Consider the following 57,671-nt stretch of genomic DNA (forward strand, 5'->3'; position numbering starts at 1 on the left):
GCTGGGCAATCCTTCTTTGCCAGCGCAGCTACTGACGGAACTGTTCAGTTCAATAACGGAATGCGTGAAGGCGGACCTGAGAACGGCCAGTTCTTCAAACCCGGAAAAACAGGCAAGGAAACGGCAACAGACACGCACCGTATCTGGCTTAACCTGACCAATGACAAAGGGGCTTTCAAGCAGATGCTGGTTGGATATGTAGACGGAGCGACAAACGATTTTGACAAAAACTATGACGGAGCAACTTTTGACGGAAACATATATGTTGATTTCTACAGTGTCAATAACCAGGATAAATTTACCATTCAGGGGCGTTCACTGCCTTTTGCAGATACCGATGTGGTTCCTTTGGGATACCGAACTACAATTGCAGGTGATTTTACCATTTCAATTGATCAGGCCGATGGTGATCTTGCAAGCCAAGCTGTTTATATCGAGGACAAGACAACCGGTGTGATCCATGATCTGAAAGCCGGTAAATTTACCTTTACCACAGCAGCCGGTAACTTTAACGATCGTCTGGTATTGCGTTATACCAACAAAACACTGGGCACCGGAGATTTTCAAGATACGGAGAACGGCATTTTGGTTTCGGTTAAGAACAAGGTAATCAAAGTCAATTCGGCCAGGCAAACCATTAAGGAGGTTACGATCTTTGATGTTTCGGGAAAACTTCTTTATAATAAGAAGAAAGCCGGAACAACAGAATTACAGATTCCAAACCTGCAGGCAGCAAATCAGGTCCTGCTGGTAAAGGTAATCTTAGACAACAATTATACTACAGCCAAAAAGATTATCTTTCAATAACAGAGAAATATTTTAGCTTGAGCCCAATAAAAAAATCCATTTGCCGAAAGACAAATGGATTTTTTTATTGATAAAATTTCACCTAAAGTGGGTATTGCATTATTTATGTTCAGGATCTAAATTAGCAGTTTAATCTTACATAAACTAATTTTAGATTTTGATAAAAAAAATAATGCTGCTTGTCATTTTTATTGGCCTTTGCAGCAAATCCGAAATATATTCACAGCAAGGCAAAATCGATCGTACTTTTAATACACTTGATGACGGATCAATAGGCGATGGCTTTGATTACACTGTCAGAACGTTATCAATACAATCAGACGAAAAATTAATTGTAGGTGGAGATTATTTAAATCTCAACGGAATCCCTTCATCATACTTAACAAGACTAAACCCAGACGGATCCATTGACGAGAGTTTTAACACAGGAACCGGTTTAAATGGAAAAGTTTATTGTTCCTATATTCAGCCAGATGGCAAGATAATTATTGGTGGAAGCTTTACAGCTTTTAACGGAATCCCGGCAGGAAAATTAATCAGGCTAAATACAGATGGATCACAGGACACATCATTCAATACTTCAATTGGGGCTGTAACTGGAATTATTTATAAGATTTGTCCGCAATCTGATGGAAAAATAATTATTGTTGGAAGTTTTCCAAAATACAATAATGTAACAGTGAACAGGGTTGCCCGTCTCCTGTCTGATGGTCAACTCGATACTACTTTTAATACAGGAGCAGGTTCAGCGGTAAATATTACAAACGTTGAAGTTTTCTCCGATGGTAAAATTTTACTGGCGGGAAACTTTACATCCTTTAACGGAGTTGATGCCCATAGAATTGTGCGCTTATTTGCTGATGGCAGAATTGATAAAAGTTTTGATACGGGAATAGCTTTTAATGATGATGTAAGTGCAACAGTTTTGCAACCTGATGGCAAAATTATTTTAGGTGGAAAGTTTACAAGTTATAACGGAATTGCTGCTAATCGAATTATCAGATTAAATCAGGATGGAACTCCTGATGCTGATTTTTCTTCGGGTTCAGGATTCAGTAAAGAAGCTGTTCAGGTTATTAAAATGGATGCTTTTGGTAACATTATGGTTGGCGGATCTTTTACTGGAACGTATAATAATAACAGCGTTAATCGTGTTCATCTTTTAGATGCAAACGGAATTCTTAAAAATGATTTTGATATTGGCTCAGGTCCGGGTTCTGCATCTGTTATGGCTTTAGAATATAGTGCTGACGGATCCTGGTTTATTGGTGGATCTTTTTCGGTTTTTGATGGTATGAACCAGGGAAGACTGGCAAAAATAAATGCTGATGGGGAATACGATACAGAATATTTGTCTGCCGGAGTTGGATTTGATAATTCTGTTTTAAAAGTTCTGACTTTAGAAAATAAGCAGACAATGGTATTTGGTAATTTCAATAAATTTAATGGGGTTTTTTCTTCAAAAATTGCCAGAGTTTCAGAAACCGGAACTTTAGACGATACTTTTAATACAGGCCAGTCTGGCGCCAATTATCTTATAAAATCGGCTGTTTTACAAACAGATGGTAAAATTGTTTTTGGAGGAAGTTTCACAAAATATAACGGATCAACTTGTAACCGCATTGCTCGTATACTGCCCGATGGTGGAATAGATGCATCATTTAATACAGGTACAGGTTTTAATAATCAGATATATTCAATAGCAATTCAGCCTGATCAGAAAATTATTGTTGGAGGAAATTTTACTTCATATAATGGTTCTTCGGCCACCAGAATAATTAGATTATTACCAGACGGATCAAGAGATTCCAGTTTTAATCCTGGTTTGGGAGCAAACGCTATCATCGATGTTGTTTTCGTTCAGCCAGATGGCAAAATTTTGGTAGGAGGCAGATTTTCTACTTTCGATAGCAATTTGTTTTCAGGTTTGGTAAGGTTAAACGCCAACGGAAGTATCGATTCCGGTTTTAATACAGGAACCGGTTTTGATAAAAATGTATATGCAATTGCGCTCCAATCTGATCAGAAAATAATTATAGGCGGATCTTTTTTAAATTATAATGGAATTTCTCAACAAAAGATTCTAAGATTAGATGCTAATGGAAGTCTGGATACCACTTTTGAATCCGGTTCTGGTTTTAATAAAGGAGATGTTCTCACTATTCTTATACAACCCGATGATAAAATTTTGGTTGGAGGAAGTTTTTCAGGAACTTATAAAACCAAACCAGCATTAAGGTTAATACGTCTTTTAAAATCAGGAGAATATGACTCCAACTTTCAGGCTAATTTAAACGGAAAACTATACACTATGAATTTTACTTCTGATCAAAAGTTAATAATTGGCGGTAGTTTTAACTCTGTGTCAGGAAATTCAAAGCACAGGATTGCACGTTTAAAAATTTGTTTAGAATCGACAGTTTGGAATGGGACTGCCTGGACAAATGGTTTACCGTCTGGCGGGAAAGAAGTTACTTTCAAGGCAGATTATCCAAACTTAACTTCTGCAAGTATTTGCAGCTGTACAATTGATAGCGGAAAAACAGTAACCCTTTTTGATGGAAATACGCTAAACATTGAATTTGATTATAATGGTTCGGGAACTTTAGTTTTGAATGATATGGCCAGCTTATATCAGGACGATGATGAAATTGTAAATAGTGGAATTGTTCATGTAAAAAGAAAATCATCGCCAATTTTAAGATTAGATTATACCTATTGGTCCTCGCCGGTGCAAAATCAAAAATTGATTGACGTTTCTCCTAACACATCATCAGATAAATTTTTTTCATTTAATTATATATCGGGTTACTGGAATTCTGAAAAATCATCAGACGATATGATACTAGGAAAAGGATATATCATCCGTGGTCCTCAGGATTTTTCGGTAACATCTCCTGCCAGATTTGAGGCAATATTTAAGGGAACGCCAAATAACGGAGCTATTAATTTAGCATTAGGAAACGCACGCACTTATAATTTAATTGGAAACCCTTATCCGTCTGCTATTGATGCTGATTTATTAATAGAAAAAAACAGTGAGAATATCAATGGGACGCTTTATTTCTGGACACACAACACACCATTCAAAAACAATATATACGCATCAGATGATTATGCTGTATACAATTTATTGGGTGGAGTTGGTACCAGAAGTTCTATTTCATCCGGATTAAATGAAATAATTCCTGATGGGAAAATTGCATCCGGACAAGCCTTTTTTGTTATGAGCAAAAATTCAGGAGCAGTTGCGTTTAATAATAGTATGAGAATACAAGGTCAAAATACTACTTTTTTTAAACCCGGAAAGAATAATAAAAATGCAAATGAACCCAGTATAAAAAAACACCGTCTCTGGCTAAATTTAGAGAATTCAGAAGGTGTTTTTAAACAGATTCTGATTGGTTATATTCAGGGAATGCCAGAGGGATTAGATTATAATTCTGAAACTTTTAATGCGAATCAGTTTGTAGATTTCTATAGTATTTTAGAAAATAAAAACCTGGTAATTCAGGGTACAAGCATGCCATTTTCTGAAACAGATTCAGTTTTGCTTGGATATCAGACAAGTATTGACGGAAATTTTAGTTTAAAATTAGATCATCAGGATGGTTTGTTCGAAAATCAGAATATTTATATTGAAGATAAGGTTTTAAATAAAATACAGAATTTAAAAGAAAATCCATATTCATTTTCAACCGCAAAAGGAAGATTTAATGATCGTTTTGTTTTGCATTACATTGACAAAAAACTAAACAGGAAAAATGCAGAAGAGATTGAAAAAACTATTTTCATAGGTGTCAAAGACAAATCAATTAAGATAATCTCCACTAAAGAAAATATTCAGAAAATTGATATTTATGATGTCTCAGGAAAAGTTATTTATACTAAAAACAAAATTGATGCAGCAGAATATGAGACAGCAAATTTGCCATTTAGTAATCAGGTTTTTATAATAAAAATTACATTAACTAATTATATATTCACTCAGAAAACTCTATTTCAATAAGAGATATAGCAACTTTTAAAAGCCTGTTTGTCCATTTTATTTTTGTAATAAAATGGAATTCCCTTTAACATTTACTTCAAAAATATTTAAAAAACAGCTTCTTCTTTAATTTTTTATTCTTCCTTTAGGTTTTTGCTCCTACATTATAAGCCGTTATTTTACTGGTAAATCTTATTTTAAATGTATTAAAAAATGTGTTTAAATGTTAAATTCCTATATTTTAGCTTTGAACATTCTGACTCCTTCAAATAAAACCGTATATTGTTGTGATACTCGTACATCGCAAATTTATAAGCCTGCTACCGCCAAATTATTATTACTTACTAAATACCACAACGAAAGTATAACAGTATTTATTTACTGTTTGTTCTTCTGTTCTCAAATTATTAAGGTATTTAGAATTTGATCAGATTTTCGTCTGACTTTGTTGATTTTAAAAAAATAACGTAATGAAAAAAAAAATACTTCTCTGCCAGGCTTTGCCTCACTTTTTAGTTCGTTGTTTTTCTTTCTCTGATCATTATTCTAAAAATGGTCAATATGTAAAGGTTAAACTTTCCTTGTTGTTTTCATTTGTTTGGTTTTCGCTTTTGGCACAACATTCTCCATTTGCTAGTAATGGGTCAATAGTTATTCCTGCAGGAACAATTGTATCAAAAAATGCAGATGATATAGAACGCCATCGCGTCTGGCTTAATATGGCAAATACCCAAGGTGCCTTTAAACAATTACTCGTCGGTTATATAGAAGGAGCTACTAACGCTCATGATAATATGTTTGATGGTGAGACTCAGGATGCAAATCCATATCTTGATTTTTATAGTATGATTGGTGATAGAAAATATGTAATTCAGGGTCGTGCACTCCCTTTTTCAGATGCCGATTTAGTACCATTGGGATATCGTTCGGCACTTGTAAGCGACTTTACTATTTCAATAGATCAGGCAGATGGGAATTTAATAAATCAGGATATTTATATACAGGATAAAGTAACTGGTGCAACACATAATTTAAAAACAGGCGGTTATACTTTTTCTACGGTTATTGGCACCTTCGACGATCGTTTTATATTACGTTATACAAACAATACATTAGGAACAGGTACTTTCGAAAACATAGAGAAGGAAGTTTTCATCAGTGTAAAAAATAAGATAATCACGATTAATGCTAATGATAATTTAATTGATGAAATCTACGTTTATGATATTACCGGAAAAGAAATCTATAAAAGCAATCTAAATGATGTCGCATTTCAGATTGAAAATTTAGAATCTCAAAATCAGATTCTTTTAGTAAGAGTCATATTAGAGAATAATAATATAACTACACAGAAAATAGTGTTTTAGAAGTTAAAGTTTAAACAAAAAAAAGCAGCTGCAAAATTATGCAGCTGCTTTTTTTGTTTAAAGAGTTTTATATAAGCTCTGATGCGTATTTCGTATGGCTTGCTCGTTTTTATAATCAATCCATTTCTGTCCTTTGAATTTTCTCATTAAAATATCAAAATGGCGCATAATTAAAACATTATAAGCCGCTTTTGAAAGATTGGTAATGTTTTTAGGGAATGAGCGTAAACTCATAGAAAATCCCGGAGTTAAGTATTTCATATAATGCCAATAACCTTCTGGCATGTACAGCATTTCGCCGTGTTTTAAATTTGTGATATAACCTTCTGCATTTTTGAGGGCCGGCCATTTTTCATAGTCAGGATTATCAAAATCGATATCCTCTCTTGAAATTAAGGCATGCGGAACTTTATACATATATTTTGACTGATCCGGTGCAAACAACATACATTGTTTTTCTCCATGAAAATGAAAATGCAAAATATTGGAATAATCAATATCATAATGCATAAAAACCCTTGAACTTTGACCTCCAAAAAACAGCATTGGCAATTGTTTGACTAATTTTAGCCCAATATCAGGCCATAAAAAGTCATTTTTTAAGGTTGGGATTTCTTTCATTAGATTATAAAGAAAAATACGGTAATTGGTAGGTTTTTGTTCCAGAAGATCAATATAGTCGCTCATTTTCATTTTAGTATGCGCCTCATTAAATCCGTCTTCATGGTTTACAGGTCTGTCATCATATAACGGTACAATTGCATCACCGGCAATTTCTTTCATGTAGGACAGCTTCCATTTTTTGTAAGCAGGCCAATCTTCAGTCAATTGTTCTATGACAACCGGAATTTGTTTTTTTACATATTGGTTTACAAAATCATCTTTTGAGATTTTTTTAACTCTTTCTATTTGTTTTAAATTCATTTCTTAATAAAAAAAATTGCTTATAATCAGTGTGTTATAAGCAATTTAAAAAATTTTATCGAGAAATGTGAACTCTATTGATTAAATTTTTGATTTAATCGAAGCTTCAAGGTTTCTTTCAATGGTATGTCCCGGTCTTGACCATTTTGGTTTTTCTCCTAAAGGAGCAAATTGAGAATCGGCAGCTTCAACAGTTTTTGGCTGTGAAACTTTAGTAAATGGTTTTTGTGGATTCAATCCTAATAATTCAAACATTTTCATGTCTTCGTGAACATCAGGGTTTGGAGTTGTCAGTAATTTATCTCCTGCAAATATAGAATTTGCTCCTGCAAAAAAGCACATTGCCTGACCTTCGCGGCTCATATTTGTTCTTCCGGCGGATAAACGCACTTGTGTATCCGGCATTACAATTCTTGTAGTAGCAACCATTCTGATCATTTCCCAGATTTCAACTGGTTTTTCATCTTCCATCGGAGTTCCTTCAACAGCTACTAAAGCATTAATTGGCACAGACTCCGGTTGTGGGTTCAATGTAGAAAGAGCTACAAGCATTCCTGCTCTGTCCTCAATACTTTCTCCCATTCCGATAATTCCGCCACTGCAAACCGTAACATTTGTTTTACGTACATTCTCAATAGTTTCTAAACGGTCTTCGAAACCACGTGTCGAAATGACATCTTTATAATATTCTTCAGAAGTGTCTAAGTTGTGATTATAAGCATATAAACCCGCTTCTGCCAAACGTTGTGCCTGATTTTCGGTAATCATACCCAAAGTACAGCATACCTCCATATCCAGTTTATTAATGGTACGAACCATTTCTAAAACCTGGTCAAACTCTTCACCATCTTTTACATTTCTCCAGGCAGCACCCATACACACACGTGATGATCCGCTTGATTTTGCACGCAAAGCCTGTGCTTTTACCTGGCTCACACTCATTAGGTCATTTCCTTCAACCCCAGTGTTATAACGTGCGGCCTGCGGACAATAACCGCAATCTTCAGGGCATCCTCCTGTTTTAATAGATAATAATGTAGAAACCTGTACTACATTCGGATCATGATTTTGTCTGTGAATTGTTGCTGCTTCATACAGCAAATCCATCATAGGTTTATTATATATGGCGATTATTTCGTCTTTTGTCCAGTTGTGTTTTGTAATGCTCATTGATACATTGTTTTTGAAGCTTCAAAAGTAGTTAAATTGTTCTAATCAACCAATGATGTCTTCCGTAAATGAATATTTGATAGTTTTTTTCAAAAAAGAAACACTCTAAAATCATAGAATTATATTTTTTTATGATTTTAGAGTGCCAAAATGTTTGTTTTATTTTGAAATGTTAATCAGCAATATATTTATTATTCCAATAGAGCATCATCATCAAAGTTACAATTACCGAAGAAGCAAGTCCTTCAAACAGCAAACAAATGCAATAAGTAGGCACAGATGGATTTCCTCCAAACATAAATGCTTCTGACAACGTTTCTACATAAGCATCGCCTCCTCTGGCATAACTATAAACCAATAACCCGAAAACACTCATTGCTACACCAACTACCGAAGTTGCCATTGCAGAAACTGCGTTTGATACAAAATTGGTTTCGCCTTCCTGCAGGTTCATTCGCATTGTTTTATTCACTCCATAAAATATAAAAAATACATTTAGAGTACGCAGGTAAAATAAATCAGCTAAACCTAATACGTTCATCAATAAAAAATAAATGCCTATTCCGAGGAATATCAAAAAACCGTTGGTTATTTCTTTAGGTAGTTTCATAATGGTTATTTTTTTAGAAGTTAATAGTAAGCGTTTGATAAACAGTGCTCTATCAAATTTACTAAAAAATAACTATAATGATTTAAAAATAAAGGAAAACTATAAGTCAGGTTTCCTAAAGGCGGGCGATAAAAGCCAAAGCTGTTTTTTTATCCTGATTTAGCTGCTCTTTGAGCAACTCAACAGATCCGAATTTTTGTTCTTCGCGAAGATATTCTAATAAGGAAACCTCAATTTTATGGCCATAGACGTCAGCATCAAAATCAAAAAGATTTACTTCAATAGTTTTCTTTTCTCCATTGACAGTTGGGTTAAAACCAATATTCATCATTCCAAAAACTTCTTTTTCGTTGATGATTGTTTTAACGACATAAACACCATTTTTTGGGATTTTTTTATACTCTTCCTCAATATTGATATTAGCAGTCGGGAAACCAATTGTTCTTCCAAGCTGTTTGCCTTTTACCACTTCACCAGTCAGGAAATAAGAATAACCAAGATAATCATTGGCAAGAGCTACATTTCCTTCGTCCAGCGCTTTTCTGATTTTGGTAGAACTTACAGAAACATCCTGGATTTCCTGAGCAGAAATTTGCTCCACTTCAAAACCATATTCTTTTCCAAAAGCAATTAAATCATCAATGTTTGCTGTTCTGTTTCGTCCAAAACGATGGTCGTGGCCAATAATTATTTTATGAATATGAAATTGATCAACAAGAATGGTATGAACAAATTCTTCTGCAGTCAGTCTTGAAAAACTTTCGTTAAACGGATGAATAACAAGATTTTCGATCCCCGTTTGTTCTAAAAGCTTGGTTTTTTCAGAAATTGTATTTAAAAGTTTTATTTCTGATTTTTCCTGAAGAACCATTCTTGGGTGAGGAAAAAAAGTGAGAACCAAACTCTCGTATTTTCCATTTTCTGTGTTTTGAGTAATTCGTTCCAGAATTTTTTTATGACCAATATGTACACCATCAAAGGTGCCAAGAGTTAAAATAGTTTTCTTGGTTGTCCGAAAATCGTTTATAGAATGAAAGAGCTTCAAAGCAAATTATTTAAGATGGTGCAAATTTATACTATCTATTTTAAATTTGATACTCAGCACAATTGATTTTTTAACGAAAATTGATTTTCTTTTTAGAAAAAAGTGGCAACTCGTCGGTGAAAAATGATTAATTGTCTTTTCTTCGTAAGAATTTGATTTAATTGCTTTATTTTTGATTGCTTAAAAACAATTCTGGATTTATGAAAAAACAATTACTTTTCGTATTAGTCATTTTTTGCTGTATAAATATGAACGCTCAGTCAGATGGATTGTGGCAAAAAGCAAGTTCAGCTTCAGTAATGAAGAAAAAAGTAAATGATCAGGATTCAGGTAATTTATACTTTACATTAAACTCAGATTTTCTAAAATCAAAGCTTTCCCCGATCACAGATAAATCAAAAAAGAACACTTCAGAAATTACCTTTCCAAATCCAGAAGGAGTTTTGGAAAGATATAATGTTTGGGAATCCTCAAATTTTGATCCTGAATTACAGGCAAAATATCCGGATATTAGAGCATACGAAGGAGCTGGAATTGATGATAAATCTGCAAAAATTCATTTTAGTGTTTCTCCGGCAGGATTACAATCGATGGTGCTTCGCACAAATAAAAATCCGGAATTTATAGAAACCAATCCCGATGATAAATCACAATATGTAGTGTTTGGGTCAAAAAGTACTCTTGCAAAATCAACATTGGTATGTTCTACAAAAGAGCTTTCAGGTAGTAAGTTGTCAAAAAATGCTTCAACTGCAAAAGAAGCTTCAAATAATAAAGTTTTTAAAACACTCCGATTGGCTTTGTCCTGTACAAGTGAATATACTAATTATTTTGGCGGCACAAAAACTGGTGCGCTTGGAGGAATGAACGCTACTTTGACAAGGGTAAACGGAATTTTTAATCGTGATTTGGCTATTAAACTGGTTTTGATTGCCAATAATAATGCAGTTATTTATACTGATGCAGTTACAGATCCGTATTCAGATGCTGCAGCCGGCGCAGATGGAGCATGGAATCAGGAAGTTCAGACAACCCTTACCAATGTTATTGGAAATAGCAATTATGATATCGGACACTTATTTGGCGCTTCGGGAGGAGGAGGAAATGCCGGATGCATTGGCTGTATTTGTGCCAATCCTACTGCCGCAGAACCACTAGGAAAAGGAAGTGCTTATACTTCTCCATCTAATGATAAACCCGAAGGCGATACTTTTGATATTGATTTTGTAATTCATGAGTTTGGACATCAGTTAGGGGCTTATCATACTTTTTCATTCGATTCAGGCGAAAGTACAGGAGTAAATGTTGAGCCGGGAAGTGGATCTACCATCATGGGTTACGCAGGAGTTTCTGAGGGTTATGATGTGCAGAACAATTCAGACGATTATTTTGCATACGTAAGCATTCGCCAGATTCAGACTATACTTTCCGGAGTAAGCTGTCCTGTTAGTACAGCGCTAACAAATAATCCACCAGCTATTGATGCGGGAGAAGATTATACCATTCCAAAAGGAACAGCATTTATCCTAAAAGGAACAGGTTCTGATCCTGAAGGAGGTACAATAACATATTGCTGGGAACAAAACGACAGTTCTATAACAACATTCGGTGCAAACAGTAAAGCCTATCCAACCAAACCTGATGGGCCTTTGTTTCGTTCATTTTTGCCAAATACTTCGCCCGTTAGGTATATGCCACAACTGAGTGCAGTGCTGCAAAATAATTTATCCTCTACCTGGGAGTCAGTCTCTTCTGTGGCAAGAACTTTAAATTTTACACTGACAGGCCGTGATAATGCCGCTCAGGGAACAGCACAAACAAATACAGATGCAATGGTTGTTACTGTAAACGAAAACGTTGGACCTTTTGCAGTTACTTCTCAAAATACTGATAATATTGGCTGGGCAAATGGAACTCAGCAGACCATTACCTGGAGTGTTAATAGCACCAATACATTAGCAGGTTCTACAAATGTAAACATTAAACTTTCTACCGACGGAGGTTTGACATATCCCGTTAACCTTGCTCTAAACACACCAAATGATGGTTCAGAAACCATTACTGTTCCGGCAGATATAAAAAACACAAACTGCAGATTACTAATTGAGCCTACAGACAATATTTATTATGCTGTAAACTCAAAACAGTTTGCGATAGGATACGATGTTACCTCTGATACCAATACTTATACCTTTGCTGCACCAGTTACAATTCCTGATGGTAATATGACTTATACCACAAGAATAATAAGCGTTCCCGCTCCTGTTACTGCAGATCCGGCAGCAATTATAGATGTAGATTTGAATATTAATTTTACACATACTTATTTGTCCGATGTTCAGATAAGCATTATGAGCCCGACTGGAACAATTGTACCGTTGTTTGACGGAAGCTGTGGCAGTACTTCAAATACATTGTCTTTAAAATATGACGATTCAGGAACTACAATTGAATGTGGAATAACCACATTGCAGATAGTTATCCCTGCCGGAAAACTAAGTGATTTTAATAATCAAAGCCCTTATGGGAACTGGACATTAATGGTACGCGATATTGATGGAGGAAAAACAGGAACAATCAATAGTGCGTCGATTACAATTCAGAGTCAAAAATATACTTTAGGGACAGATGATTTTGAAAACATAGATTTCGTTCTTTATCCTAATCCGAATAAAGGGAATTTTACGGTTCAATTCACGCCACAATCAGCAGAAGGAGTTAAAATTTATGTACATGATATTTTAGGAAAAGCAGTTTATTCTAACTCTTTTGTAAGTACAGACAGTTTTAGTCAAAACATCCAGCTTCTAAATGTTTCATCCGGAATATATCTTGTAACTATTATAGATGGAGACAGAAAAACAGTTAAGAAAATAGTAGTGAACTAATCTTTTCAAATTAATAAACAAAAATCAATACGCCATTGCCATACAGACAATGCTGATTTTTGCACCCGGAATTTTTAATAAGGCACGCGAACAGGCTTCGAGTGTTGCGCCTGTTGTTAGGACATCATCAATAATTACAAAATGTTTATTGTGATTTTCTTCTGATATAATAACGTCAAACATATTTTTGATGTTTTCAGACCTGCCCGAAAGATTCTTTTTTGATTGCGTTTTAGAATAAATTTTCCTGAATAAAACAGAATCATCGTAAGGAATTTTCAAACCTTCAGATAAAGCTTTTCCAAAAGTAGCCACCTGATTATACCCCCGTTCTTTAAATTTTCTTTTATGAAGCGGAACCGGAATTATAACATCAAAAGGTATTTTTAAGTTTAAATTTTTCAAATCATTCACATACCAGTTTCCCAAAAGCGTACCGATTTCTTCCTGACCTTTATATTTAAGATTATGAATAAGTTGTTGAACAATTCCTTTTTTATTGAAGTATAATAATGCCGAAATGTATTCAATATCTACTTTTCCATAAAACTTTTTGACAGCTTCATTTTTATCATCAAGATGATATTGTGTCAGAGGCATTTCATGTCGGCATTTGGTACATATAACAGTTTCGTTAGTAACCAGGAGCGAACCACATCCGGAGCAAATTTTAGGAAAAAAGAGGTCAATAATATAATTAAACACAAATAGAAAGAATTTAGTTACAAAAATAACGAAATGAATCCTTCAATCTTAATTATTTTTCTTTTTTTTAAAAGTACTTTTTATATTTTTGCATCACTATGGCAAAACAAGAAGATTTATTTAAGAATGTGGTTTCGCACGCAAAAGAGTACGGATTTATTTTTCCGTCAAGCGAAGTTTACGACGGATTAAGTGCTGTCTATGATTATGCACAAAATGGTGTCGAGTTAAAAAAGAATATCCGTGAATATTGGTGGAAATCAATGGTTCAGATGAATGAGAATATTGTCGGCCTTGATGCTGCAATATTAATGCACCCGACAACCTGGAAAGCTTCAGGTCACGTTGATGCCTTCAATGACCCGTTAATTGATAATAAAGATTCTAAAAAAAGATATAGAGCAGACGTTTTGGTTGAAGATTATGCTGAAAAGATCAATCAAAAAGCTCAAAAAGAAATCGAAAAAGCAAGAGCTCGTTTTGGTGATGCTTTTAATGAAGAAGAATTTGTTTCAACAAATGCCCGCGTTATAGAATATCTTTCAAAATACAAAGAAATTTTATCAAGACTGGCAAAAGGAATGAGCGAAGATCTTCAGGATGTAAAAGCTTTAATCGAAGAATTAGAGATTGCTGATCCTGAAACCGGTTCAAGAAACTGGACAGATGTTAAGCAGTTCAACTTAATGTTCGGGACCAAATTGGGTGCTTCTGCAGATTCTGCAATGGATTTGTATTTGCGTCCGGAAACGGCTCAGGGTATTTTTGTGAACTTTTTAAATGTTCAGAAATCGGGGCGTATGAAAGTTCCTTTTGGAATCGCTCAAACAGGTAAAGCGTTTAGAAACGAAATTGTTGCAAGACAATTCATTTTCCGTATGCGTGAATTTGAACAAATGGAAATGCAGTTTTTTGTACGTCCGGGAGAAGAAATGCAATGGTACGAACACTGGAAAAAAACACGTTTAAACTGGCACTTATCTTTAGGATTAGGTAAAGAGAACTACCGTTTTCATGATCACGAAAAATTAGCGCATTACGCAAATGCAGCAGCAGATATTGAGTTTAATTTCCCATTCGGATTCAAAGAACTGGAGGGAATTCACTCTCGTACCGATTTTGACTTAAAAGCGCACGAACAATATTCAGGTAGAAAATTACAATATTTTGATCCTGAGCTTAATGAAAACTATGTGCCGTATGTAGTAGAAACATCTGTAGGTCTTGACCGTATGTTTTTAGCAGTTTTTGCAACATCATTGCAGGAAGAAACTTTAGAAGACGGTTCTACAAGAACAGTGCTAAAATTGCCTGCAGTCCTTGCGCCAACTAAAGCAGCTGTTTTACCATTAGTTAAAAAAGACGGATTACCGGAAATCTCTAAAAAAATCATCGAAGATTTAAAATGGGACTTCAATGTTTCTTATGATGAAAAAGATGCCGTAGGCCGTCGTTACAGAAGACAGGATGCTCTTGGAACTCCGTTCTGTATAACAGTAGATCATCAGACTTTGGAAGATGAAACAGTAACAATTCGTCACAGAGATACAATGAAACAGGATCGAGTAAAAATTGCTGAATTAAAAGATATTATTGAGAACGAAGTTTCAATGAAAAACTGGTTAATGAAGATGTAATTTTTCTGCAAATAACTTTATAATATCCCAAATTTCGATCTAATCGGAGTTTGGGATTTTTTTATTTCCATTTCTGAATTTTAACAATTGTTTATAATATATTAAAAATGAAATATTTGCATTCGTAAAATTTGTATTTTTAATAAATTATAAAAAAATTAGGCAATTCATAAGAAAACTAATCAAATAGTTTCTTAGATTTCATCGAAAATTAAGACAAACTACTATTGAAAAAGTACTCGTATATTATCATTGATGATAATGCTGAAAGTATTCTGGAAACCAAAACCATCGCAGAAGGTTTTCCGGAGTTAACTTTTTTGGCTTCGGCTACGAATTACCCAAAAGCATTGCAATTAGTTCTGGAACACAAACCATCACTTATCTTTATTGAAATAGATCCCAAGGATTTATCCAGTAATTTATCCCTTTATTTCATCAATGAATTGTATCGGTATTTATCGGTTATGCCAAAAATAATAGTGACTACTTCTAAAAGAGAACTTGCTTACGAAGCTATTCAATATGGAGTTTTTGATTATTTGCTAAAACCCATTTTGCAAATTGATATGCTCAAAACGGTTTTGAAGTTGGATAAAGCTACTTTGGAAACGGAATCTATTAAAATCAGAAATGAAATAAATGCTGTTATCCCAGTCCTGCAGAAGCCTCAAATTGCAGAACAGCCCCTGACTATTTGTATAAAGTCATATGGAGATTATCGCTACTTGAATGCTGCCGATATTACTTATTTTCAGGCAGACAATAATTCGACCGATATCTATCTCAATACAGGCGAAATGATAACTGCTTTTAAAACGCTTAAACATTTTGAGAATGTGCTGACTTATCCTTTTTTCAGGATCCACAACAGCTACATAATTAATCGCAATTATATTGCCCGAATTCATAGTGGAAATTCAATCTGTTACCTGAAAAATTCAACCAAAAAAATACCTTTTTCCAAAACATATAAATCAAATATTGATCTCATAATTACTGATTTTATTATAGGAAATTACTTAGAAGTCTAAAAATTAGGTATTTACGTAAAATTCACGCTCATCTACTATCAATTGGGCATGTTCTACCACAAACCAATTTTTTTATATAAATTTTTTTCATTCCCGACTTAGTTTTACACCGTGATTGACAGAACAATCACATCCCCAAATAAATCATAAAACAAAAAAATCTAAGATCATGAAAAAAACAGCTCTAACATTCGGATTATTCTCTTTAGCAATGGTTGCAACTTCTTCTGCTACTCCTACAAATCAAGCCATTTTTTCAAATCACAGATCAAGTATTGAACTGCCTGTTGATGGAGCTACAGGCGGTGGAAGAAAACAAGATCGTATAGTAAAAGATGAAATGGAAACAAAAAACAATGAGTTTGGTTTTGCTAATATTAATCAATCTTTAGGAGGAAATAAAAAAGTAGATTAAATCCAATAGAAAATAATTACAAAATATTTTAGGCTGTCAAATTTTTGACAGCCTTTTTTTATATTTTTGATGAAATTCAAAATTTCCATTGAAAAAATATTCTCAAATAATATTGTGCCTGCTTTTGTTTTCTTTTAGCTGTACTAAGAAAAACAACCTGAATAAAAGCATATCTCCAGAAGATAGCCTTCCTGTTTATTTATCTTTGGCAAACGATATTAATTTAGATTATTATCTAAAACAAAAATACAACCAAAAGGCTTTTTCCATTATCATAAATCAAAAAAACGACTCACTCAGCAGAGCAAATTTGTTTAAAGTGGCTAATCGATATTATAATATGAACGATCTCAAATCGTATCGTGAAATATCAGAGTTAGTGCTGGACAAATCTGTAAGCGCTAAAGATTCCTCAAGTATAGCAAAAGCATACACCTATCTTGGAGATTATTATAGTGCTCATATAATTTCAGACAGTGCGTTCAGAAATTATTTTAAAGCCCAGAAAATTTATCTTCAAATTGATGATAAGTATAATTTATCCAAAACATTATTAAGCAAGGCAAGTTTACAATATAATGAAGGAGATTTTTTTGAGAGTGAAATATCTGTTTTTAAGGCTTTAAGCATACTAAAACAGCAAAAAAATGTAAACGACCAGCTTTACGAATGCTATAATTTACTGGGAATTCTTTATAACGAAAAAGAAGAATATGCCCGTGCCTTAGAATTTCAAAACAAAGCTTTGATTACATTAAATGATAAGACCATACCGCCGGACCTGCAGCTAAAAGCTACATCGCTGAACAATATTGGTTTTATTTATATGCGAATGCGAAAATTTAAACAGGCAATAGCTTATTTTGAAGAAGGACTAAACGAGAAAAATCTCTTTGAAGAGAAAACATTTTTATACGCCATGCTATTAGACAACCTGGCCTATTCTAAGTTAAAGTCTAAAAGAATGGACGGGCTTCCGGATCAGTTTTACAGGTCTTTAAAAATTCGGGACAGCCTGGGCCTTAAGATGGCTAAAATATCAAATCAAATACATTTGTCGGAGTATTATGCCTTTAAAAAAGATACCTTTAAGGCCATTCAGTTTTCAAAACAAGCGTTATTGCTTTCCCGTTCTTCTGATAAACTGACTAATACTTTACTGGCTCTTAAACAAATTGCAGTTGTAGATCCCCGAAATGCATCTCAATATTCTAAAGAATACATTCGTCTTAACGATAAAATGTTGAAGGCAGAGCGTAACATGGGAGAAAAATTTTCCCGAATTGAATATGAAACAAATGAAATAAAAGACCAAAACTCTAATTTGCAGGAAAAGAATAAAACATTAGTATATGTTTTTAGTATTTGTACGCTGATAGGCTTGTTTTTTTATGTTTATAAAACCCAACAGGCCAAAAACAGGGAATTACTTTTTAAACAGCAGCAGCAAATTGCCAATGAGGATATTTATAACCTAATGATTTCACAGCAAAATGATATTGAGCTGACACGTATCAGAGAAAAGAAAAAAGTTGCACAGGAACTGCATGACGGTGTTTTGGGAAGAATGTTCGGTGTGAGAATAAGTTTGGACAGCCTTGATAAAATTAATGAAGAGGAAGCAGCACCAAAAAGGAAAAAATACCTGACCGAACTTAAAAATATAGAAGAAGATATACGGGAAATTTCGCATGATTTAAACCGCGAAAAATCGGAACTAATTAATAATTTTGTTTTGATTTTGAATAAGTTGTTTGAAAATCAGCAAAATACATATCCTTCAAAACTGATTACTACATTTGATTCTCAAATCAAATGGGAACTGGTCAGCAATGCAGTTAAAATTAATTTGTACCGGATTATTCAGGAAGCGCTTCAGAATTGTAATAAATATGCGAAAGCAAAAATAATTACAGTTGAATTTAAAAATGAAGTAAATCACCTAATATTGTCTGTTTTTGATGACGGAATTGGTTTTAACCCAAAGAGAACCAAAAACGGTATCGGATTGCATAATATCGAATACAGGGTGGCAGAATGTAAGGGAAGCGTAATTATAAAATCGGCCCCGGGAGAAGGAACGATGCTTCTTGTAAAAATACCAATTGACCAAAAAATTAACCTGCAAAAGAAATGACAGTTGACCCAAAAACCACAGGTTCTCAATTAATTAAACGAAATGTATTAATTGTTGATGATCATCCGTTTATAATCGAAGGATACAAAAATGCTATAACACGGTATAATCCTCAGCAATATGAGTTTGAGATTTCTCAGGCTTATGACTGCAGATCGGCCTTTGATTTGATAGAAGATGAAGCTGCACCCAATTTTGATGTTGCTTTTTTGGATATCAGTATGCCGCCTTATGAAGAAAAAGATATTTTTTCGGGTGAAGACCTGGCAAAATTACTTTCAAAAAAAATGCCTTTTTGCAAGATTGTTTTACTAACGATGTACACCGAATTGCTGAAAATAAAAACAATCATCAGAACGATACATCCAAATGGCTTGATTATAAAAAACGATTTAACCTTTGATGAATTGCTTTTTGCATTTGACAGAGTGATGAAAAATGAGAAATATTACAGTCAGTCAGTACAAAAAATGCTAAATCAGTCCACTCATCACTCAATAGAAGTGGATGAATTCGACAAACAGATTTTATTTCATTTATCAAAAGGAACTCCGGTAGCAGAAATGCCCCAATATATTCCAATATCTTTGAATGCCATAGAAAAGAGAAGATCCAATTTGAAAGAATTGCTTAAAATAAGATCAGGCCTTGACGAGGATTTGGTTAAAGAAGCCAAAAGCAAAGGGCTTTTTTAAAGATAAATTCCAAATAAAAAAATCCAAATTTCAAATGGCATGATGCACTATTGGAATTTGGAATTTTTTATATTTAAATTTTTAATATTTATTCACTCAAAGCATCCCAGCCACGTGCTTTTAAGGCAATTTTGGTATTCGCACGGGTTATCAAATGGATTCCTTCACTTTCGTCTGCCATATGGCCAATAACAGAAAAATTCGGGTTGCCTTTTATTTTGTCAAAATCATTAATGTCAATCGTGAATAGCAGTTCATAATCTTCACCACCGTTAATAGCGACAGTTGTGCTATCGATATTAAACTCTTCACAAGTCGAAATAAACTGTGGATCGAGCGGAAGTTTGTCTTCATATAAATTACAACCCACTTTTGACTGTTTGCACAAATGAATAATTTCTGAAGAAAGGCCATCAGAAATATCAATCATTGAAGTTGGTTTTATTTCAAGAGCGTGCAAAAGCGTGCGCACATCCTTTCTTGCTTCCGGTTTTAATTGTCTTTCTACCAAATAGGTATAAGGATCTAAATCGGGCTGATTGTTTGGATTAACCTGAAACACCTGTTTCTCACGTTCCAAAACCTGCAGTCCCATATAAGCAGCACCAATATCTCCGGTTACAACCAACAGATCCGTTTGTTTGGCGCCGTTTCTGTAAACGATTTCGTCTTCACTGGCTTCACCAATTGCAGTAATGCTGATAATCAATCCTTTTTGAGATGAGGTAGTATCCCCGCCAATAACATCAACCTTATATTCTTTTGCAGCGTGTGTAATCCCTTCAAATAATTCTTCTAAGGCTTCCAGAGGGAAACGGTTAGAAACGGCCACAGAAACGGTTATTTGCGTTGGTTTGGCATTCATAGCACAAATGTCAGAAACATTCACAACAACAGATTTATAACCTAAATGTTTTAATGGCATATAAGCCAGGTCAAAATGCACCCCTTCAATTAGTAAATCGGTAGAAACCACTACTTTTTTATCCTTAAAATCAAGGACAGCAGCATCATCACCTATACTTTTTAAAGTAGACTCCTGAGTAACATCAAAATTTTTGGTTAAATGTTCTATTAAACCAAATTCGCCTAATTGAGCAATACTGGTACGTTGCGGATTTTTATCTTCGATCATTTTTTCTAAGTTCCAATGTTTATAAGTTACAAAGGTACAATCCCGAAGCTTGGGTAGCAAAGGTTTTGTCATTTTTGATCGAAATCACTTTGATTTGTACCCATTCAAATTTTAAAATTGACATTTTTTTTGCATCTTTAATAGAATTAAAAACAGCAAAAATGAAAACATTCGATATAGTCACACTAACCGTAAACCCCTCGGTTGATAAAAGCACCCACTTTTCGGGATTAATTGCAGAAAAGAAAATAAGATGTAAAGAGCCTCAGTTTGATGCCGGCGGCGGGGGAATAAATGTTTCTAAAGCAATTGCTCGCTTACGCGGAAATTCTTTAGCAGTGTTTACAGCAGGCGGACCAGTGGGAGAAATGCTCAAAGATTTAGTAAAAAAAGAAAAAGTAGATTTTGAAGTCATTGATATCAAAACTGCAACAAGAGAAAATTTTATTGCTGTCGATGACAATACCAATTCGCAGTACCGCTTCGGATTTGCCGGTGATGTTCTCGAAGCATCAGAAGTTGAGCAGATTTTAGAAACAATTTCAAATCTTAAACCTAAATTTTTAGTCGCAAGCGGGAGCCTAAACGAAGGGCTGTCTGATGATTTTTATCAGAAGGTGGCTGAAATAGCAAAAAAGTCAGATACAAAATTAATTGTGGATACTTCTGGCGAAGCTTTGAAGAAAATTTTAGAAACAGGTGTTTATCTCATAAAACCAAACGTAGGTGAACTTGCCAAACTCATTGGAATGGAAAGATTGGAAATAGAAGAAGTAGATGATGCCGCAAAACAAATCATAGCAAAAGGCGGAGCAGAAATTGTAGTGGTTTCACTTGGCCCGCAAGGAGCCGTTTTGGTCACAAAAGAGAGTTGTGAATTTGTGCCGGCGCCAAATGTTTCCAAAAAAAGCACCGTTGGAGCAGGAGACAGTATGGTAGGGGGAATGGTTTGGGCATTGTCTCAAAACAAAAGCATGAAAGAAGTAATTCGCTGGGGAGTTGCGTGCGGATCTGCAGCAACAATGAATGAAGGAACACAATTATTTAAATATGAAGATGCGAATCGTTTGTTTGAATGGCTAAAGAGTAAATAATGTTTTCAGCGAATTAGTGTTTTCAATCTAAAATTGTAGAGCGCACAGCAGTGTATGCCTACGAAAATAAAAAAATATTTATTTTTTATTTTACTGCTGACAAACTGTTGTCACCGGCCCGTTTTACTTTTGAAGTATTAAAAAATTTAAAACTTTAAAATCATGAAAACATTAGCTGCACAAGTAATTACTCCCGAAGATTTATTGAAACACTGGCAAGGTCACCGCGCCCTTACAAGACGTGTAATCGAATTTTTTCCTGAAAAAGATTTCTTCGAGTTCTCAATTGGAGGAATGAGAACATTTGCAAAATTAACCGACGAACTTCTGGCTATTGCGGTTCCGGGGCTTAAAGGGATTGTGACTAAACAAGTCGAGCCTTTTAACGAAGGAGGGGAAAAATTGGTTTTTAAAGCGCAATATCTTGAAAAATGGGATCAGGCAACTGATGAAATCAATAAATATTGGGAAAAATTATCGATTGAAGATTTTAATGAAAACTTTAATCTGTTTGGACAATATGAATTTCCTGTTATTCAAAATATTTTATATTTTATTGACAACGAAGTACATCACCGAGGACAAGGTTATGTTTATTTAAGAGCTTTAAATATTGAACCTCCATTCTTCTGGGAAAGATAAATATGATTCTTAAATATTTCATTTAACTTAAAAATCAACATTATGAGCTTACAAAAATTAATGACCAACTATGCAGACTATAATGTATGGGTAAACCAGCAATTTGTAAACTGGCTTTCTGCAAAATCTGATGAATTACTAAATCAGGAAGTTCCGTCGAGCTATTCGAGCATTTCCAAAACGCTTCGCCATATTTTGGAAACAGAAGAATACTGGTATTCGGTGATTGCAGAAACCGCTCCATTTGAGAGAAAGGAAAATGTTACTTTAAGCACAAAAGAAATATTTGAAGGATTACTAGAGAGTTCTTCAAAACTGGCTGGCTACATAAAGTCATTGTCAGAAGAAGAATTATCTAAAGAAATTAAAATCGAAAATCCATGGTTTCAGTGTGAGTTTCCTTTAAGTGAATATTTACTCCAGGTTGTCAATCACGGCACATATCACAGAGGTCAGATTGTAACAATTGGCAGAAATATCGGAATTACAGATGCCTCAAATACAGATTATAATTTTTATAATGTAGTAAAAACACAGTAAACAAAAACTCCTCAATTGATGTAAAATCAGTTGAGGAGTTTTTTATGAAAGCCTTTTTCTGTTTACTTCCAGAAGTTCCAAAGTTTTGGTTTTAAGTATTTCAGGTTCTAGAATTGTGGCATAATCGCCAAACATTAAAAACCATCTTGGAAAACCATTTTCTATATCGCGGCACATGAACGTCATTTCGATTTGCCCGTCTATTTCTTTTTCAGAAACATAGCCATGATATTTTCTTTCGTTAGCCAAATATCGCGCAATTTTTTTTTCAATCAGGATTCGGACTTTGGTAGTCGGAATAGTTTCTGTTTTGGTTAAATACGTTTCAAGAGAATCATGTTCTATGGTAAAATCAAGATCTGTTTTTTTAATTTCCTGAATTCGGTCGGTACGAAACTGGCGATAATCTTTTCTCAAATGACAATACCCCAGAAAATACCAATTGTTATGATCGTGAAATACACCCACAGGCTCTAAATTTCGCTGCGTAGTTTCTTCTTTGTCAAAAGTTTTATAAGTCAAAAGAATCTGTTTTTTTTCGGCAATAGCTTCAAAAAGAATAGCCAGAGTATTGGGAGAATTATCATTAAACAAGGGTTCTGTAGTCTGCATGACAACTCTGGATTCAATATTCGAAAGATAATCTTTGTCGCCGCTCCTCAAAACCGATTTTAGTTTATACATCGCCGATGCATAATGTGTTCCCAGAGAAGGGTCAGTAAATTTCTGCATTAGTTTTTCAGCGGCAATAAAACTGCTCACTTCTTCACGCGTAAACATAACGGGCGGTAATCTGTAGCCCTCCATCAAAGCATAACCAACTCCGGCTTCGCTGTAAATAGGAACTCCGGAAGCTTCGAGAGTTCGAATATCCCTGTAAATGGTTCTCAGACTACAGTCAAAACGATCTGCCAATTCCTGTGCTTTTACAATTTTTTTAGATTGCAGTTGAATAAGAATAGCAACAATTCGGTCAAAGCGTTTTGGAGATTCGTCGAGCATTTTTTAGGGTTCTAAGGTTCTTAGTGGCTGAGGTTCTAAGATTCAAAGATACAAAGGTTGAGAGTTTTTAAAATGATTCATTAAAAATTAAACAAAAAACCCAACAACTTTCGTCATCGGGTTTATCTATAATTTAAGCTTTAAATTTTCTGAAAGACTGGATCATTTCATAAATACCAAAAGCAATAGTTATTTTACCAAATAAGAAAGGAAATAAACTTAGAAAGCAATTAAATTTCAAAAGACTTTCTCCTGCTTTATAATATTCATTTTTAAAATCGGTAATTAAGAAAAATCTAAAATAGCCATAAATGAAATCTTGCCAGTTTTGTAAATTAATAGTTTTGTTAAAGTTCTCAAATATAAAAAAGGGAGTGAAGAATATCAGTCCAATAATTATAGTAAACCAAAAAGCCCAAGTCCAACTTCCAAAATTTGAAGACCATTTTGTTGCCCATAAAATTGTTTTGTCTTTAAAATCTATTTTAAAATTTAATTCTTTATAATGAGCAGCCAATTCATAATTTCTAAATTTATTGAAATCAATTCGGTTTTCAGCCTTTTGAAGCTCTTGTTTGATTGTTCTAATAGTTATTCTGTCACACTCATCTATTTTCGTAATTCGAATATCATCAAACCACACCTTTTTCTCGAAAATAATTCTTATAAAACAGACTATATCAAAATATGTTTGCTGGAAGGAAACATTATCAGAAAAAGTGGTTTCTTCAATTCTTAATTTATGTAACCAATAATTGTTGAAATTTGCTAATTTAGAAAAGTGACAATTTTCAAACCATAGAAAAGAAGAATTTAAATATGGTAAGCCAGAGAATGTTGCTAGTCCTGTAAAAGAGCATTCTTTAAATTGTGAAATATTATAAATAGAATCATATCTAAATTCTTTGGAAAAATTACAATTGTAAAACATTATTTGGTCTAATGAAACAGAATCAAAGTAGCATCCTTCAAAAAAATTAACACTACTAATGTCGAAAGATGTTTCTTTCAAAAATTGAGCATTTTTTAACCACAAATTTGAATCGAAACTGCATTCATATATTTTGAAATTTCCTTTTATGAAAATGTTAGGGGTATTATTATGAGTATTAAATTCGTGATTCGAAAACTCTAAAACTCCAATGGTTGATTTACGGATATGGAATCTATCGCAAGTAAAAGTGTTGGAGATAAATGTAAGGTCTTCTAAATCACTTTCGAAAAACATATTGGATTCAAAAATGCATTCTTCAAATCTAAGTCGATGTAAACATTCTTTTTTATTTTTATAAAATTGTATTTGCTTTCCCGAAAACTTTATGTGAGAAAAAATTATTAATAAGTTGACTCTTTCTAAATCAATATTTAAAGGTTTGGTAATTTCAACTACAAGATCAGAAATCGTCTCTACATAATCTGAGTAAATTATTTTCTGAAACTCTTCACCACTTATTGCTTCCATAACTTTTTATCAAAAATAAACAAAAAACCCGACAACTTTCGTCATCGGGTCTATCTATATTCTTTTCTCTTTCTTCTATTTTCTAAAATAAAAATTAGTCGTTAAGTTTCAAAACAGCCATAAAAGCCTCTTGCGGAATCTCAACGTTTCCTACCTGTCTCATACGTTTTTTACCTTTTTTCTGTTTTTCCAAAAGTTTACGCTTACGCGAAATATCTCCACCGTAACATTTTGCGGTAACGTCTTTACGAAGTGCTTTGATCGTTTCACGAGCGATAATTTTTGCCCCAATCGCAGCCTGAATCGGAATATCAAATTGCTGTCTTGGAATTAATTCGCGTAATTTCTCAGTCATTTTTTTACCGATGTTATACGCATTATCTTCGTGAATCAATGCAGAAAGCGCATCAACAGTCTGTGCATTTAAAAGAACATCCAGTTTTACCAGTTTTGAAGTTTTCATTCCGATAGGAGAATAATCAAAAGAAGCATAACCTTTAGAAACTGTTTTCAGACGATCGTAAAAATCAAATACGATTTCGGCCAATGGCATATCAAAATTCAACTCAACCCTTTCAGTCGTTAAATACGTTTGATTGGTAATCTGACCACGTTTTTCAATACATAAACTCATTACGTTTCCTACGAAATCAGCTTTTGTAATGATTGTCGCTTTAATATACGGTTCTTCAACTCTGTCTAAACGAGAAGGTTCAGGCAAATCAGAAGGATTGTTTACAATAAAAGGAGTTTCAGGATCTTTTTTGGTATAAGCCAAATACGAAACGTTGGGAACTGTAGTAATTACAGTCATATCGAACTCACGCTCTAAACGTTCCTGGATAATTTCCATGTGAAGCATTCCTAAGAATCCGCAACGGAAACCAAATCCTAACGCTGCGGAACTTTCAGGTGTAAAAACTAACGAAGCATCATTCAATTGCAGTTTCTCCATAGAAGAACGTAAATCTTCATAATCTTCAGTATCAACAGGATAAATTCCGGCGAATACCATCGGTTTTACGTCCTCAAAACCCGTAATCATATTTGTGGTTGGCGTTTTTGCATCCGTTAAGGTATCACCAACTTTCACTTCTTTTGCTTCCTTGATTCCGGAAATCAAATAACCAACATCTCCGGCAGAAATCACATTTTTCGGAACCTGATTTAATTTTAACGTTCCAATTTCGTCAGCAAAATATTCATTTCCGGTGGCCATGAATTTAATTTTTTGCCCTTTTTTGATTTCACCGTTTACAACTCTAAAGATTACTTCGATTCCACGAAACGGATTGTAAACCGAGTCAAAAATCAAAGCCTGCAACGGTTCGTCTTTATTTCCTTTTGGAGCCGGAATTTTTTCGATAATGGCAGCTAAAATATTTTCAACACCAAAACCTGTTTTTCCCGAAGCATGAATAATATCTTCTAATTTACAACCTAATAAATCGATAATATCATCACTTACTTCCTCAGGATTAGCACTTGGTAAATCTACTTTGTTTAAGACCGGAATAATTTCCAGATCATTCTCTAAAGCCAAATATAAGTTAGAAATCGTTTGTGCCTGGATACTTTGTGCAGCATCTACAATCAAAAGTGCCCCTTCACAGGCCGCAATAGATCTGGAAACTTCGTATGAAAAGTCAACGTGACCCGGAGTATCAATTAAGTTTAAAATATATTCTTCTCCCTTATAAGTATATTCCATTTGAATGGCGTGACTTTTAATGGTGATTCCACGCTCACGCTCCAGATCCATGTTGTCAAGCAATTGTGCTTTTTCTTCACGAGCTGTAACGGTTTGTGTAGCGCCAAGTAAACGGTCTGCCAATGTACTTTTACCGTGGTCAATGTGTGCAATAATGCAAAAGTTACGTATCTTCTTCATTTTATATATTCAATTCTCTATACGAGTTTTTAGTATTTTTGGGTATGAATTTGCGCTGTTGTAAATACTTTACAGCGTGTTATTAAGGGGCAAAGATAGCGCAAAGTTTTGGATTCTGGAATGTAGTTTGGCCGATAGTTCGGTACTGAAAATAAAATTTGGACTTAAAATTCAAAATTAAATCCTTTTTCGGTTAATTTTTTGTAGATATCGGAATCAAATTTGTAAAGTTTTGCAGCTCTGTGTGAGACTTCCTGCTGTTTTTCGTCGAGTGCTGCCAGGAGCTTCATATGAAGAAATTTTCTTCTGAAATTAGACTTATCTAATTCAACACCTAAAATTTCTTCATAAAGATGCATCAATTGTAATAAGGTGAATTTCTCCGGCAAAAGGTTAAAACCAATTGGAGCCTGGCGAACCCGGTTACGTAAATGCATTAAACTAAAGTTTAGAATTTCATTATGATCAAAAATCAAATCCGGCACTTCATTAATTTTATGCCATTTGGCTTCAATAACTTTTAAGCCGGCTTTTATATTATAATCCTCGCGGTTTATTAGCGTGTAATAACCTATAGTTATAACTCTCTCAGAAATAACACGATCAGGATCTGCAAAAGCTTTTAGCTGCTCAAGGTAAATATTGTCAAGACTCGTGAGTTCATACACAATTCGGTGAGCGGCATTATCAATACTTTCTTTTATATTGACCCGTCCGCCAAGAAGCCCCCATTTTCCTTTACTTTCTCCTCCTGCGTGCTGAACCAGGAGAACCTCCAGATTTTGTTTGTTGAAACCAAATATAACGCAGTCAATAGAAATTTCTTCTATAATATCTTCATTGATTTCTTCAGGAGTATCTAAAGTGTTTTTGTTATTTTTTGAGCGTAAAGATTCCATTTTTGATAAATATGTTTTAAAACTCAAAATTGAAACCTTTTTCTGTAAGCTTCTGATAGATAGCAGGGTCAAATTTATATAATTTGGCTGCGCGGTGCGAAACATCTTGTTGCTTCTCATCAAGAGCAACCAATAGCTTCATATGAAGGATCTTTCTTCTGAAATTTGATTTATCCATTTCGACTCCCAAAATTTCTTCATATAAATGCATTAACTGCAATAAAGTAAATTTTTCGGGTAAAAGATTAAATCCAAGCGGCGCCTGACGAACCCTGTTTCGAAGATGTTTCAGGCTGTAAGATAAAATTTCGTTATGGTCGTAAATTAAATCAGGAATGTTGTTGATTTTGTACCATTTGGCATCAGAAGCTGTAAAACCTGCCTTAATGTTATAATCTTCACGTTTTACCAAGGCATAATATCCTATAGTGATAACACGGCGAAGCGGGAAACGATCCGGATCTCCAAATGCTTTTAATTGTTCCAGATAGATATTGTCAAGACCCGTAAGTTCATTTAATAAACGATGTGCAGCATTATCGGTACTTTCTCTTTTATATATCCAGCCTCCGGGAAGACCCCATTTTCCTTTGCTGATTCCTTCTCCATGTTGTACCAAAAGTACTTCAAGACTTCCTTTATCAAAACCAAATATGACACAGTCAATTGTGATTGCATTCATCGCGGTCTGCTCGCTTTTCAAAAGTGAATCCTCATCTACATTTTTAACCATATCCTGCTCTAAATTTTGACAAATTAAATAAATAAAATGAATAATAGGTGCCTTAAATATTTTATATTTTTTTTAACGTAACAAATTTCTGATAATCAACGGTTTGTTAAACTGCTAATTTATTCATTTTATTTTTTTAATTCTTAAATGTCTGATTGCCAAATCGCTAATTCGATATTTTTTCAACAATTTTTATTTCGATTTAACATTGTTTTTTAAAGTATTAATAAAAATCGGCAAGCATAACTCGTAATAGCAAAAAAATATCCCTAATATTTTGTTAATACAGAAAAAATGTTTTACACTTGTAGTCAAATCTACCATAAGATAAATTCATTTTGACTATAAGATTTGCAAAGCAACAATAATTCTTTTAATTAAATAAAATACCACGATGTTATTTTTAGGAATTGATTTAGGAAGCTCTTCGATAAAACTATCAGTTTTTGATCCTGAAAAAGGTTCAACAACTGGTGCGGTTAGTGTTCCTGATTTTGAAATGCCAATTATTGCCCCAAAATTTGGCTGGGCCGAACAAGATCCGGAATTATGGTGGGAATATGTAAAAGATGGAATCAAACAATTGGGTTCAAAATCAAATATTGATTTAAAAAAGATTGTTGGAATTGGAATTGCTTACCAAATGCACGGTTTGGTTTTGACAGATGAAAATTTAAACCCCGTTCGTTCCTCAATTATTTGGTGTGATAGCCGAGCTGCGATTATCGGAGATGAAATTTATGATAAAATAGGTGCTGAAAATTCTCAGAAACAAATTTTAGGAAGTCCGGGAAATTTTACGGCCTCAAAACTAAAATGGGTAAAAGACAATCAGCCTGAAATTTTCGCGAAAGCAAAATACATGATGCTGCCGGGTGATTTTATAGCTGCTAAACTTTCTAAAATAGCACAAATCAGTACTTCAGGATTATCAGAAGCTGCCTTATGGAATTTTTCAGAAGGAAGACTGGCAACAGAAATCCTTTCTCAAATGGGATTGTCTTCGGATATCGTTCCTGAAATTGTTTCCAACTTTGGAATTCAGGCTACAATTCATTCAGAAATAGCTCAGGAATTAGGTCTAAATCCTGATGTAAAAATAACATACCGAGCAGGAGATCAGCCTAACAATGCCTTGTCATTAAATGTTTTAAAACCGGGCGAAATTGCTACAACCGCCGGAACTTCAGCAGTAGTTTATGCCGTAAGCGATCAGGATGCTTACGACAAACAAAACAGAATCAATACTTTTTTACACGTAAACAATACAGAAACTGAAAAACATAACGGAGTGATGTTATGTATAAACGGTTCCGGAATTTTATACCAATGGTTACGCAAAATCATGTCGGTCGACAGAACTGATTTAATTGCTTACGAAAAACTAAATGCCGAAGCTGCAAAGGTTGAAGCGGGAGGCAACGGACTTCGTTTTTATCCTTTTGGAAATGGTGTTGAACGTATTTTCAATAATAAAAATGCCACTTCGGGAATTCAGAATTTAAATTTCAATATTCATCAGCCTTCACATTTAGTACGCGCGGCCTGCGAAGGAATCGTGTTTGCTATGAACTATGGTTTTGATGTTATGAAATCTGTTGGTGTTTCCGGCACAGTGGTAAGAGCAGGAAATTCAAACTTGTTTTTGAGCCCTGTTTTTAGAGAAATTTTTACCAACACTACGGAGACGACTTTAGAATTATACAACACATCAGGAGCAGAGGGTGCTGCAAGAGGCGCTGCTTATGGTTACGGGTATTACAATTCACTTGATGAAGCTTTCTCAGGATTGCAATGTTTAGAGCGAATTGAACCGAATAAAATCCTTACGAATCAATATCAGGATTTGTATCACGAATGGAAGAATCACATTAAAATAGAACAATAACAATGAGCACAACAAAACAATCTTATTTTAAAAACATAGACACGATTAAATTCGAAGGCAGAGAAAGTGATAACCCATTAGCGTTTAAATGGTATGATGAAAATCGTGTCGTTGCAGGAAAAACACTAAAAGAGCATTTACGATTTTCGATGGCTTACTGGCATACGCTATGCAATACTGGAGGTGACCCTTTTGGAGCTTCTACTGAAACTTTTGCATGGGATAAAAATGAAAATGCCATTTTAAGAGCCAAAGACAAAATGGATGCGGCTTTTGAATTTATGACAAAATTAGGTTTGCCATATTATTGTTTTCATGATGTTGATGTGGTTGACGATGCGCCGACTTTGGCAGAATTTGAAACCCGTATTCAGACCATGGTAGAATACGCAAAACAAAAACAACAGGAATCGGGGATTAAATTATTGTGGGGAACTTCAAACTTATTCAGCAATCCGCGCTATATGAATGGTGCTGCAACTAACCCGAATTTTGATGTTTTGGCTTACGCCGGAGCTCAGGCAAAAATTGCAATTGATGCTACGATTGCACTTGGTGGTGAAAATTATGTTTTCTGGGGAGGACGTGAAGGATATATGAGTTTGTTAAATACAGACATGAAAAGAGAATTAGACCATTTGGGAAGATTCTTGAATACTTGTAAAGATTATGCACGTAAAGAAGGTTTCAAAGGAAACTTCCTGATCGAGCCAAAACCAATGGAACCAACCAAACATCAGTATGATTTTGATGCTGCAACTTCACTAGGTTTTATTAATAAATATGGACTTCAGGATGATTTCAAATTAAATCTTGAAGTAAACCACGCAACGCTTGCCGGACACTCTTTTGAACATGAACTGCAAGTTGCTGTTGATGCCGGAATGCTTGGAAGTATTGATGCCAACCGTGGTGATTATCAAAATGGCTGGGATACCGATCAGTTTCCGATTAATCTTCAGGAAGTTACACAAGCAATGTTAGTGATTTTAGAAGGTGGCGGAATTCAGGGCGGTGGAGTAAATTTTGATGCCAAAGTGAGAAGAAACTCCATAGATCTTGAAGATAAATTTATTGCTCATATCTCAGGAATGGATGTTTTTGCAAGAGGATTAATCTGCGCAGATCACATTTTACAAAATACAGATTACAGAAAATTACGCACACAGCGTTACAGTTCGTTTGACGGCGGAAACGGGGCTAAGTTTGAAAAAGGAGAATTATCTCTGGAAGATTTAAGCAAAATTGCCCGTGCAAACGGAGAACCTCAGCCATTAAGCGGCAAACAAGAATTATTCGAACAGATTATTTCGAATGCGTATTAAATAAATTACAGGTAACTAACTATAAATTTAAACCAATTCTTAATTATTATGAAAAGCAAATATTGTATTAAAACAATGCTTCCGTTTTGTATGGCGCTGCTGCTAAGCGTCTTTACATTGCAATCTGGTTATGCACAGGAACAAGCCAGGTTTGTAAGCGGAAATGTCACATCGGCAGATGATAACATGGGAGTTCCGGGCGCCACAGTCCTGGTACAGGGAACAAAAACAAGTACTGCAACTGACTTTGACGGATTATACAAAATCGAAGCAAAAGCAGGAGATGTATTGATATTCAGTTTTATGGGTTATAAAACTCAAAAAATCACCGTAGGAACGCAAACAAAAATTAATGTAACACTTCAGTCCGAAACTGCAGAACTTAAAGAAATTGTAGTTATTGGTTACGGTACGCAAAAGAAAAAAGTAAATACTGCTGCAACATCATTAGTATCAGGAAAAGATATTCAAAATGTTTCGAGTCTTGATGTTGTAAATGCTTTACAAGGTCAGGCCTCAGGGGTAAATGTTACCTCGACTTCAGGACAGCCCGGAGCAGGAATGGCAGTAAACATTCGTGGAGTTGGTACGGCTGGAAACAGCACACCGCTTTATGTAGTTGATGGTGTAGTTGTCGATAACGGAATTGGTTATCTGGATCCTTCTTCTATAGAAAGAATCGACGTTCTTAAAGATGCTTCTGCAGGATCTATTTATGGTGCAAGAGCAGCAAACGGAGTTATTTTGGTAACAACCAAAAAAGGAAAAGATGGTAAAATGAATGTGTCGTTTAACTCTTATACAGGTTTTCAGCATGTAGCTAAAAAACTTGATTTATTGAACACACAGGAATATACTACAATTATGAACGAAGCTCGTGTAAATTCTGGTTTAACACCTTTATATACACAGGCACAAGTAGCAGCAATGCCAAACCATGACTGGCAGGATGATTTGTTTAAAGAAGGTGCAATAAAACAAAATCACTCACTTACTATTAGTGGAGGAGATAAAAAATCTACAATCGCTACAGGATTATCTTATTACGGACAAGAAGGTATGATTGGAGGCGCAACAAGTCAATCGCAATATGATCGTATTACATTCAATGTAAACTCAACGTCAGAAGTGATTGAAAATCATTTGAAAATTGGAGAGAATTTCTCATTCGCCAACATCAAAAGTTCAGGAGTTGCAGATCAGGGAATTTACAGTAATGCAATCAGAAGCTTCTTAAATGCAGCACCAATTGACGCTACTTATGATGCTGATGGAAATTTTGCACATTCAGTTGTAGCACCAGATGTTAGTAATCCGGTTGGATCATTATACTATAATAATTTTAATGAAACTAAAACAAACCGTTATGTAGGAAACATTTTTGCAGAATTAAAATTCTTAAAAAACTTTACTTACAGAACGAGTTTTGGTGTAGATATGACAGACAGTAACTACCGTTCTTTCAGACCGGTTTATTCTCTTTCAACAACAGACAATAATACTGTTTCAAGTGTGACCCAAAATGCTACTAAATCATTAGGATGGATTTTTGAAAACACAGTACAATACAAAGGAACACTAGCCGGAGTTCATAATTTTGATATATTAGTAGGTACTTCTGCTAAGAAGAATACATCAGATTTTATGGAAGGCATTGGTAAAAACTTAACTTTTGATGATTTTGATCACGCTTATTTAAGCAATGCTACAGATCAAACATCAAATACTGTAAAAGGAAACCGTGCAGATTATGCTATTCAATCTTACTTCGGTCGTTTGTTATATGACTACAATAACAAATATTTATTTACAGCGACAATCAGAAGAGATGGTTCGTCAAACTTTGCACGTTCAAGCAGATATGGAAATTTTCCTTCAGTTTCTGCAGGCTGGAATGTTGATAAAGAAAGTTTCTTTCCGGAAAACAGAGTATTAAACAACCTTAAAATTAGAGCAAGCTGGGGACAAAATGGTAACGACCAAATTCCTGCTTTTTCTTATTTATCTACAATCAGTACATACAATAAAAGCTACCATTTTGGAACAGGAACTTTACAAACAGGTGCGAGCCCGGACCAGCTTTCTAATCCTGATTTAAAATGGGAAACTTCAGAACAAACAGATTTAGGTTTTGATGCGACATTGTTTACTAATTTTACTTTAACGTTTGATTACTACGATAAAAAAACAAAAGACTGGTTAGTGCTGTCTTCTATTCCTGTTTATGCAGGAGCAACAGCTCCTTATATTAACGGAGGTGATATTCAAAATAAAGGTTTTGAACTTTCTCTTGCATACCGTACTAAATTTGGAAAAGATTGGAATTTTTCTGTAAACGGAAACATTTCTCACAATGAAAATAAAGTTCTTAGAGTTGCTAACAGCGAAGGAATTATTCACGGAGAAACAAACTTATTGTTTCAGGGAACAGATGAGATGAACCGTGTTGAGGTTGGACAACCAATAGGTTATTTCTATGGATTAAAAACAGCAGGAATTTTTCAAAATGCTGCAGAAGTTGCTGCAGGTGTGCAGCCAAATGCAATGCCGGGAGATGTTCGTTTTGTTGACTTAAATAATGACGGAAAAATTGACGCCAATGATAAAACTAAAATCGGAAATCCAAATCCTGATTTTACTTACGGTTTGAATTTTGACCTTTCATACAAAGCATTCGACCTTTCTGTTTACACTTACGGAGTAGCTGGAAACCAAAACGTTTTTGGAGTTCATGATCCAACACGTCCTTACACAAATAATACAACACAAGTTTTAAACAGATGGACTACAGAAGGAAGTTCTAACACTGTTCCAAGAGTTACTTATGGAGCTGATACAAACGGGAATTACACTAAATTCTCTGATTTATATGTTCAAAATGCAGACTTCTACAGAATTAAAAGTGCTACAATAGGATGCGATATTACCAAATTAACGAACAAATTGAATTTCTTCAGTAAATTCAGATTGTACGTAGCAGCTAATAACTTATTTACTTTTACGAAATACAAGGGAATGGATCCTGAAATTGGATTTGGAAACAGTAACAGAGATAGCAGCGGTAATTTGACTCAGCCATGGGCCAGAGGAATTGATGTTGGATATTATCCACAGCCAAGAACATACATGATGGGGCTTAATGTTAACTTTTAAATTATGAAAACGATGAAAAAATATATAAAATTATTAGCAGTTTCAAGCTTGTTTATTTTAGGAGCTTGTTCTGATGATTTTCTGGATACTGAATCCTCTACAAACAAGGACGAAAGTAATTTTTACAAAACGCCGGATGATGCTTATGAAGGATTGGTAGCGATTTATGATGTCTTACAGCGCGAAGCTTACGGAGGACCTTTATTAATAAGTGAACAAGCATCTGATAATTGTTTTGGGGGATACGGAACTGCCGATGCACAGTCAGACATTGAATGGGACCGCTTTTTATATGTAACCAATAAAGACATGAATTCTGATGTATGGAAATTTGCATACTTAGGAATTTACAGAGCTAATATTTTACTTCAGAATCTTGACAAAATAAATTGGGGAGCTAATACGGCTTTAAAAACAAGATATGAGGCAGAAGCTCGTTTTTTGAGAGCACACTTCCACTTTATGGCTGCAAAAATGTTTGGAGATATTGTACCGTTAGATCATACAGTAACAACAAGCGAATTTTTATTGCCAAGACAGCCAGCTGAGGTTACTTATGCTTTAATTGCAAACGATTTGAAATTTGCAGCAGATAATTTAGGTCCAGAAAACTACTCACAAACAGGAAACGCAAATTACGGACGTATTACAAAATGGGCTGCAGAAGCTTATTTGGCAAGAACATTTTTGTTTTATACTGATTATTATGAAAAACCTGATTTAGCAGGTGTTGTAAACAAAGCACAGGCTATTACTTACATCAACGATGCAGTATCAAATAGCGGACACGGATTAGTTGCTGATTTTGCTAATCTTTGGTTAGCGGCTTCTTTTGAAAAATTTGCCGGAGAAGATAATACAGAAATGGTTTGGGCTGTTCGTTTTAACGGTTCAGGAAAAGGAGATTGGGGTCTAAATGAAGGTAATCGTTTTCAGGTAAATATTGCACCGCGTGGAGGTAACATCGGACCATACGCTACAGGCTGGGGAGGTGCAACGGTGAATCCTGATTTGTATGACGCCTATAAAGCTGGTGATACACGAAGAGATGCTACAATCATAAGTTATAATACAGAAACTTATAAAGGAAATCCTTTAAATTTTGATCCGCAGGCAAGAGATCAACGTCAATACACAGGATATTCATGGAAAAAATATTGCCCAATTACCAATGAGGCAGGAGTTGCTATTGTTGAAGCAAATGGAGGAAATTTCCAAATCGATAACTATCAGGATTATGCAGTAATTCGTTTTGCAGATGTATTACTTATGGCTGCCGAATTAAATTTAGATACAAATCCTACTTTGGCCTTAGCAGATTTAAACAGAGTTCGCGACAGAGCTTTTAAAGATACGGCACACAGAGTTTTAGCTGGTGATTTTAATAAGAAAATAATCATGGAAGAACGCCGTTTAGAGTTAGCTCTTGAAGGACAGCGTTATTTCGATTTAATCAGACAAGATATGACAACTGCTAAAACTGCAATAGATAAAACCGGAACTACTCAATTTGATGTAACTTTTAGAACCGAAACATTGGGTTGGTTCCCGTTACCGCAATCGCAAATAGTACTTTCAAACGGAACGATTAAACAAAATCCAGGTTGGAACTAACTAAAAAACTAATGATTATGAAACGTATATTATATATATTAATAGCTTCAATAACCGTAGGTTCATCATTATTTTCATGTGAGCCTGTTGAAGATCGCGAAAGTTTAGACGCCATTACATTAACTCCTGAAAACACAAAATTTTCAGTTACTCAAAATCCGGCAAATGATCACGAAGTAATTCTCAAAAATGAAGATCCGAACGTAATTCCGTACTGGAAATATTTTGATAGTAAAGGAAATGAATTAGGACATTCTAACAAAAGCGATGATAAAATAGTATTTCCTTTCGGAGGAACTTATAAGGTTTATTACACTGCCTATACAAGAGGAGGTGCCGTAGATGCATCAGCTCCAGTATCGGTTACCGTTGCAAAAAATGACGAAACCTATTTCAGTGATCCTAAATGGGCAATGCTTACAAATGGAGCCGCTGGTAAAACATGGGTTTTAGATATGGCAAGCCCTATAGGCTGGGGAGGTTTAGACTTTCCTTCTGATAAAGGAGATAACTGGAACTGGTATCCTGATTATGCAAGCAATTCATGGGTTATGCCTAATAAAGATTGGGGAGAAATGCGTTTTGATCTTGCAGGAGGATATAATGTTACAGTAAAACAAACCGCTCAGGCAACAGATGAACAAACGACTAAAGCCGGACTATTTGCATTTGATATGGTAAATAATAAAATGTCGTTTTTAAATGGTGCAGAATTGCTTTATGGAGGTAATTATTATCCGGATGTAAGCAATTGGTCAAGTTTAAAAGTAATCGAACTTACCGCGACTTCATTACGTTTATCAGTATTACGCGATCAAAGTAGAACTGGCGAAGGAAAAGCACAAATTATTTTCCACTACAAACCAAAGCCATAATTATTTAATTCTAAAGTCTCAGTTTTAAAAACATTTAATGTTCTTTAAGACTGAGACTTAAATTATTTTTTTTAGAAATAAAGCAGCCGTTTTTATTTTCTATCTTCAATTTCCCAAAACAAAAAAATAGTACCAATGCACAAAAGAAAGAATTTACGCAGTCCACTTTCCTTAATAACATTAGTAGCAATAATATTTTTTGGCTCCTGCACCAAAAAAGGCGACCCTTTTGTAAACCGAAAAGTTTCTTTTAATGCAAATTGGAGTTTTCACTTAAACGACAGTATTGCAGATAAAGACACAATAGGAACTTCAACAAAATGGAGAACGCTAAATGTACCGCATGATTGGAGCATTGAAGGTGAATTTGATGAAAAAAGCCCTGCCGGATATGGAGGAGGATCACTTAATGGTGGTCTTGGATGGTACAAAAAAACATTTAAAGTAGCTGCTCAAGACAGTACAAAAATTACATCAATAACTTTTGACGGTGTTTACAAAAACAGCGAAGTCTGGATAAACGGACATTATTTAGGAAAACGTCCAAACGGATATATAGGTTTTCAATATGATATGTCACCATATTTGAATTATGGGGATAAAAACAACGAGATAATTGTTAAGGTTGACAATTCAAAACAACCAAATTCACGCTGGTATTCAGGTTCAGGAATTTTTAGAAATGTCTGGATAGAAACCACAGATAAATTGCACATTGAAAATTGGGGAACATATGTTACAACCCCAAAAGTTACAACTGAAAGTGCTTTAGTGAATATTGAAACCCGTATTCAGAACGAGCATTCAGAATCAAAAAAATTAAAATTAGTAACCACTATTTATAAAGAAGATACAAAGGTAACATCTGCCACTCAATATATAACTCTTACTCCAAAAAGCGGTACATTATTAAATGTAAAAGCACAAGTTGAATCACCAGTTTTATGGTCAGTTGAAAAACCTGAATTGTATACAGCAGTTACAGAAATTTCGGTAAATGATAAAATTGTAGATCAATACAAAACCAATTTCGGAATCAGGGATTTTAAGTTTGATTTGAATAAAGGTTTTATTTTGAATGGAAAACAAGTCAAAATAAAAGGAGTTTGTATGCACCACGATTTAGGGCCGTTAGGTTCTGCAATCAACACACGCGCAATCGAACGCCAGTTGGAAATACTGAAAGAAATGGGCGTAAACGGAATCAGAACATCTCATAATCCTCCTGCTCCGGAACTTCTTGACCTTTGTGATAAAATGGGTTTCATTGTCATGGATGAAGCTTTTGACATGTGGAAACAAAACAAAACCAAATACGATTACGCAAACGATTGGGACAAATGGCATAAAAAAGATTTAACAGATCAATTGCGTCGTGACCGTAACCACCCAAGTATTTTTATATGGAGTATCGGAAACGAAATTCCGGAACAATGGAGTGAAACAGGTGTTGAAATCGCAAAAGAATTGGCTGCAATTGTACGCCTGAATGATAAAACGCGACCGCTTACTGCGGGGATGAACCCACCGGTAAACATGAATATTGATGAGGTAACGTTACAATTCGAAAAAAAGAATGTTCAGTTTAATGCCATTGCAAAATCGGGAGTTTTAGATCTTATCGGGTACAATTATGCCCATCAGACTTATGAGCATCATCAAAAAAATTTCCCTGACAAACCATTTATCGCAACAGAAACTACTTCAGGGTTACAAACACGCGGTTATTATGATGCCGTTTCAGATACCATAAAAAAATGGCCGGTAAGATGGGATCTTAAATTTACCGGAGGAAATCCCGGTAATACCGTTTCAGCTTATGATCAGGTGCAGGCGCCGTGGGGCTCTACTCACGAAGCAACCTGGAAAATAATTAAAAAGCATGATTTCCTTTCCGGAATGTACATTTGGACAGGTTTCGATTATATCGGAGAACCAACTCCATACGAATGGCCATCAGTAAGTTCCTATTTCGGAATTGTAGATATAGCCGGTTTCCCGAAAGACGTATATTATATGTACCAAAGTGAGTGGACAGACAAAACCGTACTGCACATTTTTCCGCACTGGAACTGGAAAGCGGGTCAAACCGTAGATGTTTGGGCTTATTATAATAACGCAGATGAAGTTGAACTTTTCCTTAACGGAAAATCAGTTGGAGTTCGCAGTAAAAAAGGAGAAGATTTGCATGTAATGTGGAGAATCCCTTTCAAGCCGGGAACTTTAAAAGCAGTTTCCCGTAAAAATGGAAAAACAGTTTTAGAAACCGAAATCAAAACAGCCGGGAACCCATCACAACTAAAACTGACAGCAGACAGAAGTACCATAAAAGCAGATGAAAATGATTTGTCTTTTGTAACTGTAGATATTTTGGATGAAAAAGGAACTCTGGTACCAAATGCAAATAATGAAATCAGTTTTTCATTAAAAGGAAACGGAAAAATTGTTGGGGTTTCAAGTGGAGATCCTGTTAGTCACGAATCCTTTAAAGGAGCAAAACATACGGCACTTAACGGAAAATGCCTGGTAGTTATTCAGTCTGGCGATAAAAGCGGTAGATTAGAATTAACTGCGAAGGCAAACGGATTAAAACCATCTACAATTATAATTACAACAGAATAAATCTGGTATCAGTAAATGAAGTTTTATTATGAAAATAAATTTAAAACCACTTTTTGTTTTATTAATTCTGGTCAATGGCAATTTGTTTGCGCAAAATGCTATTGATGCCAGGATTATTAAAGTTGATTATAACAAAACTGCCGGGAAACTCAACACAATGTTCAAAGAATGTGTTGGAGCCGGAAGAGCAAATGAAGGCCTGCGGGCCGACTGGCAGCAACAACTGGCAATGACCAAAAAAGAATGTGATTTTAAATACATCAGAATGCACGGTTTATTGTCAGATGACATGGCCGTTTACAGAGAAGACGCAAAAGGCAACCCGGAATATAATTATCAATATATCGATGTTTTGTATGATTTTCTTCTGAGTATCAAAGTAAAACCTTTTGTGGAGTTGGGTTTTATGCCATCGGCAATGGCCAGTGGAAAAGAAACCATTTTTTGGTGGAAAGGTAATGTTACGCCTCCAAAAGATTATAAAAAATGGGAAGATTTAATTAGAAACCTTACGCAGCACTTTACAGAACGTTACGGAGCCGATGAAGTAAAAACCTGGTATTTTGAAGTTTGGAACGAACCAAATTTATCACCTGGCTTCTGGACTGGAACGCAGGCAGAATATTTTAAATTATATGAACATGCAGCGCGTGGTATAAAAAGCGTAAATCCAGCCTATAAAGTAGGAGGCCCCGCAACAGCAGGAGCAGCCTGGGTACCCGAAACAATTGAGTTTTGTGCCAAAAACAAAGTGCCTCTGGATTTTATTTCGACACACACCTATGGAGTAAATCAAGGATATTTAGACGAATTCGGAATTTCCGGAACCGTATTGAGTCCGGATGACAATAGTGTAAGCGGTGATGTTCTTAACTCGCGTAAGCAAATAACCAATTCGGCTATGCCAAATCTTGAACTGCATTATACAGAGTGGAGTTCGTCTTATACACCTGCAGACCCAATTCATGACAGTTACCATTCGGCAGCTTATATATTGCATAAATTAAAACAAAGCGGGAATGCAGCCAACTCAATGTCTTATTGGGTTTTTACGGATATTTTTGAGGAACCGGGACCAAGATTTACACCGTTTCATGGCGGATTTGGTTTATTAAACACGCAGGGAATCAAAAAACCCGCTTATTTCTCTTATTCATTTATGAACAAATTAGGCGATACAGAACTTCAAAACAAAGATACTTCTTCTTGGGCGGCTAAGAATAAAAATGGCGATGTCCAATTATTATTCTGGGACTTTACCAATACGCATCCGGGAGCAAAAGTCTGGAACCAGACCTATTATGTTCAGGATCTTCCATCCAAAGAAAAAGGAAAAGTAAAAATTGAAGTTGACGGATTGCAAAAAGGAAAATATGTTGTAGAAATTTACAAGGTGGGTTATAAAGTAAATGATGCGTATGCAGCTTATCTGGCTTTGAACAAGCCAAGTCAGTTAACAATCCAGCAGGTAAATACAATCAAAACAAAAAATAACGGTGCACCTATTATAACAGAGAAAATCACTGTTGATGCCAAAGGAACTTTTAACAGGGAATTTAAAATCAATGAAAATGATGTTATCCTGGTAAATCTTATCAGACAATAATTTTAAAACATACAGAATAACCATAAACAATTTAATAACCAGAATACAAGATTGCTGTGAGGATAAAAATCTTTAATTCTAAAACTACTATTTATCTATGAAAAACAAAATGATATATCTTTCAGCAGCTATGGCTTTTGTGTTTTTTACTGCATGTAAAAACGACACTCAGAGCACAGTTAATGATTCGGCTCAGACAGAAGAATACCAGGGAAAAGAAATTAGTACCGAACATGATGCAGAAATTGATAAGCTAATTTCTCAAATGACAATTGAGGAAAAAATAGGAATGTTACACGGTAATAGTATGTTTAGCAATGGAGGTGTAAAACGTCTTGGAATTCCGGAACTAAAAATGGCAGACGGACCATTGGGAGTTCGTGAAGAAATTTCGCGTGACAACTGGGCACCTGCAGGGCTAACAAATGATTTTGCTACTTATTATCCGGCCGGAGGCGGTTTGGCCGCAACCTGGAATACCGAAATGGCGCATACTTTTGGAAATAGTTTAGGAGAAGAATTACGCGCAAGAGATAAAGACATGCTGCTTTCGCCAGCCATCAATATGGTAAGAACCCCACTTGGAGGAAGAACTTACGAATACATGTCTGAAGATCCGTTTTTGAACAAGAAAATTGCCGTGCCTTTGATTGTTGGTTTACAGGAAAAAGATGTTATGGCCTGCGTAAAACATTACGCGGCAAATAATCAGGAAACAAATCGTGATTTTGTAGACGTTCAGATAGATGAGCGTGCACTTCGTGAAATTTATTTACCGGCTTTTGAAGCATCAGTAAAAGAAGCAAAATCATATTCGATTATGGGTGCTTACAACAAATTCAGAGGCGAATATTTGTGTGAGAATGATTATATGCTGAATAAAATTCTTCGTGACGAATGGGGATTTAAAGGAATTGTAGTTTCAGATTGGGCTGCGGTTCATTCAACAGGAAAATCTTTAAAAAATGGTTTAGATATTGAAATGGGAACTCCAAAACCGTTCAACGAATTTTTCTTAGCAGATAAATTGATTGCGGCAGTTAAATCTGGTGAAGTTTCAGAAAAAGAAATTGATCTGCATGTAAAACGTATTCTACGTGTTTTATTTCAGGTTAAAGCAATGGGGGGCGGAACACGTGCAAAAGGAAGCATTGCGACAGAAGCACATTATCAGGATGCCTACAAAATTGCGGCTGAATCTGTAGTTTTATTAAAAAATGAAAATAATGCACTTCCGTTAAAACTGGATGGAGTAAAATCTATTGCCGTAATCGGAAACAATGCTACTAAGAAAAATGCATTAGGCGGGTTTGGTGCGGGTGTAAAAACCAAAAGAGAAGTTACACCTCTTGAAGGTTTGAAAAACAGACTTCCATCCTCAATCAAAATTAATTACGCAGAAGGCTATTTGGAACGTTATGAAGAAAAAAACAAAGGAAACTTAGGAAATATTACTTCAACAGGCCCGGTAACTATCGATCAATTAGATCCTGCAAAAGTTCAGGAAGCAGTAGAAGCAGCAAAAAAATCTGATGTAGCCATCATTTTTGCAGGCTCAAACCGCGATTACGAAACAGAAGCTTCAGACCGTAGAGATTTACACTTACCATTTGGTCAGGAAGAATTAATCAAAAAAGTATTAGCCGTTAACCCAAAAACAATTGTGGTTATGATTGCAGGAGCACCTTTTGATGTTAATGAAGTAAGCAAAAAAACGTCAGCTTTAGTATGGAGTTGGTTTAATGGTTCAGAGGGAGGAAATGCTTTGGCAGACGTCTTGTTAGGAAAAGTAAACCCGTCAGGAAAATTACCATGGACAATGCCTAAAAACATTATGGACTCTCCCGCACATGCTACAAACAGTTTCCCAGGTGGAAAAACCGTTAATTATGCAGAAGGAATTTTGATAGGATACCGTTGGTTTGATACTAAAAATATAGCGCCATTATACCCTTTTGGATATGGATTATCCTATACCACTTTTGCATTTGAAAATGCAAAAACCGATAAAACATCATATGCGCAAAGCGACGTTATAGAAGTGTCTGTTGAGGTAAAAAACACAGGAAAAACAGACGGAAAAGAAGTAGTGCAATTGTACACTTCTAAACCAGATTCTAAAATTACGCGCGCGGCACAGGAACTAAAAGGATTCAAAAAAACAGATGTAAAAGCAGGAAACTCAAATACAGTTACAATAAAAGTTCCTGTAAAGGAATTGGCTTACTATGACGTTGCAGCAAAAAAATGGACAGTTGAACCAGGGAAATATACTTTGAAAATTGGAACCTCGTCCAGAGATATCAAAAAAGAAATTCAGATAACAGTTAAATAACCAAACTGTTCTTTTTGATATATCTACAATAAATAACGCCAGCCTATTAAAAGCTGGCGTTGATGTTAAAAATTAAACCAAATAACATGAAAAAACCAATAATAGATTACTTGTTGACTTTTGTTTTATGTTTTGCTTTTTTAGGAGTTTTAGCCTGCAGTTCAGATAAAGAAAACACTTCTGAGGGTATAAAAACACTAAAAGCCAGTACAAATAAAATTGATTTTGAAAGCAAAGAAACCACCGTTGAGATAACAATTAATTCCAGCGCCTTAAACTGGACTTTGAGTAATCCGGCGAGCTGGATAAAAGTAAGTCAGACAGTTGGCACTTCTGGAAGTACAGTTGTCAGAATTACGGCATCAGAAAATGCAGATACTTCAGTAAGAAATGCAGTATTGACTTTAACTTCTAGTGAAGCAGCTGCTTCAGAAATTACAATTTCACAGGCTGCGGCAACAAAAAGTTTATATCCAAGTTACAATACAAATCCAATTGCAGCAGATGGTTCGGGAATGGGAAGCTCAGCAGTTGAACTGGCTGCAAAAATTAAACTAGGCTGGAATATCGGCAATACACTGGAAGCAACCGGAGGCGAAACGGCCTGGGGAAATCCAAAAGTCACTAAAGAGCTGATTGGAGCAGTAAAAGCAAATGGTTTCAATGCCATTAGAATTCCGTGTTCCTGGAATCAGAATTTGGAGAACAGTGCAACAGCAAAAATCAAAACCGAATGGCTTAACAGAGTAAAAGAAGTAGTGCAATACTGTGTAGAGAATGATATGTATGTGGTAATAAATATTCACTGGGACGGCGGCTGGCTGGAAAATAATATTTCTGAAGCAAAAAAAGTAGAAAACAACGCCAAACAAAAAGCCTTCTGGGAACAAATCGCGACACATTTACGCGGATTTGATGAACATTTACTTTTTGCAAGTGCCAATGAACCAGCGGTTGAAGATGCAGCACAAATGGCAGTTTTAACCTCGTATCACCAGACATTTATTGATGCTGTTCGATCAACTGGAGGTAAAAATGCTTCCCGTGTTTTAGTCGTGCAAGGCCCAACAACAGATATAGAAAAAACAAACAAATTAATGACTACATTGCCTGTAGATAAAGTTGCAGGCAGAATGATGGTCGAAGTACATTATTATTCACCTTGGAATTTTGCAGGTTTAACCAAAGACGAAACTTGGGGTAAAATGTTTTATTATTGGGGAGCTGGTTTCCATTCGTCAAGCGATACCGAGCGCAATGCAACTTGGGGAGAAGAAGCCGATTTGCAAAAAAACTTCAGATTAATGAAAACACAGTTTGTAGACAAAGGAATTCCGGTTTTATTGGGAGAATTTGGAGCCATCCGCAGAACAACTTTAACGGGCGATGCTTTGGCTCTACATTTAAATTCACGAGCATATTATTTGAAGACAGTTGTGAAACAAGCCAGAGCAAACGGATTATTACCTTTTTATTGGGATGAAGGAAGTACAGGAAATAATGGTTTCGGAATTTTTAAAAGAAGCGATAATTCGGTTTTTGACACACAAGCTTTAAATGCTTTAATTGAAGGATTACAATAGAAAATAAACAAAAACCACATGAGCGATATAAGTTAATTTACTGCTTATCACGGTTTAAATTTATATTTACTTATATCACAAATAGTTTAAAAATATTTAAATTAAAAAAAAATGAAAAAGAATTTAATATTTATCTTTCTGTTGACTGGCGTTTTATTGAATGCAAATGTAAAAATGCCTTTAATTTTTTCTGACGGAATGGTGCTGCAGCGCAATAAACCAATTCCGGTTTGGGGCTGGGCAGATGCAAATGAAAAAGTAGAAATTCGATTCAACAAACAAACCAAAACGATCACAGCCGACCAAAACGGAAAATGGAGTGTAAACCTAAATGCAGAAAAAGCGGGCGGACCTTTTGAATTATCCATTACCGGAAAAAATACAATCACCATCAAAAATGTTTTGGTTGGCGAAGTATGGATCTGCAGCGGACAATCAAACATGGAATTTCAGGTTTACAAAACTATAAATGCCGAAAAAGAAATTGAAGATTCAAATTATCCTATGATTCGTCATTTTGGTGTAGCACAAGATTTAAGCGGAACACCAAAAGACGATTTGAAATCTGCAAAATGGGAAGTTTCAAACAAAGAAAACGTTGGTAATTTTACAGCAGTAGGTTATTATTTTGCCAAAAAATTATACGCCGAAATAAAAGTTCCAATCGGGATCATAAACACATCCTGGGGAGGAACAAATGTAGAAACCTGGACAAGCCGTGAAGCATTTCAAAACAGTGAAGACTTTAAGGCGATGATTGCCAATGTTCAGGTTGTTAACATGGACGAGGTTTTTGAAATCTATAAAAAATCAGTTTTAGAAAATGTTAGAAAAGTTCAGGGTTTCGATGTTTCAATGGAAAACGAAGCCCAGTTTAAAAATCCGGATTTCAATGATAAAACCTGGCCAGAAATAAAAGTTCCTTCACTTTGGGAAAATCAACAACTTGCAAATATGGACGGAATTGTCTGGATGCGAAAAACAATTGTTTTAACAGCAGACCAGGCCAAAAAAGAAGCCGTTTTATATTTATCAAAAATCGACGATGAAGATCAGACTTTTGTAAACGGAATTGAAGTGGGGACAAACAAGCTGTGGGACAAACAAAGAATCTACAAAATCCCTGCAAATGTTCTAAAAGAAGGAGCAAACACAATAGCAGTCAGAATTACAGATTATAGCGGTGGAGGCGGAATTTACGGTGATCCCGCCGATTTAAAAATTGATTTAAAAGATTCAAATCTGCCTCTTGAAGGGCTTTGGAAATTTAATGTAGTAAAAGTAAGAATCGAAGTTTCACCAAACAGTTACCCATCATTATTGTACAATGCGATGGTAAATCCGTTAGTTCCATATGCCTTTCAGGGCGTTTTATGGTATCAGGGCGAAGCCAATGTCTCGAGAGCAAAAGAATACAAAAAAGCATTTCCGCTTATGATTACAGACTGGCGAACAAAATGGAAACAAGGAGATTTTCCTTTCTATTTTGTACAATTGTCTACTTTTGATGAATTTGGCGGAAACAGTGCAAAAGGAAGCCGTTGGGCAGAACTGCGCGAAGCACAATCAGAAACCTTAAAATTACCAAATACCGGAATGGCCGTAACAACCGATATCGGGAACGCAAAAGACATTCACCCAACAAATAAACAAGACGTAGGTTTACGTTTAGCAGCAATTGCGTTGCATAATGTTTACAACAAAAAACAAGTTTTCAGTGGTCCTGTTTATAAATCTCAGGAAATAAAAGGAAACCAGATTATCCTAACATTTAATCATATCGGTGGCGGATTATCAACTCCAGAAAATACAGAGTTAAAAGGTTTCGAAATTGCCGGTACAGACAAAGTTTTTCATGCTGCCAAAGCCATAATCAAAGACAATAAAATAATCGTTTCAAGCGATCAGGTTCAAAATCCAGTAGCTGTTCATTACGGTTGGGCAGACGATGACACGAATATCAATCTTTACAACAAAGAAAAATTTCCGGCATCGCCATTCAGAACAGACAATTGGGAAATGATCACAGCAAATGAGAAATATAAAGTAAGTAAATAACATCTGGGCGTGACCACAACCCGATAAGAGGGCAAATTTACATTCCGCTTATACGCCCTCTTATCGGGATGCGGTCGGGCTATCCGCACTACTTCGGTAGTTAGCTCCTATCCCTCACGCAAGCGAAAGTATATTAGGTTTTTTTCTCCTAACAGGTTTTTTAAACCTGTTAGGTATAATCTTAGGAAAAGGGAAGAAAAGAAAGAAAGATATAAATACCTAACAGGTTTAAAAAACCTGTTAGGAGACGGAGAATAATTACAACCAAAGAGTTTCAAGTTTTAGAAGCAATCAATTTCATAAGAACACAGAAGATGAATTCAAACGCCATAAAAAAAATATTTGTCAGTTTACTTTTTATTTCTTTCTGTATCAAAGTAACCGCCCAATCCACACAAAAGCTATGGTACAATAAGCCGGCAGAATTTTTTGAGGAAAGTTTGGTCTTAGGAAACGGAAAACTGGGAGCAACCGTTTTTGGCGGCGTTAACTCAGATAAAATTTATCTGAACGATGTCACACTTTGGTCAGGAGAACCCGTGAACGCAAATATGAATCCCGAAGCCTACAAAAACATACCGGCAATTCGCGAAGCTTTACAAAATGAAAATTACAAACTCGCAGAGGAATTAAACAAAAAAATTCAGGGTAAAAACTCAGAATCGTACGCGCCATTAGGAACATTAGAAATCAGTAATTACGAAAAAGGCAAAGCGACCAATTACTATAGAGAACTTGATATTTCTAATGCAGCATCAAAAATAAGTTACGAAATGGACGGCGTAAAGTATACGCGTGAATATTTTGTTTCAGCACCAGACCAAATCATGGTAATCAAACTAACGAGCAGTCAAAAAGGAGCTTTAAATTTTGATATTAATTTGAGAAGTCTCTTAAAATCAAATGTCGAAGTCAGAAACAACACAATGATGATGAATGGCGTTGCGCCAATTCATGAAAATACAGGTTATACAGTTGTACCAAAATACTTAGAAATAAAGGAAAGAGGAACAAGGTTTACGACTTTACTTCAGGTCAAAAATACAGACGGAAAAGTGACAAGTTCAAACGCTACAATGACTTTAAGAAATGCTTCAGAAGTTTTTATTTACATCTCAGTAGCCACAAGTTTTAATGGTTTTGACAAAAATCCTGCAACCGAAGGGATCGATGATGTCGCAATGGCATTGCAAAATTTAAATAAAGCATTTACAAAACCCTTCGATAAATTAAAAGAAAATCACGTCGCCGACTATCAGAAATTCTACAACAGAGTAAGTCTGGATTTAGGAAATACAACAGCGCCGGATCTGGCAACAGATGAACGTTTGCTTCGCTATTCTGAAGGAAAAGAAGATAAAAACTTAGAAATTTTGTATTTTAATTACGGACGTTACTTACTCATTAGCAGTTCAAGAACATTGGGAGTTCCGGCAAATTTGCAAGGAATCTGGAATCCACATCTTAATCCGCCATGGAGCAGTAATTATACCATGAATATTAATGTTGAGGAAAATTACTGGCTGGCAGAAAACACCAACCTTTCAGAAATGCATTTGCCATTACTTAGTTTTATAAAAAACCTGTCAGTAACCGGAAAAACAACTGCTAAAACATTTTATGGCGTAAATCAGGGCTGGGCAGCAGCTCATAATTCTGATATTTGGGCAATGACCAATCCCGTAGGCCAATTTGGAAAAGAAGATCCTATGTGGGCGTGCTGGCCAATGGCAGGCGCGTGGCTAAGTACACACATTTGGGAACATTATGTGTTTACGCAGGATGCAGCATATTTAAAAAAAGAAGGATATCCATTAATGAAAGGCGCGGCCGAGTTCTGCCTTGGCTGGATGATAACCGATAAAAAAGGAGATTTAATTACATCGCCATCGACTTCGCCAGAAAATCAATATATCACTCCCGACGGTTTTGTGGGAGCCACTATCTATGGAGGAACAGCAGATTTGGCCATGATTCGCGAATGTCTTGATAAAACAATAAAAGCATCAGAAGTTTTAAATATTGATGCAGAGTTTAGAGAAAAACTTAAAAAAGCATTTGCCAAACTTCATCCATATCAAATTGGTAAAAAAGGAAATCTGCAGGAATGGTATTTCGATTGGGAAGATAAAGATCCTAAACACCGTCATCAATCACAGTTATTCGGGCTCTTTCCCGGCAATCATATTACACCTTTAAAAACTCCCGATTTGGCAGAGGCATCAAAAAAAACACTAGAAATTAAGGGAGATGAAACCACTGGCTGGTCAAAAGGCTGGCGAATAAATCTCTGGGCAAGGCTTTGGGATGGTAACCGTTCCTATAAAATGTTCCGCGAATTACTGCGTTATGTCGATCCGGATGGCAAAAAAACAGAAACAACAAGAAGAGGAGGAGGAACCTACCCGAATTTATTCGATGCACATCCGCCATTTCAAATTGACGGTAATTTCGGAGGCGCTGCTGCCGTTGCCGAAATGTTGTTACAATCGGATGAAAATGAAATAAGATTACTTCCAGCTTTGCCAGATGCCTGGGAAAAAGGATCTGTAAAAGGTCTTTGCGCACGAGGCGGCTTTGAAATAGAAATGAATTGGAACAATAAAAAACCAGAGAAAGTAATTATCTCTGCTAAAAAAGAAGGCAAAACAATCTTGATTTTTGGAGATAAAAAGCAAGAAGTTGTTTTGAAAAAAGGGCAGAAATTAGAGATAAACTGGTAAAATAAAACCAGATTAAATCAAACCTAACAGGTTTTCAAAACCTGTTAGGTTTTTTATGCAATGTCTTATTTTTTAGAATCCTCTTCGGGTTTTTCAGAATCTTTGGCTTCTTCTTTATTCTTTTCCTTCTGGCTTTCCTTAAAAGTCTCATACCATTTTTCAATTGAAGGATATACAAAAGCAGCCACTTTCTTAATCGGATTATAAAAAATGGATCGGTCTAAAGTTTCTTTTTTGGCAAAAGTATTATCGAAATTTATTTTTTCAAAAAGCGCAATAAAAATGCTTACGATTAAGATTGTTTTTAAAATCCTGAAAAAAGCACCGCCCAATTTATTAATCAGACCAAGTTGTGCAAAATCAGCAACTCCGGTTAAAAATTTTGCCAGCAAATAAACTGCAATAACCACCAGAATAAAAGTTAGTATAAAAGCAGTAACCTGAATATTAGTCGGATTCCAGCTCACATGCTTTGCAATAATATCTTTCATTAAAGAAGAAAATTTTATCGCTAAATAGATTCCTAATAATAATGAAACAAAAGAAGCAACTTCTACAAAGAGGCCGTTTTTAAAACCTTTGTATAAACTGAAAGCCAAAAGCGCTCCCAAAATAATATCTAAAAAACTCATGTTTGTTTGTGTTTAGTGGGCGCAAATATAAAAAGAATTATCAGGGATATGTTCTCTAATTTCAACTCCGTATCTTTGCAAATCTAATTTTAGAGTTCAGATTGCAGATTTAAATTAAATAATCTTAAATCATCATGAGGCAATCTGAAATCTAAATCTAAAATCATATATAAAATGTCCAGAGATACACAATTAAAAGAGCGTTGGGAAAAGCTTGTCGATATACTTTCAAATCAATTTTCGCAAGGAGAAGATCTTGATTTAGATGCCATTATTTACCTAATCGGAGTTCAGGAATATGGTAAAATACACCGCGAATATAAAAAAGACGAAAAATTAAATTTAATGCATATTGCTATTTGCAGATTATTGGAACCATACGGGTTTTATGAATTCGAATATTTTGATGAAGATGGCTGGCCGCATTACAAAGTAAAAGAAGAGCTGCCGCCTTTAAGAGCAGGAGAGCAATCCGTTTTAATGAAAGAAGCAATTGTAAATTATTTTTTAGACAGAAAGCTCATAGAATAATTTTTAGAGAGCGTGAGCAGATTTTAGATTTTGGATTGAAAATATAACAGAAGTTTAGAAATACTTCTTATATCTCACATCTAACGTCTCACTTTTTTACTTAAATTTGTACTCTCAATTATTGAAGGAAAATGATAGATAAGATAAAAGATTATATTAGTGAAGCAGAAGCTTTTTCAACAGAAAATGCAGCTGAACTAGAAGCATTCCGTATTAAATTCTTAGGAAAAAAAGGAGTTTTGAATGACTTTTTTGCCGAATTTAAAAACGTGCCAAACGATCAGAAAAAAGAATTCGGACAAGTTATAAATGCTTTAAAAAATACTGCGGAAGAAAAAGTTAAAGCAACTGTTGAGGCTTTAGAAAGTAAAGAAGAATCTAAAGGTATTTTTGGAGATTTAACACGTGCGGCAGAACCGGTAATTATTGGTTCTCGTCATCCTATTTCAATAGTTAAAAATCAGATTATTGATATTTTTGCTAATATTGGTTTTAATGTTTCTGAAGGCCCTGAAATCGAAGACGACTGGCATAATTTTACAGCATTAAACCTGCCGGAATACCATCCGGCACGTGATATGCAGGATACATTTTTCATTCAGACAAATCCTGATGTATTGTTGCGTACGCATACATCATCAGTACAGGTTCGTTATATGGAAAACCATAAACCGCCAATTCGTACTATTTCTCCGGGACGTGTTTTTCGTAATGAAGCAATTTCATCACGTTCTCACTGTATTTTCCATCAGGTAGAAGGATTGTATATAGACAAGGATGTTTCATTTGCAGATTTAAAACAGACATTACTTTATTTCACTAAAGAAATGTTCGGAAAATCAAAAATCCGTCTTCGCCCTTCCTACTTTCCATTTACAGAGCCAAGTGCCGAAATTGACATTTATTGGGGCTTAAAAACCGAAACGGATTACCGTATCACAAAAGGAACCGGCTGGTTAGAAATTGGTGGTTGCGGAATGGTTGATCCAAACGTTCTTAAAAATTGCGACATCAATCCTGATGAATATAACGGTTTTGCTTTCGGAATGGGAGTGGAGCGTATTGCAATGCTTTTATACCAAATTGGTGATATTCGTATGTTTTATGAAAATGATGTGCGTTTCCTAGAGCAATTTAAATCTAATATATAAACTAATTGTAGATTGAAGATTTTAGAATTAAGAATGGTCTAAAGACTTAAATCCATTGATTATAATAAATAAACCTTTGTTGAAGTTTTGGCTTTGACAAAGGTTTTAAAGCTTTTAATAAAAATGAAAAAAGATATAGTAATTCCAGAAGTCGAAAATGTATTTCTTGCCGCTGTTCAGGAATGGAGTGACGATTTTATGGAAAAAGTGTGGTATGCTTATTTAGTAAACGATAGTGACTTTAATTTAGACAGTGTAATGGTCGTTTCCAAAGCATTTGGTACCATTGATGGAGAAATGAAAAAAACGTCCATTCTTCGTCATGCTTTTGTCGAAGTTCCTGCTGTTTCTGTAGTAAAGATCGAAATGATTGAAAAGAGTCTTTTGGTTATGAATAACGAATTTATGGTAACGTTCTTCATTGGAAATACACTTTATGACAAGAAATTTATCTTTAAATCAAACCTAATTAACGAGAATAACACAGAAGAAGTACCGATTTTGTTTATTGAAGGAATTATGGTGAAGTAAAGAGAAAAAATAGAGTAAAGAGAATAGAAAATAGATAAAAGAAGAAAGAGTCAAGACTGAATAATTTCATCTTGACTCTTTTTTTATGTGTAGAGAAGTCTATTCTCTTTTACTCTATTTTTTACTCTAATAAAAAAAACTAATCCAAAGATTCAGTCAGTTTCTTAAAAACTGATTTTGCATCTTTTCCTTCATATAATATGGCATATACCGCATCAATAATTGGCGTTTTTGCTCCGTAACCCTGATTTAGTTTATAAGCACTTTTTGTAGCATAATAACCTTCTGCAACCATGCTCATTTCCATCATGGCGCTTTTTACGGTATATCCTTTTCCAATCATGTTTCCGAACATTCTGTTTCTGGAGAAAACAGAATAGCCTGTAACTAACAAATCGCCTAAATAAGCCGAATCATTAATATTACGTTTCATTTTATGGACTTTTCTAATGAATTTTTTCATTTCACGAATTCCGTTACTCATCATAACAGATTGAAAGTTATCTCCGTAACCTAAACCATGTGCAATTCCGGCTGCGATTGCATAAATGTTTTTAAGCATTGCAGCATATTCTGTTCCGATAATATCGTCTGAGATTTTGGCCTTAATGTAATTTCCGGAAAGTGATTTGGCAACAACACAAGCTTTGTCAGGATCTCCACAAGCAATAGTTAAATAGGAAAGCCTCTCTAACGCTACTTCTTCTGCGTGACAAGGGCCTGTAATAACCCCTATATTGTAGTAAGGAATATCGTATTGAATATGAAAATGTTCTCCAACAATTAAACTTGTTTCCGGAACAATACCTTTAATAGCAGAAAAAATAATCTTATCAGCCAGAGAAACCGTTAAGTTTTGTAACTCCGTATTTAAAAAAGCAGAAGGAATCGCAAAAATTATATAATCTGCATATTCAACAGCTTCATTAATATTATTCGTTAATTTAAGTTTCCTGGTATCAAATTCTACCGAACTCAAATAATTTGGATTGTGTTTGTATTTTTCAAGATGTTCTATAGCAGCATCATTGCGCATGTACCACGAAATTTCAGAAAGATTTACACAAAGCATTTTTGCAATTGCCGTTGCCCAGCTCCCTCCTCCAATTACTGCAAATTTTAAATTTTCGCTCATTATTTTAATAATTTAAAACAAAAGTACTTAATAATGTAGTAATAACACAAAATCTGATTTAAGAAATTTAAAAACTGCCTTGAATTATAATGGTTTTCAGGTAGTTCCAAAAAAATATAAAATATTTAGCAGAGATACAATAAAATTGTAAACCTTACGTTATAAGTATTTGTAAATTAGAATTTTAATGAGTTTAGCAAAAATTGAGTTAGTTAGTTTTGTTTTAGTATTTTGAAAAGGCGTTCCTAAAATCATTTTAAGAACGCCTTTTCGTTTAATTTTTTCTGATACTTACTAGTAACTCATCTCAACAATTGCTTTTACTTTATCCAAAGTTACAAGTTGATTTTCTCCAAGCCCTTTCCAGCCTCTTTCATCAAAACGCTTGACAATAAAATCTGCAGTTTTATCATAGTCATTTGTGTATTGTGAGAGTTTAGTGTCCATTCCCATTTTATGGAAAAATGCAACAGTCTGGTTAATTGCTTCTTTAGCAACTTCATCATCAGAACCGGATAAATTGAAAATTCTTCTTCCGTATTGTGCTAATTTTCCTTTTTTGGTTTCAAACATTACGCTGTATAAACTAGGTCCGATAATTGCCAAAGTTCTTGCATGGTCAATTTCATATAAAGCAGTTAGTTCATGACCAATCATATGTGTGGCCCAGTCTGTCGGGACACCTTTTTGAATTAATCCATTAAGTGCCATTGTACAGCTCCACATAAAATTAGAGGCCAAAGTATAATCTGTCGGATTTTCGACAACGCCCGGGCCAACTTCAATTAAAGTCTGCAAAATTCCTTCGGCAATTCTGTCCTGAAGAAATCCTTCGTGCGGATACGTTAAGTATTGTTCCATAACGTGCGTATAAGCATCTACGACACCATTTTGAATTTGTCTTTTTGGTAAAGAAGCAATAACTGCAGGGTCGCAAATTGAAAACTTAGGAAACAATGCACTTCCGCCAAAAGCCAGTTTTTCCTGAGTTGCATTAATAGTAACAACAGATCCCGAATTCATCTCACTTCCGGTTGCCGGCAGTGTCAAAACAGTTCCAAACGGTACAGCGTTTTCTTTAATTAGAATCTTTTTTTGAAGAATATCAATCGGATTTCCCTCAAAATGAACCGCCGCCGAAATAAATTTTACCCCGTCAATTACAGATCCGCCGCCTACAGCAAGAATAAAATCAATTTTTTCAGCTTTTATTACGTCAACAGCCTTCATCAAAGTCTCGAATCTTGGATTTGGTTCAATTCCTCCAAACTCTACAATATTAAAACCTTCCAGAGTTTTGATTACCTGATCGTAAATTCCATTTTTAAAAATACTTCCACCGCCATAAGCCAATAATATTTTAGCCTCTTTTGGAACTAAAGTTGAAAGTTTTTTTATTTGTCCTTTTCCGAATATCAAATTCGTAGGATTATATAATTCAAAGTTTAACATGTTTTTGTTATTAGGTTCTAAGATGCTAAGGTTCTGAGATTCTAAGGTTTTTTACTAAGTTTAAAATCTTAGCATCTTAGTCCCTTAGAAACTTAGCATTTTTTTTATTTATTTAATTGTGCTAATAATTTCCCGGCAACTAATTTAGATGAAGCCGGATTTTGACCTGTAATTAAAAGTCCGTCTTCAACCGCATAAGGCTGCCAATTTGGACCTTTAGAAAAAATCCCTCCGTTTGATGATAAGGCATCTTCCAATAAAAATGGAACTACTTTTGTCAAACCAACCGCTTCTTCTTCGTCATTTGTAAACCCGGTAACTTTTTTACCTTTTACCAAATATTCGCCTTTTACCTTTACGTTTTTCAAAACAGCTGGGGCGTGACAAACAAAAGCAACGGGTTTTTTATGATTATAAAAGGATTCAATCAAGGCAATTGAATTTTTATCTTCTACCAAATCCCAAAGTGGACCATGCCCTCCTGGATAAAATACTGCATCATAATCTGCCTGATTGATTGTCGAAAGCTTTTGTGTATGTTTTAATTTTTCCTGTAAGGCTTTATCAGAATCAAATCTTTTTGTGTCTTCTGTTGCAGACGACGGATCTGAACTTTTAGGATCAATTGGCGGCTGACCTCCAAGTGGAGAAGCAATCGTGATTTCTACTCCTTTATCTAACAATTCATAATAGGGTGCAGCAAGTTCTTCTGACCAGAAACCGGTTTTTTCTCCAGTGTTGCCCAGTTTATCGTTGCTCGTTACAACAAATAATACTTTTTTCATCTTTTTATTTGATTTTTGGGCAATAGCTGAAAAGCTAATTGCCGTTAATAATGTAATTCCAAGTAATTTTATTTTTTTCATCGTTTAAATTTTTAACAAATTTACACCTTAAGTGATATTAGTAAAAATAAAATAAACTATGTTTGTTATAAAATAATTTATATCATGGTAAATTTAGAATGGTACAGAACTTTTAAATCGGTTTATAAAAACGGAAGTTTTTCACTAGCTGCAAAAGAGCTATTTATGAGCCAGCCTGCTGTGAGTCAACAAATATCTATGTTAGAGGCACATGTGGGAAATAAGTTGTTCAATCGAAAATCAAAAGGAGTTGAACCAACAGAATATGCTAAGTTACTGAATAATTTAATTATTGATGCTCTTGAAAGGCTTGAAAATGTGGAAGTTGGATTTAGAGCAAAAGCTCAGGATGCCAATCGTTTAATTTCTGTAGGGATTTCAAAAGATCTTTTTAGCAGTATTGGCAATGCATTAATTTCCAAGTATGCACTAATTGATTTTACTTTTGCTGAAAACGATGCACTTTTTAGTTTAGTCGATTCGAAGAAATTAGATTTTGCTATTGTGACCAAAAGATATGACACTTTTGATACGATTCAGGAAATGGTGGCGAAAATTAAATTGGTTATGGTCGCACCAGTAGATTTGGATATAACAGAATTTCGTCAAAAAATAAAATCGGATAATTTTACAGAAGCTGAACAATGGCTAAATGAACAAAAATGGTATAGTCACGAAGCCCGTATTCCGCATATAAAACTTTTCTGGCTACATGCTTTTAATAAAAAGAGACCCTCTATGATTCCTAATTATATTATTCCCTCAGAATAT

Annotated in this window: 42 protein-coding genes (1 of these 42 running past the window's edge); 27 read left to right on the top strand and 15 right to left on the bottom strand. The window is 35.0% G+C overall.

From position 1 onward, the window contains the following. The 3 genes from JOD96_RS08790 to JOD96_RS08800 all read left to right on the top strand — a co-directional run. The coding region (locus JOD96_RS08790; RefSeq protein WP_209563912.1) for a T9SS sorting signal type C domain-containing protein at positions 1 to 807 on the top strand (807 nt) is incomplete at its 5' end. A 157-nt stretch (positions 808 to 964) separates the two neighbouring features. Next, positions 965 to 4,816: a T9SS sorting signal type C domain-containing protein gene (locus tag JOD96_RS08795; protein WP_245188378.1), complete on the top strand. Its 3,852-nt coding sequence runs from the start codon at positions 965 to 967 to the stop codon at positions 4,814 to 4,816. Between the two features lie 449 nt (positions 4,817 to 5,265). Next, positions 5,266 to 6,162: a T9SS sorting signal type C domain-containing protein gene (locus tag JOD96_RS08800; RefSeq protein ID WP_209563913.1), complete on the top strand. Its 897-nt coding sequence runs from the start codon at positions 5,266 to 5,268 to the stop codon at positions 6,160 to 6,162. Positions 6,163 to 6,219: 57 nt separating this feature from the next. On the opposite strand, the gene JOD96_RS08805 is transcribed toward JOD96_RS08800, so the two are convergent. The 4 genes from JOD96_RS08805 to JOD96_RS08820 form a co-directional block, all read right to left on the bottom strand. Beyond that, positions 6,220 to 7,086 carry a cupin-like domain-containing protein gene (locus JOD96_RS08805; RefSeq protein WP_209563914.1) on the bottom strand — a complete coding sequence of 289 codons (867 nt, stop codon included), beginning with the start codon at positions 7,084 to 7,086 and terminating at the stop codon, positions 6,220 to 6,222. An 81-nt stretch (positions 7,087 to 7,167) separates the two neighbouring features. Next, positions 7,168 to 8,256: a biotin synthase BioB gene (bioB, locus tag JOD96_RS08810; protein WP_209563915.1), complete on the bottom strand. Its 1,089-nt coding sequence runs from the start codon at positions 8,254 to 8,256 to the stop codon at positions 7,168 to 7,170. A 172-nt stretch (positions 8,257 to 8,428) separates the two neighbouring features. Continuing rightward, a complete protein-coding gene (locus tag JOD96_RS08815) occupies positions 8,429 to 8,866 on the bottom strand; it encodes a hypothetical protein (RefSeq protein WP_209563916.1) in 438 nt (145 codons plus the stop codon). A 115-nt stretch (positions 8,867 to 8,981) separates the two neighbouring features. Further along, the gene (locus JOD96_RS08820) at positions 8,982 to 9,911 is read right to left on the bottom strand and encodes a bifunctional riboflavin kinase/FAD synthetase (protein ID WP_209563917.1); all 930 of its coding nucleotides are present in this window, start codon (positions 9,909 to 9,911) and stop codon (positions 8,982 to 8,984) included. Positions 9,912 to 10,111: 200 nt separating this feature from the next. Here JOD96_RS08820 and JOD96_RS08825 point away from each other — a divergent pair, with 200 nt between their 5' ends. Beyond that, positions 10,112 to 12,799 (top strand): reprolysin-like metallopeptidase, encoded by a 2,688-nt coding sequence (locus tag JOD96_RS08825; RefSeq protein WP_209563918.1) that lies wholly within the window; start codon positions 10,112 to 10,114, stop codon positions 12,797 to 12,799. 24 nt (positions 12,800 to 12,823) lie between these two features. Here the strand turns inward: JOD96_RS08825 and JOD96_RS08830 are convergent, their stop codons facing one another. Further along, positions 12,824 to 13,399: a ComF family protein gene (locus JOD96_RS08830; protein ID WP_245188379.1), complete on the bottom strand. Its 576-nt coding sequence runs from the start codon at positions 13,397 to 13,399 to the stop codon at positions 12,824 to 12,826. A gap of 203 nt (positions 13,400 to 13,602) precedes the next feature. Here JOD96_RS08830 and JOD96_RS08835 point away from each other — a divergent pair, with 203 nt between their 5' ends. From JOD96_RS08835 to JOD96_RS08855, 5 genes are all read left to right on the top strand, one after another. Beyond that, positions 13,603 to 15,141: a glycine--tRNA ligase gene (locus JOD96_RS08835; RefSeq protein WP_209563920.1), complete on the top strand. Its 1,539-nt coding sequence runs from the start codon at positions 13,603 to 13,605 to the stop codon at positions 15,139 to 15,141. 227 nt (positions 15,142 to 15,368) lie between these two features. Beyond that, positions 15,369 to 16,175, top strand: coding sequence for a LytR/AlgR family response regulator transcription factor (locus JOD96_RS08840; protein WP_209563921.1), 807 nt, complete (start codon positions 15,369 to 15,371; stop codon positions 16,173 to 16,175). 169 nt (positions 16,176 to 16,344) lie between these two features. Beyond that, positions 16,345 to 16,590, top strand: a complete 246-nt coding sequence (locus JOD96_RS08845; RefSeq protein ID WP_209563922.1) for a hypothetical protein — start codon at positions 16,345 to 16,347, stop codon at positions 16,588 to 16,590. Between the two features lie 88 nt (positions 16,591 to 16,678). Continuing rightward, entirely contained in the window at positions 16,679 to 18,727 is a 2,049-nt protein-coding gene (locus JOD96_RS08850; protein WP_245188380.1) for a tetratricopeptide repeat-containing sensor histidine kinase, read from the top strand. Then, positions 18,724 to 19,422: a response regulator transcription factor gene (locus JOD96_RS08855; protein WP_209563923.1), complete on the top strand. Its 699-nt coding sequence runs from the start codon at positions 18,724 to 18,726 to the stop codon at positions 19,420 to 19,422. The genes JOD96_RS08850 and JOD96_RS08855 overlap by 4 nt, the downstream gene beginning before the upstream one ends. Positions 19,423 to 19,510: 88 nt before the next feature. On the opposite strand, the gene thiL is transcribed toward JOD96_RS08855, so the two are convergent. Beyond that, positions 19,511 to 20,557 carry a thiamine-phosphate kinase gene (gene thiL / locus JOD96_RS08860; protein WP_209564140.1) on the bottom strand — a complete coding sequence of 349 codons (1,047 nt, stop codon included), beginning with the start codon at positions 20,555 to 20,557 and terminating at the stop codon, positions 19,511 to 19,513. A gap of 161 nt (positions 20,558 to 20,718) precedes the next feature. Between thiL and JOD96_RS08865 the strand changes: the two genes are divergently transcribed. The 3 genes from JOD96_RS08865 (at position 20,719) to JOD96_RS08875 (ending at position 22,833) form a co-directional block, all read left to right on the top strand. Further along, on the top strand, positions 20,719 to 21,651 hold the full coding sequence (locus JOD96_RS08865) for a 1-phosphofructokinase family hexose kinase (RefSeq protein ID WP_209563924.1): 933 nt from the start codon (positions 20,719 to 20,721) through the stop codon (positions 21,649 to 21,651). Between the two features lie 162 nt (positions 21,652 to 21,813). After that, positions 21,814 to 22,293, top strand: a complete 480-nt coding sequence (locus tag JOD96_RS08870; RefSeq protein WP_209563925.1) for a DinB family protein — start codon at positions 21,814 to 21,816, stop codon at positions 22,291 to 22,293. A gap of 42 nt (positions 22,294 to 22,335) precedes the next feature. Further along, complete coding sequence (locus JOD96_RS08875; RefSeq protein WP_209563926.1) at positions 22,336 to 22,833, top strand: DinB family protein; 498 nt, start codon at positions 22,336 to 22,338, stop codon at positions 22,831 to 22,833. A 42-nt stretch (positions 22,834 to 22,875) separates the two neighbouring features. Here the strand turns inward: JOD96_RS08875 and JOD96_RS08880 are convergent, their stop codons facing one another. The 5 genes from JOD96_RS08880 to JOD96_RS08900 form a co-directional block, all read right to left on the bottom strand. Further along, the gene (locus JOD96_RS08880; RefSeq protein WP_209563927.1) at positions 22,876 to 23,835 is read right to left on the bottom strand and encodes a helix-turn-helix transcriptional regulator; all 960 of its coding nucleotides are present in this window, start codon (positions 23,833 to 23,835) and stop codon (positions 22,876 to 22,878) included. A gap of 133 nt (positions 23,836 to 23,968) precedes the next feature. Next, complete coding sequence (locus JOD96_RS08885; protein WP_209563928.1) at positions 23,969 to 25,297, bottom strand: hypothetical protein; 1,329 nt, start codon at positions 25,295 to 25,297, stop codon at positions 23,969 to 23,971. A 94-nt stretch (positions 25,298 to 25,391) separates the two neighbouring features. Continuing rightward, positions 25,392 to 27,188, bottom strand: a complete 1,797-nt coding sequence (lepA, locus tag JOD96_RS08890) for a translation elongation factor 4 (RefSeq protein ID WP_209563929.1) — start codon at positions 27,186 to 27,188, stop codon at positions 25,392 to 25,394. 164 nt (positions 27,189 to 27,352) lie between these two features. Further along, positions 27,353 to 28,087 carry an NUDIX hydrolase gene (locus tag JOD96_RS08895; RefSeq protein ID WP_209563930.1) on the bottom strand — a complete coding sequence of 245 codons (735 nt, stop codon included), beginning with the start codon at positions 28,085 to 28,087 and terminating at the stop codon, positions 27,353 to 27,355. A 16-nt stretch (positions 28,088 to 28,103) separates the two neighbouring features. Continuing rightward, a complete protein-coding gene (locus JOD96_RS08900) occupies positions 28,104 to 28,820 on the bottom strand; it encodes an NUDIX hydrolase (protein WP_209563931.1) in 717 nt (238 codons plus the stop codon). Between the two features lie 394 nt (positions 28,821 to 29,214). Between JOD96_RS08900 and JOD96_RS08905 the strand changes: the two genes are divergently transcribed. The 11 genes from JOD96_RS08905 to JOD96_RS08955 all read left to right on the top strand — a co-directional run bounded on the left by JOD96_RS08905 (position 29,215) and on the right by JOD96_RS08955 (position 50,602). After that, on the top strand, positions 29,215 to 30,708 hold the full coding sequence (locus JOD96_RS08905) for a xylulokinase (RefSeq protein WP_209563932.1): 1,494 nt from the start codon (positions 29,215 to 29,217) through the stop codon (positions 30,706 to 30,708). Between the two features lie 2 nt (positions 30,709 to 30,710). Beyond that, entirely contained in the window at positions 30,711 to 32,033 is a 1,323-nt protein-coding gene (gene xylA, locus JOD96_RS08910) for a xylose isomerase (protein WP_209563933.1), read from the top strand. Between the two features lie 48 nt (positions 32,034 to 32,081). Continuing rightward, positions 32,082 to 35,186, top strand: coding sequence for a SusC/RagA family TonB-linked outer membrane protein (locus JOD96_RS08915; protein WP_209563934.1), 3,105 nt, complete (start codon positions 32,082 to 32,084; stop codon positions 35,184 to 35,186). A 12-nt stretch (positions 35,187 to 35,198) separates the two neighbouring features. Continuing rightward, entirely contained in the window at positions 35,199 to 36,800 is a 1,602-nt protein-coding gene (locus tag JOD96_RS08920) for a RagB/SusD family nutrient uptake outer membrane protein (protein WP_209563935.1), read from the top strand. A 17-nt stretch (positions 36,801 to 36,817) separates the two neighbouring features. Then, complete coding sequence (locus tag JOD96_RS08925; RefSeq protein WP_209563936.1) at positions 36,818 to 37,675, top strand: hypothetical protein; 858 nt, start codon at positions 36,818 to 36,820, stop codon at positions 37,673 to 37,675. A 135-nt stretch (positions 37,676 to 37,810) separates the two neighbouring features. Further along, on the top strand, positions 37,811 to 40,297 hold the full coding sequence (gene galB, locus JOD96_RS08930) for a beta-galactosidase GalB (protein WP_209563937.1): 2,487 nt from the start codon (positions 37,811 to 37,813) through the stop codon (positions 40,295 to 40,297). A gap of 28 nt (positions 40,298 to 40,325) precedes the next feature. Then, on the top strand, positions 40,326 to 41,903 hold the full coding sequence (locus tag JOD96_RS08935; RefSeq protein ID WP_209563938.1) for a GH39 family glycosyl hydrolase: 1,578 nt from the start codon (positions 40,326 to 40,328) through the stop codon (positions 41,901 to 41,903). A gap of 97 nt (positions 41,904 to 42,000) precedes the next feature. Further along, complete coding sequence (locus JOD96_RS08940) at positions 42,001 to 44,238, top strand: glycoside hydrolase family 3 C-terminal domain-containing protein (protein ID WP_209563939.1); 2,238 nt, start codon at positions 42,001 to 42,003, stop codon at positions 44,236 to 44,238. A gap of 86 nt (positions 44,239 to 44,324) precedes the next feature. Then, the gene (locus JOD96_RS08945) at positions 44,325 to 45,821 is read left to right on the top strand and encodes a cellulase family glycosylhydrolase (protein ID WP_209563940.1); all 1,497 of its coding nucleotides are present in this window, start codon (positions 44,325 to 44,327) and stop codon (positions 45,819 to 45,821) included. Positions 45,822 to 45,932: 111 nt separating this feature from the next. After that, positions 45,933 to 47,879, top strand: coding sequence for a sialate O-acetylesterase (locus JOD96_RS08950; RefSeq protein ID WP_209563941.1), 1,947 nt, complete (start codon positions 45,933 to 45,935; stop codon positions 47,877 to 47,879). Between the two features lie 314 nt (positions 47,880 to 48,193). Then, on the top strand, positions 48,194 to 50,602 hold the full coding sequence (locus tag JOD96_RS08955; protein WP_209563942.1) for a glycosyl hydrolase family 95 catalytic domain-containing protein: 2,409 nt from the start codon (positions 48,194 to 48,196) through the stop codon (positions 50,600 to 50,602). A gap of 65 nt (positions 50,603 to 50,667) precedes the next feature. Here JOD96_RS08955 and JOD96_RS08960 read toward each other — a convergent pair whose 3' ends face one another. After that, entirely contained in the window at positions 50,668 to 51,234 is a 567-nt protein-coding gene (locus tag JOD96_RS08960; RefSeq protein WP_209563943.1) for a CvpA family protein, read from the bottom strand. Positions 51,235 to 51,408: 174 nt separating this feature from the next. Between JOD96_RS08960 and JOD96_RS08965 the strand changes: the two genes are divergently transcribed. From JOD96_RS08965 to JOD96_RS08975, 3 genes are all read left to right on the top strand, one after another. Next, a complete protein-coding gene (locus tag JOD96_RS08965) occupies positions 51,409 to 51,765 on the top strand; it encodes a hypothetical protein (RefSeq protein WP_209563944.1) in 357 nt (118 codons plus the stop codon). Between the two features lie 131 nt (positions 51,766 to 51,896). Beyond that, positions 51,897 to 52,916 (top strand): phenylalanine--tRNA ligase subunit alpha, encoded by a 1,020-nt coding sequence (gene pheS, locus JOD96_RS08970; RefSeq protein ID WP_209563945.1) that lies wholly within the window; start codon positions 51,897 to 51,899, stop codon positions 52,914 to 52,916. 123 nt (positions 52,917 to 53,039) lie between these two features. Next, on the top strand, positions 53,040 to 53,447 hold the full coding sequence (locus tag JOD96_RS08975) for a hypothetical protein (protein ID WP_209563946.1): 408 nt from the start codon (positions 53,040 to 53,042) through the stop codon (positions 53,445 to 53,447). Between the two features lie 139 nt (positions 53,448 to 53,586). Here JOD96_RS08975 and JOD96_RS08980 read toward each other — a convergent pair whose 3' ends face one another. From JOD96_RS08980 to JOD96_RS08990, 3 genes are all read right to left on the bottom strand, one after another. Further along, positions 53,587 to 54,582, bottom strand: coding sequence for an NAD(P)H-dependent glycerol-3-phosphate dehydrogenase (locus JOD96_RS08980; RefSeq protein ID WP_209563947.1), 996 nt, complete (start codon positions 54,580 to 54,582; stop codon positions 53,587 to 53,589). Positions 54,583 to 54,876: 294 nt separating this feature from the next. After that, a complete protein-coding gene (locus JOD96_RS08985) occupies positions 54,877 to 56,034 on the bottom strand; it encodes an iron-containing alcohol dehydrogenase (protein WP_209563948.1) in 1,158 nt (385 codons plus the stop codon). A gap of 104 nt (positions 56,035 to 56,138) precedes the next feature. Continuing rightward, positions 56,139 to 56,900: a type 1 glutamine amidotransferase domain-containing protein gene (locus JOD96_RS08990; protein WP_209563949.1), complete on the bottom strand. Its 762-nt coding sequence runs from the start codon at positions 56,898 to 56,900 to the stop codon at positions 56,139 to 56,141. A gap of 84 nt (positions 56,901 to 56,984) precedes the next feature. On the opposite strand from JOD96_RS08990, the gene JOD96_RS08995 reads away from it, so the two are divergent. Further along, positions 56,985 to 57,671, top strand: the 5' portion of a protein-coding gene (locus JOD96_RS08995; protein WP_209563950.1) for a LysR family transcriptional regulator. It continues 213 nt past the right edge of the window; 687 of the gene's 900 nt are visible here — the first part of the coding sequence; its start codon is at positions 56,985 to 56,987; the stop codon falls past the right edge of the window.

Origin of the sequence: Flavobacterium sp. 1355 (assembly GCF_017833415.1) — a bacterium.
Taxonomy (GTDB): Bacteria; Bacteroidota; Bacteroidia; order Flavobacteriales; family Flavobacteriaceae; genus Flavobacterium.

Bases quoted from the DNA above. Each gene is read 5' to 3' on its own strand.
- JOD96_RS08800 (WP_209563913.1), top strand. From the start codon at position 5,266: ATGAAAAAAAAAATACTTCTCTGCCAGGCTTTGCCTCACTTTTTAGTT.
- JOD96_RS08805 (WP_209563914.1), bottom strand. From the start codon at position 7,086: ATGAATTTAAAACAAATAGAAAGAGTTAAAAAAATCTCAAAAGATGAT.
- bioB (WP_209563915.1), bottom strand. From the start codon at position 8,256: ATGAGCATTACAAAACACAACTGGACAAAAGACGAAATAATCGCCATA.
- JOD96_RS08815 (WP_209563916.1), bottom strand. From the start codon at position 8,866: ATGAAACTACCTAAAGAAATAACCAACGGTTTTTTGATATTCCTCGGA.
- JOD96_RS08825 (WP_209563918.1), top strand. From the start codon at position 10,112: ATGAAAAAACAATTACTTTTCGTATTAGTCATTTTTTGCTGTATAAAT.
- JOD96_RS08830 (WP_245188379.1), bottom strand. From the start codon at position 13,399: ATGCCTCTGACACAATATCATCTTGATGATAAAAATGAAGCTGTCAAA.
- JOD96_RS08835 (WP_209563920.1), top strand. From the start codon at position 13,603: ATGGCAAAACAAGAAGATTTATTTAAGAATGTGGTTTCGCACGCAAAA.
- JOD96_RS08845 (WP_209563922.1), top strand. From the start codon at position 16,345: ATGAAAAAAACAGCTCTAACATTCGGATTATTCTCTTTAGCAATGGTT.
- JOD96_RS08855 (WP_209563923.1), top strand. From the start codon at position 18,724: ATGACAGTTGACCCAAAAACCACAGGTTCTCAATTAATTAAACGAAAT.
- thiL (WP_209564140.1), bottom strand. From the start codon at position 20,557: ATGATCGAAGATAAAAATCCGCAACGTACCAGTATTGCTCAATTAGGC.
- JOD96_RS08865 (WP_209563924.1), top strand. From the start codon at position 20,719: ATGAAAACATTCGATATAGTCACACTAACCGTAAACCCCTCGGTTGAT.
- JOD96_RS08870 (WP_209563925.1), top strand. From the start codon at position 21,814: ATGAAAACATTAGCTGCACAAGTAATTACTCCCGAAGATTTATTGAAA.
- JOD96_RS08875 (WP_209563926.1), top strand. From the start codon at position 22,336: ATGAGCTTACAAAAATTAATGACCAACTATGCAGACTATAATGTATGG.
- JOD96_RS08880 (WP_209563927.1), bottom strand. From the start codon at position 23,835: ATGCTCGACGAATCTCCAAAACGCTTTGACCGAATTGTTGCTATTCTT.
- JOD96_RS08885 (WP_209563928.1), bottom strand. From the start codon at position 25,297: ATGGAAGCAATAAGTGGTGAAGAGTTTCAGAAAATAATTTACTCAGAT.
- lepA (WP_209563929.1), bottom strand. From the start codon at position 27,188: ATGAAGAAGATACGTAACTTTTGCATTATTGCACACATTGACCACGGT.
- JOD96_RS08895 (WP_209563930.1), bottom strand. From the start codon at position 28,087: ATGGAATCTTTACGCTCAAAAAATAACAAAAACACTTTAGATACTCCT.
- JOD96_RS08900 (WP_209563931.1), bottom strand. From the start codon at position 28,820: ATGGTTAAAAATGTAGATGAGGATTCACTTTTGAAAAGCGAGCAGACC.
- JOD96_RS08905 (WP_209563932.1), top strand. From the start codon at position 29,215: ATGTTATTTTTAGGAATTGATTTAGGAAGCTCTTCGATAAAACTATCA.
- xylA (WP_209563933.1), top strand. From the start codon at position 30,711: ATGAGCACAACAAAACAATCTTATTTTAAAAACATAGACACGATTAAA.
- JOD96_RS08915 (WP_209563934.1), top strand. From the start codon at position 32,082: ATGAAAAGCAAATATTGTATTAAAACAATGCTTCCGTTTTGTATGGCG.
- JOD96_RS08920 (WP_209563935.1), top strand. From the start codon at position 35,199: ATGAAAAAATATATAAAATTATTAGCAGTTTCAAGCTTGTTTATTTTA.
- JOD96_RS08925 (WP_209563936.1), top strand. From the start codon at position 36,818: ATGAAACGTATATTATATATATTAATAGCTTCAATAACCGTAGGTTCA.
- galB (WP_209563937.1), top strand. From the start codon at position 37,811: ATGCACAAAAGAAAGAATTTACGCAGTCCACTTTCCTTAATAACATTA.
- JOD96_RS08935 (WP_209563938.1), top strand. From the start codon at position 40,326: ATGAAAATAAATTTAAAACCACTTTTTGTTTTATTAATTCTGGTCAAT.
- JOD96_RS08940 (WP_209563939.1), top strand. From the start codon at position 42,001: ATGAAAAACAAAATGATATATCTTTCAGCAGCTATGGCTTTTGTGTTT.
- JOD96_RS08945 (WP_209563940.1), top strand. From the start codon at position 44,325: ATGAAAAAACCAATAATAGATTACTTGTTGACTTTTGTTTTATGTTTT.
- JOD96_RS08950 (WP_209563941.1), top strand. From the start codon at position 45,933: ATGAAAAAGAATTTAATATTTATCTTTCTGTTGACTGGCGTTTTATTG.
- JOD96_RS08955 (WP_209563942.1), top strand. From the start codon at position 48,194: ATGAATTCAAACGCCATAAAAAAAATATTTGTCAGTTTACTTTTTATT.
- JOD96_RS08960 (WP_209563943.1), bottom strand. From the start codon at position 51,234: ATGAGTTTTTTAGATATTATTTTGGGAGCGCTTTTGGCTTTCAGTTTA.
- JOD96_RS08965 (WP_209563944.1), top strand. From the start codon at position 51,409: ATGTCCAGAGATACACAATTAAAAGAGCGTTGGGAAAAGCTTGTCGAT.
- pheS (WP_209563945.1), top strand. From the start codon at position 51,897: ATGATAGATAAGATAAAAGATTATATTAGTGAAGCAGAAGCTTTTTCA.
- JOD96_RS08975 (WP_209563946.1), top strand. From the start codon at position 53,040: ATGAAAAAAGATATAGTAATTCCAGAAGTCGAAAATGTATTTCTTGCC.
- JOD96_RS08980 (WP_209563947.1), bottom strand. From the start codon at position 54,582: ATGAGCGAAAATTTAAAATTTGCAGTAATTGGAGGAGGGAGCTGGGCA.
- JOD96_RS08985 (WP_209563948.1), bottom strand. From the start codon at position 56,034: ATGTTAAACTTTGAATTATATAATCCTACGAATTTGATATTCGGAAAA.
- JOD96_RS08990 (WP_209563949.1), bottom strand. From the start codon at position 56,900: ATGAAAAAAATAAAATTACTTGGAATTACATTATTAACGGCAATTAGC.